This window comes from Flavobacterium sp. C4GT6 (genome assembly GCF_036347315.1).
In the GTDB taxonomy this organism is placed as follows: Bacteria; Bacteroidota; Bacteroidia; order Flavobacteriales; family Flavobacteriaceae; genus Flavobacterium.
The window spans coordinates 173,015-230,685 of the sequence record NZ_JAZGZU010000002.1; the positions used below are offsets into that span (position 1 = coordinate 173,015).

Annotated in this window: 54 protein-coding genes, 1 tRNA gene and 1 pseudogene (2 of these 56 running past the window's edge); 27 read left to right on the top strand and 29 right to left on the bottom strand. The window is 37.7% G+C overall.

Translation table 11 applies throughout. From position 1 onward, the window contains the following. Positions 1–805, top strand: partial view of a hypothetical protein gene (locus tag V3Z67_RS03045; protein WP_330441911.1) — the 3' portion only. The gene continues 605 nt to the left of window position 1, outside the view; the window shows 805 of its 1,410 coding nt (coding positions 606–1,410); its start codon lies off the left edge, out of view; its stop codon occupies positions 803–805. Positions 806–864: 59 nt separating this feature from the next. Here V3Z67_RS03045 and lptB read toward each other — a convergent pair whose 3' ends face one another. Genes lptB through V3Z67_RS03065 form a run of 4 tightly spaced genes read right to left on the bottom strand, consistent with a single transcriptional unit; the run spans position 865 to position 3,834 of the window. Beyond that, positions 865–1,650, bottom strand: coding sequence for an LPS export ABC transporter ATP-binding protein (lptB, locus tag V3Z67_RS03050; protein ID WP_035129961.1), 786 nt, complete (start codon positions 1,648–1,650; stop codon positions 865–867). A 23-nt stretch (positions 1,651–1,673) separates the two neighbouring features. Continuing rightward, positions 1,674–2,030, bottom strand: a complete 357-nt coding sequence (locus V3Z67_RS03055; RefSeq protein ID WP_157482729.1) for a carboxymuconolactone decarboxylase family protein — start codon at positions 2,028–2,030, stop codon at positions 1,674–1,676. 6 nt (positions 2,031–2,036) lie between these two features. After that, a complete protein-coding gene (gene tatC / locus V3Z67_RS03060) occupies positions 2,037–2,864 on the bottom strand; it encodes a twin-arginine translocase subunit TatC (RefSeq protein ID WP_330441912.1) in 828 nt (275 codons plus the stop codon). A gap of 4 nt (positions 2,865–2,868) precedes the next feature. Further along, complete coding sequence (locus V3Z67_RS03065; protein WP_330441913.1) at positions 2,869–3,834, bottom strand: KpsF/GutQ family sugar-phosphate isomerase; 966 nt, start codon at positions 3,832–3,834, stop codon at positions 2,869–2,871. Between the two features lie 88 nt (positions 3,835–3,922). Here V3Z67_RS03065 and recQ point away from each other — a divergent pair, with 88 nt between their 5' ends. After that, positions 3,923–6,121, top strand: coding sequence for a DNA helicase RecQ (gene recQ / locus V3Z67_RS03070; protein WP_330441914.1), 2,199 nt, complete (start codon positions 3,923–3,925; stop codon positions 6,119–6,121). 101 nt (positions 6,122–6,222) lie between these two features. Here recQ and V3Z67_RS03075 read toward each other — a convergent pair whose 3' ends face one another. Next, positions 6,223–6,459: a hypothetical protein gene (locus V3Z67_RS03075; RefSeq protein ID WP_035129972.1), complete on the bottom strand. Its 237-nt coding sequence runs from the start codon at positions 6,457–6,459 to the stop codon at positions 6,223–6,225. 125 nt (positions 6,460–6,584) lie between these two features. On the opposite strand from V3Z67_RS03075, the gene V3Z67_RS03080 reads away from it, so the two are divergent. From V3Z67_RS03080 to V3Z67_RS03095, 4 genes are all read left to right on the top strand, one after another. Then, positions 6,585–7,058 (top strand): SMI1/KNR4 family protein, encoded by a 474-nt coding sequence (locus V3Z67_RS03080; protein WP_330441915.1) that lies wholly within the window; start codon positions 6,585–6,587, stop codon positions 7,056–7,058. Between the two features lie 67 nt (positions 7,059–7,125). Then, positions 7,126–8,187: a DUF2891 domain-containing protein gene (locus V3Z67_RS03085; protein WP_330441916.1), complete on the top strand. Its 1,062-nt coding sequence runs from the start codon at positions 7,126–7,128 to the stop codon at positions 8,185–8,187. A 50-nt stretch (positions 8,188–8,237) separates the two neighbouring features. After that, positions 8,238–9,794 carry an NAD(P)/FAD-dependent oxidoreductase gene (locus V3Z67_RS03090; protein WP_330441917.1) on the top strand — a complete coding sequence of 519 codons (1,557 nt, stop codon included), beginning with the start codon at positions 8,238–8,240 and terminating at the stop codon, positions 9,792–9,794. Positions 9,795–9,838: 44 nt separating this feature from the next. Continuing rightward, positions 9,839–11,494 carry a serine hydrolase domain-containing protein gene (locus V3Z67_RS03095; RefSeq protein ID WP_330441918.1) on the top strand — a complete coding sequence of 552 codons (1,656 nt, stop codon included), beginning with the start codon at positions 9,839–9,841 and terminating at the stop codon, positions 11,492–11,494. Here the strand turns inward: V3Z67_RS03095 and V3Z67_RS03100 are convergent. Next, entirely contained in the window at positions 11,484–11,876 is a 393-nt protein-coding gene (locus V3Z67_RS03100; protein WP_330441919.1) for a DUF1398 domain-containing protein, read from the bottom strand. The genes V3Z67_RS03095 and V3Z67_RS03100 overlap by 11 nt on opposite strands. A gap of 141 nt (positions 11,877–12,017) precedes the next feature. On the opposite strand from V3Z67_RS03100, the gene idi reads away from it, so the two are divergent. From idi to V3Z67_RS03125, 5 genes are all read left to right on the top strand, one after another. Next, positions 12,018–12,551 (top strand): isopentenyl-diphosphate Delta-isomerase, encoded by a 534-nt coding sequence (idi, locus tag V3Z67_RS03105; protein ID WP_330441920.1) that lies wholly within the window; start codon positions 12,018–12,020, stop codon positions 12,549–12,551. Beyond that, entirely contained in the window at positions 12,551–12,961 is a 411-nt protein-coding gene (locus V3Z67_RS03110; RefSeq protein ID WP_330441921.1) for a 6-pyruvoyl trahydropterin synthase family protein, read from the top strand. Before idi ends, V3Z67_RS03110 begins: the two co-directional genes overlap by 1 nt. Positions 12,962–12,990: 29 nt before the next feature. Continuing rightward, positions 12,991–13,953, top strand: a complete 963-nt coding sequence (locus tag V3Z67_RS03115; RefSeq protein ID WP_330441922.1) for a type I phosphomannose isomerase catalytic subunit — start codon at positions 12,991–12,993, stop codon at positions 13,951–13,953. Between the two features lie 55 nt (positions 13,954–14,008). After that, positions 14,009–14,275, top strand: coding sequence for a hypothetical protein (locus V3Z67_RS03120; protein WP_330441923.1), 267 nt, complete (start codon positions 14,009–14,011; stop codon positions 14,273–14,275). 79 nt (positions 14,276–14,354) lie between these two features. Continuing rightward, positions 14,355–14,428: transfer RNA gene (locus tag V3Z67_RS03125), tRNA-Thr, on the top strand. Between the two features lie 268 nt (positions 14,429–14,696). On the opposite strand, the gene V3Z67_RS03130 is transcribed toward V3Z67_RS03125, so the two are convergent. The 8 genes from V3Z67_RS03130 to V3Z67_RS03165 all read right to left on the bottom strand — a co-directional run bounded on the left by V3Z67_RS03130 (position 14,697) and on the right by V3Z67_RS03165 (position 20,239). Further along, positions 14,697–15,419, bottom strand: a complete 723-nt coding sequence (locus V3Z67_RS03130; protein WP_330441924.1) for a DUF4369 domain-containing protein — start codon at positions 15,417–15,419, stop codon at positions 14,697–14,699. 106 nt (positions 15,420–15,525) lie between these two features. Further along, positions 15,526–15,873, bottom strand: coding sequence for a hypothetical protein (locus V3Z67_RS03135; protein ID WP_330441925.1), 348 nt, complete (start codon positions 15,871–15,873; stop codon positions 15,526–15,528). Positions 15,874–16,081: 208 nt separating this feature from the next. Beyond that, positions 16,082–17,461, bottom strand: coding sequence for an alpha/beta hydrolase family protein (locus V3Z67_RS03140; RefSeq protein ID WP_330441926.1), 1,380 nt, complete (start codon positions 17,459–17,461; stop codon positions 16,082–16,084). A 6-nt stretch (positions 17,462–17,467) separates the two neighbouring features. Further along, positions 17,468–18,055: a hypothetical protein gene (locus V3Z67_RS03145; RefSeq protein ID WP_330441927.1), complete on the bottom strand. Its 588-nt coding sequence runs from the start codon at positions 18,053–18,055 to the stop codon at positions 17,468–17,470. Between the two features lie 4 nt (positions 18,056–18,059). Continuing rightward, entirely contained in the window at positions 18,060–18,335 is a 276-nt protein-coding gene (locus tag V3Z67_RS03150) for a DUF2089 family protein (protein WP_330441928.1), read from the bottom strand. Between the two features lie 139 nt (positions 18,336–18,474). Continuing rightward, entirely contained in the window at positions 18,475–18,753 is a 279-nt protein-coding gene (locus V3Z67_RS03155) for a DUF2805 domain-containing protein (protein ID WP_330441929.1), read from the bottom strand. 202 nt (positions 18,754–18,955) lie between these two features. After that, positions 18,956–19,309, bottom strand: a complete 354-nt coding sequence (locus V3Z67_RS03160) for a DoxX family protein (RefSeq protein WP_330441930.1) — start codon at positions 19,307–19,309, stop codon at positions 18,956–18,958. Between the two features lie 36 nt (positions 19,310–19,345). Then, a complete protein-coding gene (locus tag V3Z67_RS03165; protein WP_330441931.1) occupies positions 19,346–20,239 on the bottom strand; it encodes an EamA family transporter in 894 nt (297 codons plus the stop codon). Positions 20,240–20,362: 123 nt separating this feature from the next. Here V3Z67_RS03165 and V3Z67_RS03170 point away from each other — a divergent pair, with 123 nt between their 5' ends. Next, positions 20,363–20,968 carry a murein L,D-transpeptidase catalytic domain-containing protein gene (locus V3Z67_RS03170; protein ID WP_330441932.1) on the top strand — a complete coding sequence of 202 codons (606 nt, stop codon included), beginning with the start codon at positions 20,363–20,365 and terminating at the stop codon, positions 20,966–20,968. Positions 20,969–21,026: 58 nt separating this feature from the next. On the opposite strand, the gene V3Z67_RS03175 is transcribed toward V3Z67_RS03170, so the two are convergent. Next, positions 21,027–21,434 carry a DUF2721 domain-containing protein gene (locus V3Z67_RS03175; RefSeq protein ID WP_330441933.1) on the bottom strand — a complete coding sequence of 136 codons (408 nt, stop codon included), beginning with the start codon at positions 21,432–21,434 and terminating at the stop codon, positions 21,027–21,029. A gap of 129 nt (positions 21,435–21,563) precedes the next feature. Here V3Z67_RS03175 and V3Z67_RS03180 point away from each other — a divergent pair. Next, positions 21,564–22,785: pseudogene (locus V3Z67_RS03180) on the top strand (DUF6051 family protein). 52 nt (positions 22,786–22,837) lie between these two features. Here the strand turns inward: V3Z67_RS03180 and V3Z67_RS03185 are convergent. After that, positions 22,838–23,425 (bottom strand): hypothetical protein, encoded by a 588-nt coding sequence (locus V3Z67_RS03185; protein WP_330441934.1) that lies wholly within the window; start codon positions 23,423–23,425, stop codon positions 22,838–22,840. Positions 23,426–23,568: 143 nt separating this feature from the next. After that, positions 23,569–25,455 carry a molecular chaperone HtpG gene (htpG, locus tag V3Z67_RS03190; protein WP_330441935.1) on the bottom strand — a complete coding sequence of 629 codons (1,887 nt, stop codon included), beginning with the start codon at positions 25,453–25,455 and terminating at the stop codon, positions 23,569–23,571. 357 nt (positions 25,456–25,812) lie between these two features. Between htpG and V3Z67_RS03195 the strand changes: the two genes are divergently transcribed. After that, the gene (locus tag V3Z67_RS03195) at positions 25,813–26,262 is read left to right on the top strand and encodes a lipocalin family protein (protein ID WP_330441936.1); all 450 of its coding nucleotides are present in this window, start codon (positions 25,813–25,815) and stop codon (positions 26,260–26,262) included. A gap of 33 nt (positions 26,263–26,295) precedes the next feature. Continuing rightward, on the top strand, positions 26,296–26,985 hold the full coding sequence (locus V3Z67_RS03200; RefSeq protein WP_330441937.1) for an OmpA family protein: 690 nt from the start codon (positions 26,296–26,298) through the stop codon (positions 26,983–26,985). Between the two features lie 65 nt (positions 26,986–27,050). On the opposite strand, the gene V3Z67_RS03205 is transcribed toward V3Z67_RS03200, so the two are convergent. Beyond that, positions 27,051–27,662 (bottom strand): hypothetical protein, encoded by a 612-nt coding sequence (locus V3Z67_RS03205; protein ID WP_330441938.1) that lies wholly within the window; start codon positions 27,660–27,662, stop codon positions 27,051–27,053. 307 nt (positions 27,663–27,969) lie between these two features. Here V3Z67_RS03205 and V3Z67_RS03210 point away from each other — a divergent pair, with 307 nt between their 5' ends. From V3Z67_RS03210 to V3Z67_RS03220, 3 genes are all read left to right on the top strand, one after another. Continuing rightward, on the top strand, positions 27,970–28,929 hold the full coding sequence (locus V3Z67_RS03210) for an ABC transporter ATP-binding protein (RefSeq protein ID WP_330441939.1): 960 nt from the start codon (positions 27,970–27,972) through the stop codon (positions 28,927–28,929). Between the two features lie 127 nt (positions 28,930–29,056). Continuing rightward, a complete protein-coding gene (locus tag V3Z67_RS03215) occupies positions 29,057–30,070 on the top strand; it encodes a 3-oxoacyl-ACP synthase III family protein (protein WP_330441940.1) in 1,014 nt (337 codons plus the stop codon). 1 nt (position 30,071) lies between these two features. Next, positions 30,072–30,593, top strand: a complete 522-nt coding sequence (locus V3Z67_RS03220; protein ID WP_330441941.1) for a L,D-transpeptidase family protein — start codon at positions 30,072–30,074, stop codon at positions 30,591–30,593. Positions 30,594–30,699: 106 nt separating this feature from the next. Here V3Z67_RS03220 and V3Z67_RS03225 read toward each other — a convergent pair whose 3' ends face one another. Then, on the bottom strand, positions 30,700–33,099 hold the full coding sequence (locus V3Z67_RS03225; protein WP_330441942.1) for a TonB-dependent receptor domain-containing protein: 2,400 nt from the start codon (positions 33,097–33,099) through the stop codon (positions 30,700–30,702). A 356-nt stretch (positions 33,100–33,455) separates the two neighbouring features. On the opposite strand from V3Z67_RS03225, the gene argS reads away from it, so the two are divergent. The 5 genes from argS to V3Z67_RS03250 all read left to right on the top strand — a co-directional run bounded on the left by argS (position 33,456) and on the right by V3Z67_RS03250 (position 41,356). After that, on the top strand, positions 33,456–35,240 hold the full coding sequence (argS, locus tag V3Z67_RS03230; protein WP_330441943.1) for an arginine--tRNA ligase: 1,785 nt from the start codon (positions 33,456–33,458) through the stop codon (positions 35,238–35,240). A gap of 15 nt (positions 35,241–35,255) precedes the next feature. After that, positions 35,256–36,752: a hypothetical protein gene (locus V3Z67_RS03235; RefSeq protein WP_330441944.1), complete on the top strand. Its 1,497-nt coding sequence runs from the start codon at positions 35,256–35,258 to the stop codon at positions 36,750–36,752. Continuing rightward, the gene (locus V3Z67_RS03240) at positions 36,745–38,163 is read left to right on the top strand and encodes a LysM peptidoglycan-binding domain-containing protein (RefSeq protein ID WP_330441945.1); all 1,419 of its coding nucleotides are present in this window, start codon (positions 36,745–36,747) and stop codon (positions 38,161–38,163) included. The genes V3Z67_RS03235 and V3Z67_RS03240 overlap by 8 nt, the downstream gene beginning before the upstream one ends. Beyond that, positions 38,163–39,872 carry an MBOAT family O-acyltransferase gene (locus V3Z67_RS03245; RefSeq protein WP_330441946.1) on the top strand — a complete coding sequence of 570 codons (1,710 nt, stop codon included), beginning with the start codon at positions 38,163–38,165 and terminating at the stop codon, positions 39,870–39,872. Before V3Z67_RS03240 ends, V3Z67_RS03245 begins: the two co-directional genes overlap by 1 nt. 89 nt (positions 39,873–39,961) lie before the next feature. Continuing rightward, positions 39,962–41,356, top strand: coding sequence for a peptide-N-glycosidase F-related protein (locus tag V3Z67_RS03250; RefSeq protein ID WP_330441947.1), 1,395 nt, complete (start codon positions 39,962–39,964; stop codon positions 41,354–41,356). A 59-nt stretch (positions 41,357–41,415) separates the two neighbouring features. Here V3Z67_RS03250 and V3Z67_RS03255 read toward each other — a convergent pair whose 3' ends face one another. Genes V3Z67_RS03255 through V3Z67_RS03265 form a run of 3 tightly spaced genes read right to left on the bottom strand, consistent with a single transcriptional unit; the run spans position 41,416 to position 45,437 of the window. Continuing rightward, positions 41,416–43,956 carry a TonB-dependent receptor gene (locus V3Z67_RS03255; RefSeq protein ID WP_330441948.1) on the bottom strand — a complete coding sequence of 847 codons (2,541 nt, stop codon included), beginning with the start codon at positions 43,954–43,956 and terminating at the stop codon, positions 41,416–41,418. Further along, complete coding sequence (locus tag V3Z67_RS03260) at positions 43,953–44,867, bottom strand: FecR family protein (protein ID WP_330441949.1); 915 nt, start codon at positions 44,865–44,867, stop codon at positions 43,953–43,955. Before V3Z67_RS03260 ends, V3Z67_RS03255 begins: the two co-directional genes overlap by 4 nt. Before the next feature lie 48 nt (positions 44,868–44,915). Then, a complete protein-coding gene (locus tag V3Z67_RS03265) occupies positions 44,916–45,437 on the bottom strand; it encodes an RNA polymerase sigma factor (RefSeq protein ID WP_330441950.1) in 522 nt (173 codons plus the stop codon). A 105-nt stretch (positions 45,438–45,542) separates the two neighbouring features. Between V3Z67_RS03265 and V3Z67_RS03270 the strand changes: the two genes are divergently transcribed. The 4 genes from V3Z67_RS03270 (at position 45,543) to V3Z67_RS03285 (ending at position 49,443) form a co-directional block, all read left to right on the top strand. After that, positions 45,543–46,220: a hypothetical protein gene (locus V3Z67_RS03270; protein WP_330441951.1), complete on the top strand. Its 678-nt coding sequence runs from the start codon at positions 45,543–45,545 to the stop codon at positions 46,218–46,220. A gap of 72 nt (positions 46,221–46,292) precedes the next feature. Next, positions 46,293–46,754, top strand: coding sequence for a hypothetical protein (locus tag V3Z67_RS03275; protein ID WP_330441952.1), 462 nt, complete (start codon positions 46,293–46,295; stop codon positions 46,752–46,754). Positions 46,755–47,157: 403 nt separating this feature from the next. Beyond that, positions 47,158–48,498, top strand: a complete 1,341-nt coding sequence (ffh, locus tag V3Z67_RS03280; RefSeq protein ID WP_330441953.1) for a signal recognition particle protein — start codon at positions 47,158–47,160, stop codon at positions 48,496–48,498. Positions 48,499–48,555: 57 nt separating this feature from the next. Beyond that, positions 48,556–49,443 carry a bifunctional 5,10-methylenetetrahydrofolate dehydrogenase/5,10-methenyltetrahydrofolate cyclohydrolase gene (locus V3Z67_RS03285; RefSeq protein WP_330441954.1) on the top strand — a complete coding sequence of 296 codons (888 nt, stop codon included), beginning with the start codon at positions 48,556–48,558 and terminating at the stop codon, positions 49,441–49,443. A 92-nt stretch (positions 49,444–49,535) separates the two neighbouring features. On the opposite strand, the gene V3Z67_RS03290 is transcribed toward V3Z67_RS03285, so the two are convergent. The 7 genes from V3Z67_RS03290 to V3Z67_RS03320 all read right to left on the bottom strand — a co-directional run. Beyond that, a complete protein-coding gene (locus V3Z67_RS03290) occupies positions 49,536–52,409 on the bottom strand; it encodes a fibronectin type III domain-containing protein (RefSeq protein ID WP_330441955.1) in 2,874 nt (957 codons plus the stop codon). Positions 52,410–52,817: 408 nt separating this feature from the next. Then, positions 52,818–53,660: an SDR family NAD(P)-dependent oxidoreductase gene (locus V3Z67_RS03295; RefSeq protein ID WP_330441956.1), complete on the bottom strand. Its 843-nt coding sequence runs from the start codon at positions 53,658–53,660 to the stop codon at positions 52,818–52,820. An 84-nt stretch (positions 53,661–53,744) separates the two neighbouring features. After that, positions 53,745–54,641 carry an AraC family transcriptional regulator gene (locus V3Z67_RS03300; protein WP_330441957.1) on the bottom strand — a complete coding sequence of 299 codons (897 nt, stop codon included), beginning with the start codon at positions 54,639–54,641 and terminating at the stop codon, positions 53,745–53,747. A gap of 64 nt (positions 54,642–54,705) precedes the next feature. Continuing rightward, complete coding sequence (gene rluF, locus V3Z67_RS03305) at positions 54,706–55,545, bottom strand: 23S rRNA pseudouridine(2604) synthase RluF (protein WP_330441958.1); 840 nt, start codon at positions 55,543–55,545, stop codon at positions 54,706–54,708. Positions 55,546–55,562: 17 nt separating this feature from the next. Next, the gene (locus V3Z67_RS03310) at positions 55,563–56,408 is read right to left on the bottom strand and encodes an alpha/beta hydrolase (protein ID WP_330441959.1); all 846 of its coding nucleotides are present in this window, start codon (positions 56,406–56,408) and stop codon (positions 55,563–55,565) included. Positions 56,409–56,446: 38 nt separating this feature from the next. After that, on the bottom strand, positions 56,447–57,226 hold the full coding sequence (locus V3Z67_RS03315) for a zinc ribbon domain-containing protein (protein ID WP_330441960.1): 780 nt from the start codon (positions 57,224–57,226) through the stop codon (positions 56,447–56,449). Between the two features lie 2 nt (positions 57,227–57,228). Beyond that, positions 57,229–57,671, bottom strand: the 3' end of a protein-coding gene (locus tag V3Z67_RS03320; protein WP_330441961.1) for a Nif3-like dinuclear metal center hexameric protein. It continues 652 nt past the right edge of the window; 443 of the gene's 1,095 nt are visible here — the last part of the coding sequence; the start codon falls outside the window, past its right edge; its stop codon occupies positions 57,229–57,231.

The following is a 57,671-nucleotide window of genomic DNA, read 5'->3' on the forward strand; positions in this document are numbered from 1 at the left end:
CGATAATAATCATAATTACTGGGGGGCTACAATGGAGATGAGTTCGGGGAATCTTATAATACCTGTTACTAAAATCCTTATGCTAATGAGTCAGGGAGAATTTGATTATGCCTATAAGTTTGCTGAGATTTTACCTATGTTTTCAGAAAATACTGCTACAGCGACAGTTTATCTTCGGGAAATAAACCAGAGGCTTGGTATTTTTGATGATCAGTTGCAGCAGGAAATAGGGAAGGGTATTGTTCTTCATGATAAGGGGAGTTATGATGATGCTATTGCGGTTTATAAGGCTATTTTAACTCAGTACCCTAATTCTGCCTGGGCAATGTATGAGGTTTACTTTTCAGAGAATGCAAAAGGTGTTGAGACAGGTAAAGTAGAGTTGGATGACAGAGCAGAATGGGATAAGGCTAAAATTGCTATTTATGCTGCTAATCCATTATACAATATGGATGTAAGGGCTAATACATCTAAAGAAATTTATTTAATGTACAGGAGGTTTGAAATGTCTAATCTTTTTAAAGATAAAGACGAGTACTTAAATGATGTTTTTAAATATGCCGATATCGCAATGGATTTAGGGGTGTATGATTTTGCTGCTCAGTTTTTTTGGTTAACGGCTAACTATGATAAAGATGCCTCAGAGAAATCTTTATTGAGATACATGTATTGCTTGGAGAAGTTAGGGGTTAAGGATTTAAAAGATAATTTTAATTATGATTACGAGGAAGCTTTCAGAGCTATTGAAAAAGAGAAGGAAGATGAGATGAAAAGCAGTCAGGCTTATCAGAAAATGAAAAAATAATGATTTTAGTGTAAAAAGAAAGCCCGGATCAAAATCCGGGCTTTCTTTTTTATATCAGATTAAAAGTTTTCTTCATCAGGTACAGTGGACGGAGTTGTTTGTTGCTGGAAGTCCAGTTTTTTCTTCCTTAACTCAAAGTTTTGTCCCAAGTATACTTTACGTACCATTTCGTCGCTGGCAAGATCTTCGGGTACACCTGCCTTAAGGATGTCTCCCTGAAACATTAGGTAAGTCTTATCGGTAATGGCAAGAGTTTCCTGTACGTTGTGGTCGGTAATAAGAATACCTATATTTTTATTTTTTAACTGTGCTACAATACGCTGAATGTCTTCAACCGCTACCGGGTCAACACCTGCAAAGGGTTCATCTAAAAGAATAAATTTAGGGTCGGTTGCCAGTGCACGGGCAATTTCTGTACGGCGTCGCTCACCACCAGATAAAAGGTCACCGCGGTTAGTACGTATATGTTGTAGTGAGAATTCGTCTATAAGGGCTTCCATTTTGGCTTCCTGTTCTTGTTTAGACAGGTTGGTAAGCTGTAGTACACTTAATATATTATCTTCAATACTAAGCTTCCTGAAAACCGAAGCTTCCTGAGCAAGATAACCAATACCGTTTTGAGCACGTTTGTACATAGGGTAATCGGTAATATCCATATTGTCCAGGTATATCTTTCCGCTGTTAGGTTTTACAAGTCCAACAATCATATAGAAAGATGTGGTTTTTCCGGCACCGTTAGGTCCCAGTAACCCTACAATCTCTCCTTGGTTTACTTCAACCGAAATGCCTTTTACAACGCTTCGGCCTTTATATGTTTTGACTAGGTTGTCAGCTCTTAAGATCATGTCTTAAATTTCTTTTTTTAATATTATTCGCCTTGTCCTTTTTCTTCAAGTGCTTCCCAAAATTCGTAAGCTCTTCTAAGGTGGGGTACTACTATGGTTCCTCCTACCAGGGTAGCTATGCTAAGGGCTTCCATAACCTCTTCTTTGTTCAGTCCTTCTTTGTAACAGGTTTCTAAATGGTATTTTACGCAGTCGTCGCAACGTAATACTGCAGATGCCACAAGTCCCAGTAATTCTTTTGTTTTAACATTAAGAGCGCCTTCCATGTAGGCGTTTGTGTCAAGGTTAAAGATACGTTTAATTATTTTATTGTTATCGGCCAGAAGTTTGTCGTTCATTTTCTGGCGATAGTCGTTAAATTCCTGTACTATATCGCTCATCTCTAATTAAGCTTTTGTTATCTCACTTTTCTTTCCAATTCTTACAGCAATAAATATGCTCAGTTCATACAGTATTGCCAGTGGTACGGTAACTATAACCTGGCTTACAATATCAGGAGGAGTAACCACCGCGGCAACAATAAGCATAATTACATAGGCATATTTTCTGTAATTCCTCAAAAACTCAGCAGAAACCAAGCCTGTTTTTGATAGGAAGTATATAATTATAGGTAACTCAAAAATCAGACCACATGAAATAACAGTGGTTTTTATAAGGCTGATGTAAGAGTCAATGTCGATCATGTTTTCGATAATATTGCTAATGCTGTAATTACCTAAAAAGTTGATCGAAAGAGGAACAATAATGAAATAGCCAAAAAGGACTCCAAGGAAAAACAGTAATGAGGCAGAAAATAAAAATGCCATAGCATATTTACGCTCTCTGTCATAAAGTGCAGGACGTATAAATTTCCAGAATTCCCATAAAATTACCGGAAAGGCTAAAATAAAACCAGCTGTTATCGAGGTCCAAATATCGGTAGAGAACTGACCGTCCATGCGTCTACTCTGGATTTTGAAAGGCAGTTCGGTAATACAAAAACTTTTGTCTAAGTCATATTTATTTGCCAGGTCGCAAAAAAACTGGTAAGTAAGAAAGTCTCCGCTTGCCGGTGCAAATATAATATTGTCAAAAATGAATTTACTAAAGATAAAAGCTATAACACCGCAAATTAATATTGCTAATGTACTTCTTATCAGTAACCATCTCAGTTCTTCAAGGTGGTCAAGGAAAGACATTTCCCCTGCAGTTGTTTTTTTAGCGTTTTTGGCCATTTATTTATACTATTCCTTCTTTTAAAATATCATGTAAATGCAGTATGCCTTTGTACTCTTCGTTTTCCTCTACTACCAGCTGTGTGATAGCAAAATTTTCCATAGTGTTAAGAGCATCTGCAGCCATTTCTGTTGGCTTTATTGTTTTTGGGTTGTGTGTCATTATGTCTTTAGCTACAACTCCGGCAATGTTATCCCTGTCGTTAAGCATTCTTCTTATATCACCATCGGTAATAATACCTACAACTTTTTCACCTTCTAACACGGCTGTAACACCAAGTCTTTTTGCTGATATCTCAAAAATAGCCTGTTTGATACTACTGTTTGGTGATACTGCTGGTCTGTGAGTATCGTCAAGCATATCACCTACACGTAACAACAGTTTTTTGCCCAGTGCACCACCAGGATGGTATTTGGCAAAATCTTCACTTTTAAAGTTGTTAAGCTCCATAAGACATACGGCAAGAGCATCGCCTAAAACGAGCTGTGCTGTAGTGCTGTTTGTTGGCGCCAGGTTGTTAGGGCAGGCTTCACTTTCTACATACGCATGAAGTACATAATCGGATTCTTTTCCTAAAAATGAATTTTTATTGGCAGTCATGCCAATAAGTTTGTTGCCGTAACGTTTTAATAACGGAGCGAGTACTTTGATTTCAGGACTGTTGCCGCTTTTTGAAATACAAATAATCACATCTCCGGGTTGTACCATACCTAAGTCGCCATGAATGGCTTCGGCTGCATGCAGGAAAAGGGATGGGGTTCCGGTTGAGTTAAGCGTTGCAACAATTTTGCTGGCTATAATGGCGCTTTTGCCAATTCCGGTAACAACCAGTCTGCCTTTGCTCTGGTGAATTATCCCGGTAGCCTTTGCAAAGTCCTCATCAAGGTAGTTTACAAGGTTAGCAATGCTCTCGCTTTCAGTAAGTATAGTTTTTCTGGCTGAATCCAGTATTGCCTGTGTATTTATCAAGATTGTGAAATGTTTAAAAAGTTGCGCGTATTAAAGATTTTTGTATCTTTATGTTCTGCAAATTTATGTAAATTACTATTAATAAATAATGAAATCGACCGAAATTGACTTACACAAAGAGTTAAAAAAATATTTTGGTTTTAACAAATTTAAAGGTCTCCAGGAAGGTGTTGTAAAAAGTATCATAACGGGACAAAATACATTTGTTATAATGCCAACAGGTGGCGGAAAATCACTGTGTTATCAGTTGCCTGCTTTGGTGCTCGATGGAACAGCGATTGTAGTTTCCCCATTAATCGCGCTGATGAAAAACCAGGTGGATGCCATAAGGAGTCTTTCGTCAGAACAGGGTATAGCACACGTTTTAAATTCTTCCCTTACAAAAACAGAAGTGAACCAGGTTAAAAGTGATATCACTAACGGTATTACAAAGCTTTTGTATGTAGCGCCTGAATCGCTTACTAAGGAAGAATATGTTACTTTTTTAAGAGGCGTTAAGCTGTCTTTTGTAGCGATAGATGAAGCACACTGTATATCAGAATGGGGACATGACTTCAGGCCTGAATACCGTAATTTAAGAAGTATCATAAAACAGTTGGGAGATGTGCCCGTTATAGGGCTTACTGCTACTGCTACCCCTAAGGTACAGGAGGATATACTGAAAAACCTTGACATGTCTGACGCTAATGTATTTAAAGCATCATTCAACAGGCCAAACCTTTATTATGAGGTAAGGCCAAAGGCTAAAACAGTTGAGTCTGACATTATTCGTTTTATAAGGCAGCACAAAGGTAAATCGGGGGTTATTTACTGTTTGAGCCGTAAAAAGGTGGAGGAAATAGCACAGGTGTTACAGGTAAACGGTATTAGTGCTGTACCTTACCATGCCGGACTGGATGCTAAAACGCGTGCCAAGCATCAGGACATGTTTCTTATGGAAGATGTAGATGTGGTGGTGGCAACCATTGCATTTGGTATGGGTATCGATAAGCCAGACGTTCGTTTTGTAATTCACCATGATATACCAAAGTCGCTTGAAAGTTACTATCAGGAAACAGGTAGAGCCGGTCGTGACGGAGGTGAAGGGCATTGTTTGGCTTACTATTCGTATAAAGATATAGAAAAGCTGGAGAAATTCATGTCGGGTAAACCGGTAGCAGAGCAGGAAATAGGTTTTGCACTGTTACAGGAAGTAGTTGCTTATGCCGAGACTTCAATGTCAAGACGAAAATTCCTTCTTCATTATTTTGGTGAGGAATTTGACGAAGTGAATGGCGAAGGTGCCGATATGGACGATAATATTCGTAATCCTAAAAAGAAATCAGAGGCTAAAGATCAGGTGGTTACTTTGCTGGAAACGGTTAAGAACACCAAGCAGATGTATAAGTCCAAAGAAATAATATTTACACTTACCGGAAAGGTTAATGCGCTTATAAAGGCTCATAAAACCGATTCTCAGGCTTTCTTTGGGAAGGGTAAAGAATATGATGATAAGCACTGGATGGCACTTATAAGGCAGGTGCTGGTAGAAGATTATCTGTCTAAAGATATTGAAACATATGGTGTGCTTAAGCTTACCCCTAAAGGAGAGGAGTTTATTGCTAACCCTGTGTCGTTCATGATGACGGAAGATCATGACTACGGTAACGATAGTGATGATGCTATAGTGACAGCAGCAAAATCGGGTGGAGGTACTATCGATGAGGCTTTGGTAAATATGCTTAAAGACCTTCGTAAAAAGGTAGCCAAAAAACTGGGTGTTCCGCCGTTTGTGGTATTCCAGGATCCTTCGCTGGAAGATATGGCTTTAAAGTATCCTGTTAGTGTTGCTGAACTGAGTAATGTACACGGTGTAGGTGAAGGTAAGGCTAAAAAATACGGTAAGGAATTTGCCGACCTTATTGCCCGCTATGTTGAGGATAATGATATTGTAAGGCCAGATGATCTTGTAGTGAAATCTACAGGGGCTAACTCTGCACTTAAGTTGTATATTATCCAGAATGTGGACAGGAAACTTCCGTTAAGTGATATCGCCAGTGCTAAAGGCTTGGATATGGATGCTCTGCTAAAGGAAATGGAGCAGATAGTGTATTCAGGCACCAAACTTAATATCAAGTATTGGATTGATGAAATACTTGATGAAGATCAGCAGGAAGAAATCCATGAATATTATATGGAATCAGAATCTGATAACATTAAGGATGCACTTAAGGAGTTTGACGGAGATTATGATACCGAAGAGCTAAGGCTTATGCGTATTAAGTTTATAAGTGAAGTTGCTAATTAAATTAGCAATACATAAAATGATAAAAAGAAAAACCCTGAGATCTCTCAGGGTTTTCTTTTATATGATATTTAATGTTTTTAGTCTGAATTACTGACCGCTAATTACTCTTCATAGAGTTCGCCTCGATGGGGTTTGAGTGCATCGCGCACCTGTATCATGTGTTCATCGGTAACTACCATATAAGCTATGGCATGCATATCGCTTATTGCTTTAAAACCTGTAATGTTTAATGGTAGTTTTTCTATGGCTATATATTCCTTAAGGTGTATTTCATGGTGCTCGGCAGTTTTTGCTCCTGCCGGTCCTTTAAAATCCCATATCAGTTTTATTTTTCTCATTTGTAATTGTTGCGGTTAGGGAGGGTAAAGTTACAAAGTTTAGTTAATCTGTAAGGTTTTTAAAAGTGATGTAGGTTTTATTTGTTCAAACTTTTATATTTATCAGTTGACAAACCTCCGTATTTATGAAAATTGAATATTTAAAAGAGTTGGAGTTGAATCCGTATAGGCATGGAGATCCAGATATGAATAATGATCCTATTTCATTAACTGAAATTGAAAACCTTGAGCGGTTGTATAATAATGGGAAGCCTTTTCCAAAAGCGTTAAAAGAGTTACTCTTTTTGGCTGGAAAATATTGTTATGTACTTGAATATGGTGCTTTTGATTCACAACAGGAAATTCAGGATTATGTAAGAGAATTGCTGGAAGAGGATAACATATCAATACAAAGACCATTTTTTGTTATTGATGTATATAATGCAGGTAGTCAGTTTTTATATGTTTATCTTGATGAAGGGAATAATCCTGCGGTATATGAAGGATTTCATTATTTTGAAATTAATTTTAATGGATATTCGCATTTGACTTCTAGTAGTTTGCAAAAATTCATAGAGTCTCAAATAGGAGCGGTAAAACAGGGTGGAAATGCTTTTTAATCTGTTCGCTTTCCTTTTTATTACTAATCATAATTTAATACTTAGTAAACCTAACTAATAAAAAAAAATGAAACACTATATACTTACCGCTTTATTTATCACTTCGGTTTCCTTTGCGCAGGAACTTACTTTAGAAAGAGCTAACGGACTTGCCGGGCTACCGTTAAAATGTATGCAACAGGAGTTTCCTAATAAAATGGGACAACTTATTGCCGATGCTTCCGAGCTGGGAACGCCCCAACAACTGCATCCTGCCTTTTATGGCTGTTTTGACTGGCATTCGTCGGTACACGGGCATTGGAGTTTGGTATATCTGCTCAGTAAGTTTCCTGATATTAACAGGAAAGAAGAGATTATAAGTAAGCTACAGGTAAATTTGAGCAAGGCTAATATTGAGCAGGAAGTAGCCTATATGAGCAAAAAACATGAAAAGGCTTTTGAGCGCACGTATGGCTGGGCATGGCTTTTAAAACTTCAGTTGGAATTGGAAAGATCTCCTGTTGCTGAGGTGAAAGAACTTGCTGTTAATGTAAAGCCGCTTGCCGACTTGATTGTTGCCCGATACATAGAATTCCTGCCTAAGCTTAACTATCCGGTTAGGGTAGGTACACATACTAACACTGCTTTCGGGATGTCACTGGCATGGGATTATGCCGTGTATTCCGGTAATACCGAACTTCAGCGTGTGATTAAGGAAAATGCATTACGACTGTTTAAAGATGATACCGATTGCCCTTTTGACTGGGAACCAAGCGGTACTGATTTCTTGTCACCATGTATGGAAGAAATGGCAATAATGCAACGTGTAATGCCCGAAAAAGACTTTTTAAAATGGCTCAAAGGTTTTGCAAAGCAATTGTTTGATAAAAACTACAATTGGGAGCCGGGTGAGGTATCCGACAGGAATGATGGCCACCTTGTACATCTTGACGGACTTAACTTTAGCCGCGCCTGGAATATGTACAGGCTGGCAAGTCAGTACCCAAAGCAATTTGGTCATTTAATTTCGTTAGCCAATCATCATTTTAATTATTCGTTACCGGCTATTGTAGATGGTAATTATGAAGGCGAACACTGGCTGGCTTCATTTGCACTGCATGCTTTTGAGGAAAAAGCGACTCTTAAATAGTCTTAATTTTTAAGTGAAGATAATCGCTAAATATTGATTATTTTTGCGGAATGCCAAGAGAACTCCAGATACAGGTAGCCCCAGAGGTTGCCGCACAGCAGCATTTACTTACAGAGTATGTTGCTAAGCTTATGCAGGTTAGACCTGAAGAGATTAATCATGTCGCTATTGTAAAACGGTCTATTGATGCGCGCCAAAAGACTATTAAAATAAATCTTAAGCTTGCAGTATACTGGAAGGAAGCATATACCGAAACCACTATTCCTTTACCAGACTATAAAGATGTTTCCAATAATAAGGAAGTGATTGTTGTAGGGGCAGGGCCTGCCGGGTTATTTGCAGCACTACAACTTATTGAACTTGGTATTAAGCCTATTGTTATAGAAAGAGGTAAGGATGTGCAGGAACGCAGGCGTGATCTTAAAGCTATTAACCGAGAACATATTGTGGACGAAGATTCAAACTACTGTTTTGGTGAGGGTGGTGCCGGAACCTATTCTGACGGGAAGCTGTATACCCGTTCTAAAAAACGTGGTGATGTAGACCGTATTCTGAAACTTTTTGTGGCTTTTGGTGCTGCCGATAATATAATGGTAGAGGCGCATCCGCATATTGGTACTAACAAACTACCTAAGATAATCAAATCCATGCGCGAAAAGATTATTGAGTTTGGTGGCGAGGTGCTTTTTGATACCCGTGTGACTGATATACTGGTAAAAAATAACGAAATTGAAGGTGTGGTTACTCAGAATAATGATGTGATCAACGCCAAAAAAATAATACTGGCAACAGGACATTCTGCAAGGGACGTATTTGAATTGCTGGACCGTAAAAAAATCTTCATCGAAGCAAAGCCTTTTGCGCTTGGAGTAAGGGCAGAGCATCCGCAAACCTTAATAGACAGTATACAGTATAGTTGTGACTTTAGAGGTGATTACCTGCCACCTGCACCATACAGTATAGTAAAGCAGGTAAACGGCAGGGGTATGTATTCCTTCTGTATGTGTCCGGGTGGTGTTATTGCACCTTGTGCTACCAGCCCGGGAGAAGTTGTGACTAACGGATGGTCGCCTTCTAAAAGGGATCAGGCTACGGCTAACTCGGGTATTGTAGTGGAGCTTAAACTCGAAGACTTTAAACCTTTTGCCAAATTTGGCGCACTTGCAGGAATGGAATTCCAAAAGAGTATTGAACAAAAAGCATGGCATTTAGCAGGTGAAACCCAAAGGGTACCTGCGCAACGCATGATCGATTTTACACAAAGCAAAGTATCTTCCGATATTCCTAAAACATCTTATGTACCGGGAACAACTTCGGTTGAATTGGGTCAGGTATTTCCGGGGTTAATTACTCAGGTAATGAGACAGGGTTTTGTGGATTTTGGTAAATCCATGAGGGGATACTTAACTAATGATGCCATACTCCATGCTCCCGAATCAAGAACCTCATCACCGGTGCGTATCCCTCGTGATCCTTATACGCTGGAACACCTGCAGATAAAAGGACTTTATCCATGTGGTGAAGGTGCGGGTTATGCCGGAGGAATTATTTCTGCCGCGATAGACGGGGAGAAATGTGCCATAAAATGTGCTGAAGAGCTGGCATAAATATTGCCTAGCTTTTTAGTGTAACTAAAATCAAACCAATAACTATGAAAAAAATATCAGCCTTACTCCTGGTATTGTTACCTCTCATTGCTTTTTCTCAAAATAATTTTAAAGCAATCGATTCTGTTTTATCTGTTTACGATCAGGGTGTTGTGCCCGGTGTTTCTGTTAGCATTGCAAAAAACGGCAAAGTTATATATAGCAGAAATGTAGGTTATGCAGATATTGAAGCAAATAAAAAAATAGATGACAAAACGCTGTTTTGCATGGCATCTGTATCAAAACAGTTTACTGCTGCCTGTATTGTTATGCTTGAACAGCAGGGCAAGCTGAGCCTTGAAGATAAATTATCAAAATATTTTCCTGATTTTCCTGAGTATGCTAATACTATTAGCATTGTTCATCTTTTAAATCACACCAGTGGTATAAAAGACTACTTAGCATTATCTATGTTGAGGGGACATGATAACAAAGATTATACTAAAAATGAAATGGTAGAAGATATGCTTAGAGTGCAGGAGCTTGACTTTGAACCGGGAAGTACTTTTTCTTATTCCAATTCAGGATATTGGTTTTTGGTAAGGATTATAGAGAAAGTATCGGGTAAATCAATTATTGATTTTGCTCATGAGAATATTTTTCGACCTTTAAAAATGAAAAGTACTCAATATACTTATGATGCTTACTCAGTAAAGCATATGTCAAAAGGTTATGTGGAAACAGATGAAGGTTATGAAATTGAGCCACAAAAAGAATATCTAATTTCGGGAGCGGGTGTTGTTTCTTCGGTGCATGATATGCAAAAGTGGCTGTTTGAAATGTATAGTCAAAAAGTTTTTGGTGCTACATTTTGGAACCGTATGCTCAATGAGGAGCTTTATGATCTGGGTAATAATAATTTTTCTGCAAAAGGATTATTTACAGGAGATTACTATGGTGTGAAACGTATTCAGCATGGGGGTGATCTTGATGGTTTTCATACCGTGGTAGAGTGTTTCCCAGAGCAGGGAGTAACTGTTGTAATGTTTACTAATAATGATAATGTAAATGTTTATGAGTTTAATAAACCAGCATTGAGTAGCTTATTAAGATTGAAGTATAAAAAAGAAAAAGAGGTTAAAAATGATGTTGTCCAAACAGAAGAGCAACCGATTTTTGACCCCGTTAATGAAACTGATTTAAAACAATATGAAGGAGATTATGGCTCTGAGTTGGGATTGTCCTTTAATGTTAGTGTAAAAGATGGTGTTCTCTATGTTATACAGAAATGGAATGGAGGTGGTTATCCTGTTGTGCAGACAGGAGCTAATAAATTTAAAATAGACGGAGACCCGATCTTTTTTGAGTTTATTGATATAAATAACGGAACGGCAAATTTATTAAAGGTAAACCAGGAAAGCGAGGAGTATGTTTTTGAGAGAGACTATCAGTTGCCTGATTTTGGTGATTATTTAGGGAAGTATTACTCAAAAGTACTCGATGTAAGCTATGAATTCTATTTAGAAGGCGGTTTGTTGGTGTTTAGGCCACAGGGAGTCGATGAGGTACGTGTTGCTACTATAGAAGAAAAAGATAAAGGAACTAGCCCTTGGGGGAATTTGTCTTTTGTAAGAGGTAGTGAAGGTGCTATTACAGGCTTTTTACTATCGCATGAAAGAGCCAGGAATATTGAATTTGTAAAAGTACCGGCTACGGAATAGGGATTTCCTCTTCGTGTAGTTTATGTCCGCCTTTATCATAGTAAATACAGGTCATGGCTACCATGTCTATTACCCATTTGTCTACACCATCCTGAGCTGCATGTTGGCAAAAAGTCTGATAATCGGTTTCGCCTGCCTGATGAGCGTTGAGGTGATGTATGAAATCAATGGGATTACCTGAGTCGGCAACTTCAAGATTGTCGTATTTTGGGTTTGACTGTACTCTGTAATTGTCACAGCCCCAGTATACGGTATGACCGTCTTTTACGTAGGTGTTGTAACGAATAACACCTAGTTTTATTAGATCCTGAATGTATTGGGGGAAGTCAGCACCGCTTTTAACATTAGAGTGCGCTTCTTCAATTTGGTTAATTGTAAACATACTCTTTAAATTTTAATATAAAGGTACGTAAAAGATTGATGTATAATTGTATGGTGCTTTAATATTAACAAAATAAGGTAAGTTGTCAACAGACTGCTTTTCCGCTAATATTTTCTTATTTTTGAAAGCTATTAAGATATCATGACAGAAGAAAAAGTAATACTTGTAAACGAAAAAGACGAACAAATAGGGCTTATGCCAAAAATGGAGGCGCACGAAAAAGCGCTGCTGCACCGTGCTTTTTCGGTTTTTATCCTGAACTCCAAAAATGAGATTATGCTGCAGCAAAGAGCAGCCGATAAATATCACTCACCACTGCTTTGGACAAATACCACCTGCAGTCATCAGCGTGAAGGGGAAACCAATATTCAGGCCGGTAACCGCAGACTTATGGAAGAGATGGGGTTTCAAACAGAGTTGAAGGAACTGTTTTCTTTTATCTATAAGGCTCCTTTTGATAACGGTCTTACAGAGCATGAGCTTGATCATGTTATGATAGGATATTATAATGACGAGCCTAATATTAATACTGAAGAGGCTGAGAGCTGGAAGTGGATGGGGATTGATGCGGTTAAGGAAGATATGAAAAATCATCCGGAGCACTATACGGTATGGTTCAGAATCATATTCGACGAGTTTTACCATTATCTGGAAGATCATAAATTGCCAAACTAATGAGAGTAACTGTTAGCAGAAAAGCACATTTTAATGCCGCACACCGCCTATATCGCAAAGACTGGAGTGACGAGCAAAATGACGCTGTTTTCGGGAAATGTAATAACCCTAATTTTCACGGGCACAACTATGAGCTTATAGTGAGTGTTACAGGAGATATTGATCCTCAAACCGGATATGTTATAGATATGAAGGTGCTTAAGGATATTATTAATGATGAGGTAGAACAGCCTTTTGATCATAAAAACCTTAATGTTGATGTGCCAGAGTTTAGGGATTTAAACCCTACAGCCGAAAATATTGTGGTAGTAATTTGGAATAAAATAAGAAAGCGTATTGATGCTGCCATGGATATTGAAGTGATACTTTATGAAACGCCAAGAAACTTTGTTACCTACCGCGGTAACTAAAACAACTATATTAATAATAAAATACTCAAATGGAATTATATCCGCTAATTTTTGAACCGATTTTAAAAGACAGGATTTGGGGAGGTACTAAGCTGCAATCTGATCTTGGGAAAAATATACCAACCGAAACTACGGGTGAGAGTTGGGAGCTTTCGGCTGTAACCGGAGATGTAAGCGTAGTTAGTGAAGGTGTTTATAAAAACAAACCGCTTAGTGAATTGTTAGAGCAGTTTCCGCAGGAAATACTTGGGCAAAAAATACATGAGCAGTTTGGGACACAGTTTCCGTTACTGTTTAAATTTCTTGATGCAAGAGATGATCTTTCAATACAGGTGCACCCAAATGATGAACTAGCTAAACAACGTCATAACTCATTCGGCAAAACCGAAATGTGGTATGTTATGCAGGCTGATGAAGGTGCCAGGATTATTGTAGGTTTTAAGCATAAGTCTAGCCCGGAGGAATATGTTGAACATTTAAATAACAAAAATCTTATTGAGATACTTAATGAGGTTGAGGTTAAAAAAGGGGATGTGTTTTTCCTTGAAACAGGGACTATACATGCCATAGGTGCAGGGATTGTTATAGCTGAGATACAGCAAACATCAGATATAACCTATCGCATATACGATTGGAACAGGGTAGATGCGCAGGGGAAATCAAGAGAGTTACATGTAGAGCAGGCGCTCGATGCTATGAACTACAATACTACCGATACCCAAAAGCACTACGCCCAAACAGAAAACAGCGCTAATGTAATGGTAAACTGCCCTTATTTTACAACCAGTTATTTTCCGTTAAAAGGAGAGGCTAGTGTGAATAAAGACGGAAGAAGCTTTACAGTGTATATATGTACAGAAGGTGAATATAGCTTTGAAAATGACGGAAAATCATATTCATTTAAAAAAGGAGATACCATATTGGTGCCTGCAGCCTTAAAGGATTTCTCGCTAAGAGGAGAAGCTACTTTGTTAGAAATATGTATTTCTTAACAGAGAAGGAGAAAATTAGTTGTAATTTTGCGAACAATTTAAAATCAAAATAAAGATGGCAAGTGTAAGAACTTTAAAAAAAGACATTAATTACGTTTTAGGAGATATTATCGAGGCAGTTTACATTTGGGAGATGACAACTCAGGGAAAACCAACTCAGGAGTCAGAAGCTATTATAGATGAGGCAATTACTGTTTTTGATAATTTAATTACAAAAATTAACGCGAAAAACGTTGAAAATAAAAAAGATTATTTCAAGAAAATAAATCAAGAACTGGAAGAATCTGCTGGTCAGCTTGTTGCAAAGATTAACGCGCTGTAAGGAAAAATTTCAATAAAAAAGTGCAAATTTTTTTTTGGAAAATTCAAAACCAGTCTTATATTTGCACCCGTATTGAGATGCCGGTGTAGCTCAGCTGGCTAGAGCAGCTGATTTGTAATCAGCAGGTCGTGGGTTCGAGTCCCTCCATCGGCTCAATAAAAAAACCGCTTCAGTAATGAAGCGGTTTTTGTTTTTTTGTGCCTTTCCATATAAAATCTGTTATTTCTGTGTTGTCCTCTTTATTGTGTTTTTTATTTCAGGATTATAAAAAAAAACGGTTTTAAAGAAAGAGCTCGATAAAATGAACAGATAGTGCTACTGGTGGAGAAAAGTGTTTTAAAAGGCTTCTTTTTACGTAATATTTATAAAAAAAACAGCAAGGTATAAGTCTTGCTGTTTTTTATTTGCAGTAGTAGAATTTTTATTCTACTGTATCTTCTTTTTTTCTGTTGTCAATAAACTCGGTAAGCATTTTTCCGTAATGTGATTTTGCTATCTCTGGTGTCATACTTTTTTGTATGGTATCTAAAAGTTTGATATTTGCATCATATACTTCAGAAAGCGCTATATAAGGGCCTATTGGCTTATCTGCGTTATTAAGGGCAAAGTTTATAGTGGCAAGATATCTTGTTTTAGTTATTTTTTCACTCGCTTTCTCAATGCTGTCAAGTTGCTGAGTATTTCCTGTTTTTGTGGCCTCAAGGTTTTTCTCCATAAGGTCCAGATTCATGTTAGTGTAGCGCTTTTTAATTTCTAAAAAGCTTTCATATAGTTTTTGGTTCTCTGAGCCTGTAACTTTAGCACGGCTGTAAAAACCTTCAACATCTGAGTTTATAGTAATATCACCCGGTTCAGCAAAAAACGGTAGCTGATTGTCTACAGAATTGGTTTGTCCTCTGTCTAAAATAAGGTATAGCATTTCGGGTTCATCTATATTTAAATCACTGTTAAATGCTGAATTTCCGTTAATGATAATACTATCCAGAGTCACAAGGTTGGTGTCTACTATTCTTTTTATGTAAAGCTTCCCCTGCTTAAAACCTTTTATATTTCCTGATATATGCAGGTTGGTTCCGGCTTTATGTTCTTCTTTACAAGCAAAAAGTGCAGTTGCTGCAAACAGGGCTAAAATAGTTTTTTTCATAAATCAATACTGCGGTTAAATTTTTCGCAAAGTAATAAAATTTTACCGCTTTATGTAAATAAAAAAAGCAGCCTTAAGGCTGCTTTTTTGTGTATAATGGTTTTGATTAATCGTCTAATAGCATTTTTACCAGTTTGATGTTTCCTGTATGAACCAGTTCTACAAAAAATGAGCTTATACCATACCCCGGGGTTTCTGTTCCGGTAGTACATACTCTTGTTGTTCCTTTTTTAGAAACCGGCTTAACAGGTGTAGTCTCTTCAGTTTTTACAGCAGATGCTGTAGTGGCTGTTTTTGCAACCTTAGCATTTTTAGTTTCCTGTTCTGTTTTGGAAAGTACAGTATTGTTTTCTGTAGGGTTTGGAGTGGTTTTGGTGTCATTACCATTATTGTCATTGTTTGCAAGAGCGGTAAAACTCAGTCCCATAAAAAATATAATAAATAAAGCTTTCATGTTCAGTAAGGTTTTAATTGTTTAAAGGTGTGCAGCTTTTTTTAAGAGCCTAAATATAGTAATTTTTTGTATACCAAAGTGTTAACTGTTGGTTTTTAATTTTTTTAGATTGTTTTTTTTATTCAATAAAGGCTGTTTTTTTATACAGTTTTAAAATTAGTAGCAGAAAACATGATAATGTTACAGTTAATTGTTACTTTTTTTTAAATTATTTTACCTGTTGTTTTATCCATCCTGAAACTTCACTTAAAACTGCCGGAGACATAGTTTGCTCTATGTTACCATATTCCTGCGGTAGTCCTGTTGTACATTCCTGAAAAAGGTGGTTAAGACCGTCCAGTTTTTTAATAGTTACTTTTTTGTTTGCAGCAGTAGCCAGTTTGATTCCGTTAAGGTTTTCATCTGGGGTTACCTGTACATCTTTAGAGCCGTTAAGGGCAAGTATAGGGCATTCTATATTTTTTAGCGCCTGCTCAGGGTTGTATTTTAAAAAGTAAACAAACCACGGGCTTAATATGCCCTGTGCTTCAGATGCGGCATATCTGTCAATTTGTTCCTCTGTCGCACCTTGAGCGGCAAGGTCGGCACCCATATCTGCTTTAAATAAAGCAATTACTTTCTCTTTTCTGATTTTAGGGTCACTCTCGTTAATAACCACATCATATATCTTTTTGTTTTGCGCTTTGCTTGCAGCCAGTGCCTCTTCACTAAGACCTGATATTTTTCCTAATGTATAATTTTGGAGCACCATAAGTTCAGATATTTTAATACCGGGTCCGGCAAGAAGTACTATAAAAGCAACATCCTTGTTATTTTCGGCTACCATAGGGGCTATCATGCCACCTTCGCTGTGTCCTAATAAACCAATTTTCTTTTTGTTTATTTCCGGTCTTGTTTTTAGGTAATTAAAAGCAGCTTCTGCATCGGTAGCAAAGTCAGCACTGGTAGCCTTTTGAAAGTCTCCTCCAGATTCGCCAACCCCTCTGTCATCAAAACGAAGTACAGCTATACCGTTTTTGGTGAGGTGGTCTGCTAAAAGTAAAAAGGGTTTATGGTCGGCAATTTCTTCGTTTCTGTTGCTTGGACCACTCCCGCTAATAAGTATTACAGCGGGGTAATTACCGGTTTTTTCAGGAATGGTTAATGTGCCTGCCAGTGTAATGCCTGCTTTTTCATTTTTAAAGGTAATATCTTCACTTTGGTAAGGAAATGGAGCTTTTGGCTCCTGCGGGCGGTTTACACCCAGTCCTTTAGACAGGTTTAACGGAAGGCTGGTTCCTGCCTGACTGTAAGTACCGGTTATTGTTCCGTCTTTTAAGTTTCCCTTGTACTGAACCCCGGCCGCAGGCACAGAGAAGGTAAGCGAATTATCTGTAAAGTTTATATTGCTTAGGGGGATACCTTTAGCTCCCTGATCCGGACTGTCCATGGTACCGTTATATTCTCCGTTTTCATTTTGCGAAATGTTTACAACCAATCTAAGCTGTACACCCTGAAATTCAAGTTTACCGTTCCAGGTGCCTGTAATATCCTGAGCTATGGCAAATGTTGTTGCCATTAAAATTATAAGTGTAATAAGTTTTTTCATAATAAGTTAGTTTAATGCTGTGATAAAAAGTATTGAAAGTATCTCTGCCAGTATAATGGCGGTAGCAAATAATACTTTATGTAGTATGGTTTTTAAATTGGTAGCGGTTTTGAATCCGTTATAAAGCAAAGCTATGAACCATGTCAATAAGGCAATTCCATAAATGCTTACTATAAGAACAATTACAATTTCAGAAGTTGTAAAATTTATAGCTTCCGGTTGAACCGGATCTAAGTTGGCAGCTTTTTCAGCTACTTTTTTCAGCGTACTTGATGCTATACCGGTTAAAGGCATAATGCAGTATATGCTTCTAGCTACTAATACTGTATTTAAAATATCTATAGGTCTTGTTTTTTTATTAATGAAAAAACCAATAGCATAAAATGTTACAAAAAGTGAAGCTATATTAATTATGTTGTCTGTAATGGCCTGTTTTAGGGTGTTGTTTTTAACTATGTGCATGTCTATGACTCCGTCAAACCGAGCATTAAACATATAGCTTAAGTAGGTTGAAAGTACTGCGGTGACCATCCCAAAAATAAATAACCGGGTTTCGCTGTATTTTTCAAAAGGATTAAAAAGTATTTTCTTCATGGCATTAATGGGTTTGTTGTAATTGCTTGATTTTTTCGATAAGATCGTCCAGCCTGTTTCTAACGGTTGGATAGCTTATACCCATTTGAGAAGCTATTTCCTTTAGGCTGCCACTGGTAAGGAAAAACTGGAGTATAAAATTTTGTTCATCCTGTGAAAGCTGTAAGTATACAGGGAGCGGAAAGTTACCATTTACACTGGTGCTGCACTCCGGGCAGGTTAGCTGCGATACGTTTAGTGACGATTCGCAACTGGGGCATATAACGGGAAGTTTTGCCATAACATTAAATTATTTTAAATAAACTGTATTGCAATATTAATAAAATTAATATTAACTTCAATAAAGTTAAATTTAAAATTTGTTTTGGTTTGAATTATGGCGTAAAAAAACTCCCTGTTTAAAAGGGAGTTTAATAAAGTTAAAATTTGTTTTTAAAATAATATTTTGAGGCTAAATCGTCGTCCTCCAAGGCGCTAAAGTTTTGCGACTTTGGTTTTGGTTTCTTCCCGGCTACCTTTTTCTTCCACAATTCAAAATTGTCGGCGGGCAGTCTCTTTTTCATAATTTCAGTTACTTCCTTATCGGATAAACCAAATTGTTTTTTAATTTCTTCAAACGGCTTTTTTTCTTCCTGAGCCAAAGAAACTATTCTGTCTATAGCTTCCTTTTCAAGTTCCGTACGGTTACTCTTTTTCATCAGATGAAAACATTAATATCAAAAAATAAGTTTTAAAGTTTAATCAATATTACTAAAAAAAATAATTGATTTTAAGTTTGAAGGTAATTTTTGTGTTTTTTTAAAAGTAATTAACAGTAAGGGCTTTAGCGTTATATTATTTAAAAAAAATATTACATAATGGTTAAGTTTTTTTAAAGCTGTGCAGTACTGCTTCCTGTTTTTAGATATAGCAGTAAGCCCAATATAATAGTACAACCTGTAACGGAAGCCTAATAAGTCTTAATTGCTTGGATAAACCCAATGATACGTTGTCGTTAATGTACATGTAAACGTTTGCCGGAAAAACAGCAATAAGTAAAGCCATAACTCCAAGTGCGGCATAACCCGATGTTTTTGGTATACATAACAATATGCCTAAAACAACCTCGGCCACACCCGCTATAGCATTGAGTGTTTTTGGAGATGGAAACAATGGCGGAATGATTTTAGTATACATTTTAGGAACCCTGAAATGATTGAGTCCGGCAAAAATGTAAAGTGCTGCCATAAGGTATAAATGCCAAGGTGAACTCATAAGCTTTCTTTTTATATAAAGATACTTAATTTGAGTTTATTTATCCCTTCGGTATTTTATATTCATAATTATTACGGCAAGTATAATGAGTGTAATTCCTGTCCACTGTGTTAGGGTGACCTTTTCCTGCAAAATGATAAAAGCCATAGTTACCGATACCGGAAGCTCCAGTGACGATACTATACTACCCAAGCCTATGCCTGTAAGCGGGAATCCTTTGTTTAAAAGTAGCGGAGGTATAATAGTCCCGAAAATGGCAAGAACAAGTCCCCATTTTATAAAGATGTCAAAATTGTAAGTTCCCGGCCATGCTATTGCCGTAAAAGTAAGTACTATAACTGCGCCTCCATACAACATATACAGGCTGCGCTTTGATGGTGGAAGATGCACCGCTATACGGCTTGCGGTAAACATATTTGCAGTAAATGCTGCTGCTGCCAAAAGTCCTAATACTATACCACGCCAGTTGGGTACCTCGGTTGTATTAAGCAAATTGGTAGCCATTATGGTTCCGGCAAGTACAATAATAACAGCTATTACCTTGCGTAATGAAGGAAGGGTTTTGGTAAGGAGGGCTTCCAGTACAACGCCCATCCACACGGTTTGCATAAGGAGTACTATACCTATGGAAACCGGAATATATACAACAGCCAAGTAGTAAAATACACTGGTAAAGCCCATTGAAGTTCCGGCGATTATAAGGTGAAGTTTATTTTTGTTAGTCGCCTTTACAGCCGGAGTGTTTTTATTTCTCTTTTGGAAAAAGTTAATAATAAGCATTCCTATAATTCCCAAAATCATTTGTGAGGAGGTAACCTCGGCAGTAGTATATCCCTGTTTGTAGGATAGTTTAACCATGGTGGCGAGCATGCCATAACTGGTGGCACCAAGACCAACCAAAAAAACGCCTTTTAATATATTTTTTCCCATTTTTCCAGATAACGGTGCAAAGTTAGTATTTAAGATTTATCATATAGTTAAAAGTATGTTTATGCGTAGTATACTAAATCAACTAAAAATATAGTTATAGGTAATAACCTACATCTTAACTATATGACTGCCAAATTATACTTACTGTTACTGTTTTCGGTTTTTAGCTGTTCGGGTAATAAAAAAGAAGAAGCTAAAGAAGCTGAAAAAAACTATACCGCTACACATACCGAAGCTCTTAAATTTTGTAAAGAGAAAGGCTTTTGTGAAGATTACTATTTCTTGGTAGATATGAGTATACATTCGGGCAAGAACCGTTTTTTTGTTTACAGTTTTAAGGATACCATTGTGACCGATAAAAATATTGTAACCCACGGTAGCTGTGATAAGTTTGAAGAGAATCCGTACAAATACCAAACAGCCAAATTCAGTAATACGCCCGATAGTCATTGTTCTTCAAAAGGTAAGTATAAGGTAGGTAATCGTGATTACAGTTCGTGGGGTATAAATGTGAAGTACTGGCTAAACGGACTTGAAGATACCAATAATAATGCAGTCGACAGGGTAGTAGTACTCCACTCGTGGGATGCGGTACCTAATAGGGAAATCTATCCGCAATATAGTCCGCTTAGTTGGGGATGCCCTGCGGTGTCCGACAAGTTTATGAAAAAACTGGACGAGAAACTACAAAAAACCTCCAAGCCGGTTTTGCTTTGGATTATAGAATAGAGCGTGTTTGTTGATACGTTAATCTGTTGATTTGTTCATGGATAACCAAATCCACGAACTAACTGTGTTTCTTCGCTTCTTCAATTAAATCGCTAAGATGAACCCTTAATGCCTTTACCGATATGCTAATCTCCCAAAATGATACGGCAAGTGAAGCCAGTAATAACAGCAGACTTAACCCGAAAATATAAGTACCCCATAAATTACTGCCTATAAAAAGCAATGCCATGGCAAAAACCGAAAAGAAAAGGCTTAGTACTCCATACATCTGCATGTGGCGGATAAGCGTGAGTCGTTTGTTGAGGTTTGTAATTTCCAGCAGTATACTTTTGGTCTCATTTTCCTCATAATTCTTTTTAAGTCCGCGTACAATGGTGGCTATGGTCAAAAACCTGTTGGTATAGGCAAGTAGTATAAGGGAGGTGGCAGAAAATAACAGCGCCGGAGTTTCCAAAGAAAGATTCATAACAAAATGCTGGTTGAATAGAGATATAAAGATAAGGCTTTTAAAATGTTATTAATATCATTTTTCGTAATTATGTCTTACAATACAATTATGCCTTATTTCGTTATCTAAGTTAAACCCAACCGCGCCATGTTGTATCTCGATATTTATACACTGCTAAAACAGTCTTTTTCCCAAAAACAGGATAACTCATTTGTACCCGAACTGGATATTGCCATGTCGCATTACCCATTTACATCGGCAGATTCCAAACAGATGCTTCCGGGGAGTGATTCACTGTTTTGCAATAAGCACAATCATGCCTTTGATGATTTAGAACAAGGAGGTACAGGCGAAAACACTATAGTGGATGTAACCGACCATGAGATAAACGAAAACAACAGTTTTAAATATAATAGTACGTAAGGCAGGACAGGATAGGGCTAACGGTGCCATAATACTACTGCACGGACTTAATGAAAAAACATGGGACAAATACCTGCCGTGGGCTTATAAACTTACGCAGGATACGGGCAAGGCGGTAATATTGTTCCCTATTGCTTTCCATATGGACAGGGCTCCTGAGGTATGGAGTGACAGGAAGCTGATGTTTGCCGTAGCCGAAGAGCGTGAGAAACGTTCCCGTGATAATACGCAATGCTCGTATGTAAATGCGGCAATCAGTTCGCGTATGGATGCCAACCCGCAGCGTTTGTTTTGGAGCGGTATGCAAACCTACTCGGACATTATCCGTTTAGCAGATGATATAAAAGCCAATAAGGTGCCCGAGATAAACAGTGATGCTTCGATTGATCTGTTTGGGTATTCCATAGGTTCGTTCCTGGCACTTATACTGATGATGGGTAACCCGAAGAATATATTTGACAATTCCCGACTGTTTTGTTTTTGCGGAGGGATGACTATAGATCGTATGTTCCCCGTTTCACGTTACATTATGGATGCCCATGCGGCAGTAACCATGCAAAAGTCGTTTGCACAGTTTTTAAGTTCTAACTTCGCTACCGATGGCAGGCTGGGGCATTATCAGGATACCGAACTGCACCCTGAAGAAAGCTGGTTTAAAACGATGGTGCGTTACAACCATTTCCAGAAGGAACGCGAAAAAAGATTTAGCGAACTTGCCACACGTATAAAAGCGGTAGTATTGGAAAAAGATGAGGTAGCACCACCCGCCGAAGCTTTAAATACATTGCAGGGCGGTTACAGAAATATAAAGATTGATGTAGATATACAGGATTTTAACCACCCCTATACCCACATGATGCCTTTCCCGCTAACGCAAAAGTTTAAGGAAGAGATCAATGCTTCTTTTGAAGCGACTATGAATAAGGCTGCTTCTTTTTTGGGGTGATTATGGCTTGAAATAAATAAAAAGTCTGCAACTTTCGCTACAGGCTTTTACGCTATTTCTTTTTCTTCTTCGGTTTGCAGGTTTTACAAAAATCAGAGAGCTCATCAATTTCTTTCAACACTTCCTCGTGAAGCGTTTTAAGTTCTTCTGTTTTTTTACCTAAGTCTGTTGTTTTTCCTGCTTTGGTAATTCTGTCGTTATACTCTTTTCTTATATTGTCAAATAATGGTTGTACATAACTAATGTCTGAAAAAGTACCTTTTTCCTCATAAAGCGTTTTTCTGAATTTTCGGGCATATAATTCGCACACGTCAAACTCATATTGGGCAAAATCTACCATTTTTAATGCAGTATCCTCATCGGGAGCAATTATAGTAGCCGACTCGGGGAAAAACCTATTGCTGACTTTAGAGTTAAAGTTTTTGGTAAGCATAAATTGAATATTGCTCATTTGTACACTATAATCTAAACTGGCAGAACTGTATACACTATAAAGGTTTGTTTCTCCTATTTGTGTGTTTTCTGATTTAAAATCAGCTAACGTTAATTTATATTCCGGACTCCAGTCTACAACAATAACATCCTGTGCAGTAAGTATACTACATATGAAAAAAAGGATTAGTGTAATAGGTACTTTCATGGTCTTTTTAATTTTTTTTGCAAATCTAAGTAAATAAGAAGAGTATAAAAACATAAAAAAACCTGCAACTTTCGCTGCAGGTCTATTATAATTATTTTGAAGTGAGATTTCTCGACTCCACTATGTTTCGCTCGAAATGGAAATTATTTAATAAGATCAAAACTACGTTTTACAAACGCGGTTAAGTCTTCACCCTTAAGCAGGTTTTGCGATAGTTTGGCAAGGTCTAATGCCTGCTTTACTAATGCTTCCTGATGTGTTTTGTCTCCGCTGTTTAAAATGTTTGAGGTAAGCTCATGGTTAGTGTTTACCACAAGGTTGTACATCTCCGGCATGTTGCCCATACCAAACATACCACCGCCACCGCTTTGGCTCATTTCTTTCATACGGCGCATAAACTCGGGCTGTGTAATCCTGAATGGTGCAGCACTGCTGTCCATAGCCTCAAGTTGTACACTGTATGTTGTTTTTGGTACAATCTCTTCCAGTACGGTTTTTAGTTTTTCTTTTTCCTCATCGCTTAGTTTAGAGATCTGCTCGTCATCTTTTTTGATAAGCTTATCAATATGATCGGCATCCACACGGGTAAAGGTCACATTCTCGTTATCGGCCTCTAACTTCTGTATAAGGTGCGATACAATAGGAGAGTCAAGTAGCAGTACCTGGTAACCTTTCTCTTTAGCATCGGCAATGTAACTGTGCTGAGCATCCTTATCACTAGCGTATAGAATTACCAGTTTACCGTCTTTATCGGTTTGGTTCTCCTTAAGAGTTTCTTTAAGTTCTTCAAGGGTAAAGTATTTTTCGTCTACTGTTGGGTATAGGGTAAACGCACCTGCTTTTTCATAGAATTTAGGCTCGCTTAGCATACCGTACTCCAGTACGATTTTAATATCGTTCCATTTTTTCTCGAAGTCCTCACGGTTTTCGGTAAACAGAGATTTAAGTTTATCGGCTACTTTACGGGTAATGTAGTTAGATATCTTTTTAACCGCACCGTCTGCCTGTAGGTAAGAACGTGATACGTTTAGCGGAATGTCCGGAGAGTCGATCACACCTTTAAGCATGGTAAGGAATTCCGGTACAATACCTTCTACGTTATCAGTAACAAATACCTGGTTTTGATACAGCTGTATTTTGTCTTTTTGTACCTGTAGGTCGGCAGAAAGTTTTGGGAAATATAAAATACCTGTCAGGTTAAACGGATAATCTACATTAAGGTGAATGTTAAACAACGGCTCCTCAAACTGCATAGGGTACAGTTCATGGTAAAAAGCTTTGTAATCCTCATCGTTAAGTTCGCTTGGCTGTTTAGTCCATGCCGGGTTAGGGTTGTTTATAATGTTGTCAACCTCAATTTCTTCGGCTTTATAATCCTCAGGAGCATCTTCCGGTTTTGGAAGTGTTTCTGTACGGGTGCCAAATTTAATAGGCACTGGCATAAATTTGTTGTACTTTTTAAGCAGTTCGCTTATACGGTGTTCTTCCAGGAATTCTGTAGAATCCTCAGCAATGTGAAGGATGATCTCTGTACCTCTTTCGGTTTTGTCACTTGGTTCAAGAGTGAACTCAGGGCTACCGTCACACGTCCAGTGTACAGCCGGTTCATCTTTAAATGATTTAGTGATAATCTCTACTTTATCGGCTACCATGAAGGCAGAGTAGAAACCTAAACCGAAGTGGCCAATAATACCCGAGTCTTTTGCAGTGTCCTTATATTTTTCAAGGAACTCCTCTGCACCCGAGAAAGCTACCTGGTTAATGTATTTTTCAACTTCTTCACCTGTCATACCAATTCCCTGGTCAATAATGTGAAGTTTTTTACCCTCTTTATCCAGTTTTACCTCAATAACAGGGTTGCCATATTCTACTTTGGCTTCACCTATGCTTGTAAGGTGTTTTAGTTTAAGGGTAGCATCGGTTGCGTTTGATACCAGCTCACGTAAAAAAATCTCGTGGTCACTGTATAAAAATTTCTTGATTAGGGGAAATATGTTTTCTACCGAAACATTAATTTTTCCTGTTGCCATAGTATTGTTTGATTTTATTTTGCAAATATTGATGTGAGTACTTACTCAAATAAAATACCAAGACGGGTTTGATGACAAATTGACATTTTAAGGCATAGTTTGTCAGTAATACAACCGTTTTTATATGTTAAAAAAACAGGATTTTAAGAAAAAATTAATTCAAGCCCCTGCTACGAGCCGGATTCCTTACAATCCCCCTGACAGCTAACGATTTACCGGAATACTGAAAACAGATGTGTTAAATTAACCGATAATTCCTGTTAAAAAACGCATACTGCTATTGTTTGATAACCTAAAAACTGATTAACTTTATTCATTGAAAAGTGATTATATAACCTAAAACTTAAAATAGCAGTTATGAAAAAAGTATTGTTTTTATGCATGTGTGTTATTGCCTTTGCCTCGTGTTCTTCACTGGACCAAAAATCGCAGGTGGGAATTAAGGGAAACTGGACAATTTCACAAGTGTCTTATCCGGGATCTGATTATATAAAAGTGACTTCTTTTGATGTTGCCGACTCACAATGTTTTGTAGGTAGTTCATGGAAGTTTGTTAGTAATAATAATACAGGAGAAATGAGTCTTACTAAAGTAGGATGTCCTTCGTTTACAAGTCCTATTGTGTGGAGTGTAACTAAAGAGGGTGCTTTTACCTTAAAAATAACCGAAGGCGAAAAAGCAAAAAGAGTTTCACAGGGATACTTTTTACAGGTAAGAAACCAAACGGAAAGTTCATTTCAGCTGGTTGACAAAGTAAACGTAGGTGGTAAAACCGTAGATGTGGTATACCAGTTTAACAGAATGTAATAAACAGATAAAACAAAAAAAAAACAGCAATTTATGAAAGCGACAAAAATTTATTTAATGGCTTTTGCCTTTATTTTTAGTATAGGTTTCACCTCGTGTGAGGCTACAAGGAATATGAATAATACTCAAAAAGGTGCCGGTATTGGTGCTGCATCTGGTGCAGTGATTGGGGGTATCATCGGTAATAATGTGGGTAAGGGTAATACCGCCCTTGGTGCTATTATTGGTGGTGTTGTTGGTGGTGCTGCCGGTGGTGTAATTGGTAACCAAATGGACAAGCAGGCTCGTGAAATTGACGACGCTTTACCGGGTGCAGATGTTGAAAGGGTAGGTGAAGGTATTAAAATTACATTGGGCGAGAACTCGGTTAACTTCGACCTTAACAAGTCGTCTTTAACTTCTACAGCAAAAGGTAACCTTGATAAACTGGTACCTGTATTTAATGAATATCCGGATACAGATATCGAGATATTCGGTTATACAGATAGTAGCGGTAGTGATGAGTATAATTTAAAACTGTCTGAGCAAAGAGCAGCTTCGGTAAAAACATATCTTGTAAGTAAAGGTATAAGTGGTGCACGTATTAATACTGTAGGTCGTGGTGAGGCAGATCCAATTGCCTCAAACGATACTAAAGAAGGTATGAGCAAAAACAGACGTGTGGAATTTGCCATTACAGCAAACGAAAAAATGGTTGAAGATGCTAAGCAACAGGCTCAGTAATTTCTAACTAACTTATATACTTATATAGAACAAAAAAAAACAGCCATCAGGCTGTTTTTTTTGTTCTATTTCCAGTCGGCATCGCCTTTGTTTTTTCCTAAGTAAAAGGTAAGTCCGGCAGAAAGATTTAAAAGCTTTCCTACCGATGGCGGATCGTTTTCTTTTGAATATCGCTCTCCGTTAAAATCATAATCCTGGCTAAAGTTCATAATATAGGTAGCGTCTAAATGAAAGGCAACCCAATCGGTAATTCTTATCTGAGGTGTAATTCCCAGCATAATAAGTGCTACATTATCTTTTGCAGGATATCTCATCGATTTGATATTGGCATAGCCCAAACCGGCATGTGCAAGAAGGTTGAAACGGGTGTCACTATGATTTTTAAGGTTTAATGTTCTGGCTAGGTTGTTAACTGCCTGTACCGAAAAACGGGTGTAATCTGATCCGTAATTTGGAACATTGTCTTTCCTGAATTTGTCTGACCCAAAGTCAAATTTAATACCCCAGCTTTCGTCAATCATATATCTAAAAGCAAATTCATAATGGGAATAATCAGAAAAACGCGCCACAGGAATACTGGCTCCATAACCGGCTTCCAGTGAATACTGATCTGACTTGTTTTGAGAAAAAGCGCAAAAAGACAGCGCCAACATACAAAGTGTGATGGTCTTTTTCATAGTGTATTTTAAAGAGTTATGGTGTGGTGGTGATAAAGAAAGAAAAAATATTTTGAAGATTTTTAAATTTTAAAAACCGTTTAACAATTTTTCACGTATATGTATTTATACAAGTTGGTTTTTATCAAATATGAATTTGGTAAAATAATTATAAAAGTGATAATTCACGAATGAGTTTGTTTATTTATTGGTTAGGTTGATAAGGGTACTTTCTCCATGTTTGAGATTGTGCCCTTATTATTTTTTATAAACCTGTTAGTTTGCCTTAAATCACTTACTTTTGCAGCGTTAAAATTTATAATTTTCAATGCTTGCTGTAAAGAATATTTCCTTTGGTTATACCGAGAAAACCATACTGCACAACCTGAGTTTTACTGTAAAAACCGGGCAAAATATAGCTGTTATAGGCGAAAGCGGATGCGGTAAAAGCACCCTGCTTAAACTTATATACGGTTTATATGATATTGAGGAAGGAGAAATTACCTATAAAGGAGAACGGGTACTTGGGCCTAAGTTCAATCTTATACCGGGTATGTCATACATGAAATACCTTGCTCAGGATTTTGACTTAATGCCTTATATTACAGCAGCTGAAAATGTAGGGGCTTTCCTTTCTAATTTTTATCCGGAAGAAAAGCAGAGGCGTATTATGGAGTTGCTTGATATTGTTGAGATGAGGGATTTTGCCGATGTGAAAGCTCAATTTCTTAGCGGTGGGCAGCAACAGCGCATAGCATTGGCTAAAGTACTGGCACTTGAACCGGAGGTTTTATTGCTGGATGAGCCTTTCAGTCATATTGATAACTTCAGGAAAAATGCACTGCGCAGAAATCTTTTTGCCTACCTAAAACAGAAAGGCGTTACCTGTATAGTGGCTACGCATGATAGTACCGATGCGCTCTCTTTTGCCGATGAAACCATTGTGATAAAAGGTGGAAGAATGCTTTCTAAAGCTAAATCAAAAGAGATTTATTACAACCCGGTAGATAAATATACCGCTTCGCTTTTTGGAGAGGTAAACGAAATAAAGCTTGAGCTTTTAACGCTAACGCAAAATCCTGAAGAAACGGTGTTAATCTATCCGCACCAGTTAAAGGTGGTGGAAGAAGGGCCGCTTAAAGTAGTGGTAAAGCAATGTTACTTTAAAGGAAATCGTTATTTGATAAAGTCGGCTTTAAACAGGCAGGTAGTATTTTTTGAGCATTATAAAGAGTTGCCTGTAAATAGTGAGGTCGATTTAGCGGTAGACAGAAATGCTTTTAGTTAATGCCTGCTACATGCTGTAAAGCAACAGGTTAAATGTCTTGCTATTAATTAAAAAATAAGTTAATTTACACTTCCTTTTTAAGGAATGTTTATTTTTGCGCCTGCATTTTTAATAAAATAATCAGTTTATGTATAATTCAAAGATTTCAGGGTTAGGCTATTATGTTCCGGAGAACGTGGTTACTAATGACGACCTTTCCAAAATAATGGATACTAATGATGAGTGGATCCAGGAACGTACAGGTATAAAAGAAAGAAGGCATGTAGTAAAAGGCGGTGGCGATACTACCACAACTATGGGGGTAAAAGCTGCTAAAGTTGCTATAGAGCGTGCCGGTATAGATAAAAACGATATCGATTTTATTGTGTTTGCAACCCTTAGTCCTGATTATTATTTTCCGGGTCCGGGTGTGCTGGTACAAAGGGATCTTGGTTTAAAAAGGACCATAGGTGCACTTGATGTAAGAAACCAGTGTTCGGGCTTTATATATGCACTTTCGGTAGCCGATCAGTTCATAAAAACAGGTATGTATAAAAACATACTTATTATAGGTTCTGAGCTACACTCTACGGGTCTTGATATGACTACTAGAGGACGTGGTGTTTCAGTTATTTTTGGTGACGGTGCAGGTGCTGCGTTACTAACAAGAGAAGAAGATAATACTAAAGGTATCCTTTCTACACACCTTCATTCAGAAGGTCAGCATGCTGAGGAGTTAGCGCTTATAGCTCCGGGTATGGGTAAGAGATGGGTTACTGATATTATAGCTGAAAATAATCCTGATGACGAGAGTTATTATCCGTATATGAACGGTCAGTTTGTGTTTAAAAATGCGGTGGTACGTTTCAGTGAAGTAATCAACGAAGGTTTGAATGCTAATAATCTTCAGGTTTCAGATATTGATATGCTTATACCTCACCAGGCTAACCTTAGGATTTCGCAGTTTATTCAGCAGAAGTTCGGTTTAAGTAATGATCAGGTATATAACAATATCATGAAGTATGGTAATACCACTGCAGCTTCTGTGCCTATCGCATTGACCGAAGCATGGGAGAACGGTAAGATTAAAGAAGGTGATACGGTTGTGCTTGCAGCTTTTGGTAGCGGATTTACCTGGGGTAGTGCTATCATAAAGTGGTAAAATGAAACTTCACAGGATGATTCTTTTAGGAATGTTATCTGTGCCTGTTGTTTTGGGAGTGTATTATTTCCTTCCCGAAAAAGCATTACCTAAAGGTAGTGTGGTAGACAGGTTAGTGGTGTACAAATCAAAAAGGAAAATGCTTGCGTACAACGGTGATACTCTTTTAAAAACATATACCATTTCGTTAGGGAAAAATCCGTTAGGGCATAAACAGTTTGAAGGGGACAATAAAACTCCGGAGGGTGTTTACAGTATTAACGAACGGAATCCTAACAGTGCCTACCATAAAAATCTTGGAGTTTCGTATCCGAATGAGGTCGACAGGGATTTTGCTGCAAAACAGGGTAAATCTCCGGGCGGACTTATTAAGATACACGGGCTGAGGAATGACAGGGGGTATATAGGCAAGTTTCATCGCTGGAAAGACTGGACAGCCGGTTGTATTGCGGTAACCAATGATGAGATTGATGAGCTTTATACAGCAGTAAAAGAAAATGCAGTAATAGAAATACTGCCTTAAAATAAAAAGCCCGGAACATTGTTCCGGGCTTTTCTTTTAACTAACTACTAATCTCAAATGATTGAAAAAACGAAATTTCACTCTATTTGTTTACTTTATATGTTGTTTAGAACATGCCTCCGCTGCTCTGTTTTGTGTTGTTGTCACGATACTTGCGTTGCATAGCTCTGTTTTTACCACCACCAAACCTGTAGTTCAGGTTGAAATAAACCGTTTGACTTTCCCAACGGAACTGTCCTCCCTGTGGGAATGGGTTTTGGCTGTCAAAGGCATAACGCATGGTTTTGAACATGTCGTTAAAACGAAGGCTTAGCGACATTTTATCGTCAAGAAGACTGTAACGAACACCAGAGTCTACCTTGTACATTTCTTTACTGTTGTTTTGTACACCGTTTACAGGACCTCTGTAAAAACCAAACAGTATAAAACTCAGCCTTTGATTAACTCTTAGGTTTGCGTTTAACCTTGCGTTAAAAGCATTAGCGTCTATCGATTTGATTACAAAATCATACTCTCCGTCAGGTTGCAGTATACTTACAGCACCTTTTTGCGAAATACTCGAAAAATCAATTGCCGGTTGTATGTCTATCCACTTTGCAATTCTGTAGTTTGCCGAAAGCTCAAAACCATAAGAGTTGTTTTTGTCATAGTTATCAAAACTCATTATCTGGTCGTTTTGATTTGCTGTAGTTTCATCTGGATATAAAACCCTGCTTATCTCATCGTTTATAAGTCGGTAAAATACACCTCCTGTGATTGAAGATCCTTTGCCAAACATTTTGGTATAGTTAAGTTCAACCGAATTGGTGAACTGAGGTTCAAGCTCTGGGTTACCTAAAGAAGTGATTAATGGAGTAGAAAACTCCCTAATAGGTTTTGTTTGTTCTAAACTCGGCCTGTCTACACGACGGCTGTAGCTTAACTGAAACATGTTCTTTTGGTCAAGGCTATAGGTTAGGTAAGCCGATGGGTAAACCGTAATATAGTCATCGTCAAAATTTACATTACCGGTTACAGATCTTGCTTTTACTTTATAACTCTCAAAACGTGCTCCTACCTGATATCCGAACTTTTCAAATTTTTGCCCGAATGTTGCATAAGCAGAATAAATATCGGCATCATAGGAGTAGTCAGAAACCGGGTCGATGATTAACGGGTTGGTTGTTTGGTAATCGTTGTCTGAACGGATTAATCTTGCCTCTGCACCCAGCTCCAGCTTTGATTTATCACTAAGCGGATTTACATAATCAAGATTTAAAGTCGCATTTTGACGTGTGTCTTCAACCCTGTCCACATAGTTGCTTGGAGTAGTTCCGGTAACTATATTGTATACACCTGCCTGTGCGCTTTTGGTGTCGTTTAGGTTTCCTTCAAAATCAAGAGTATGACCTTCTTTGTTAAACTTGTGTTTGTAAGCAAGGTTGTATGTGTTATTGTGGTTTCCGCTAATAAAATCAGATATTTGAGAAGTATCGTCTTCCGTATCATTCAGGTAATCAATACCTATATCTATTCTGGATTCGGCATCAAAACTATTAAGGTTTACGTATGCAGAAATAGTATTGTTGTCATTAATGTAAAAATCCAGTCCGAATTTACCAAAGTAGTTCTCGTTATCATTGTAGATGTCTAAATCCTGTATAGAGTTAAGGTCAGGGCTGTTTCTGTAAACCTCTCCCCAGTTGTAGCGTTTGCCTAAGTTATTACCCATATTGGTAAAGAAATTCACTTTACCCGAACGGTAGTTCATATCAAGCGAGTTGTTGTACTTAGGTACTTTGCCAAAAGTAATCCCTGAGTTAAAGTTTCCGTTAAACCCGTCGTTAGTGTTTTTGTGCAGGATGATGTTGATGATACCCGACATCCCTTCCGGGTTATACTTGGCACTAGGATTGGTTATAAGTTCTATTTTCTTGATTGAGGTAGAAGGAATTTGTTTTAATAACTGCGCCGGACTAATGTTTGTTGGTCTTCCGTCTACAAGTATCCTTACATTTTGATTACCGCGAAGGGAAATATTACCATCCTGGTCTACATTTACGCTAGGTATGTTGTTCATAATCTCACCAGCGGTTCCTCCTGCGGTAGTAAGATCACGACCTACGGTGATAACCTTGCGATCCAGTTTCTGTTCAATGGTCGATACCTCTTTTACAATTTCCACTTCCTGTAGCATGGTAGCTTCTTCGGTAAGAAGTATAGTGCCCATGTCAAACATTTTTACAGCTTCGCCAAGAGTAATGTCTCTTTTAAAGGTTTTGTATCCCATAAACTGTGCTTCGACAGAGTATTTGGCTAGCGGAAGGTTTTTGATATTGAACTTACCGTTATCGTCTGTAATGATTCCGGTAACGACTTTGTCACCGTCTTTTACAACTATGCTAACGTATGGTAAAGGCTGTTTTGAATTTTTATCGTTAACCTCGCCCGTTATACTGCCCGGGTTTTGAGCATACATAGAGAATAGGCTCCCAAACAGGAACGCAAAAAGCAATTTGAATTTCATTTGTTCGAAAATTGATTGATGATTGATGATGTCTTCGTGTAGTTTTTAAAACGTGTACACTACACAAAATCCTCCAAAACGTTTTTAAATCTATTTATCCGCTTTGTTATACATAAGACAATCGTGTGTGGGAAATGTTACATATTTTAACATGTTTTTTTCTTCTTTTTTCAAAAGGGCTCATTCATAGGGGTGTAGTTGTTGTTTTAATTGTTTGTAAGAGTGAGTTATGTGTTTGTTTTAGGGGGAAGATGAGGTTCTGATTTAAAATATGATTGCAATAATTATTTTAGGAATTTTCCTTTTAGCCTGTCAGGCAAATATTTTATCTTTGCAGGCTTAAAAACATTATAAAAATGGCATTGTCACAAATACTTACTTCCCATATCGAAAAAGCGATAAAAGAATTGTTTGATGTAACCCTTGAAAAGGTTGAACTACAGGCAACACGAAGGGAGTTTGAAGGCGATATTACCATGGTTATTTTCCCATTGCTAAAGCTTGTAAAAAGCAATCCTGTAGAGTTGGGAAATAAAATAGGCCAGTACCTTACAGATAACTCAGAGATTGTTGACCGATACAATGTAGTGTCGGGCTTCCTTAATGTTGTTATTGCAGATGCCTATTATGTAAACTTTTTTAATGATATAAAAGAAGATGAGAATTACGGACTGTTATCTCCGGAACCGGGAGATAAGGCTGTAATGGTAGAATATTCTTCCCCAAATACAAATAAACCACTTCACTTAGGTCACGTGCGTAATAACCTTTTGGGTTATTCGGTAGCTGAGATAATAAAAGCATCGGGTAAAAAAGTATATAAAACCCAAATCATTAACGACAGGGGTATACATATTTGTAAATCGATGCTGGCATGGCAAAAATTCGGTAACGGGCAAACTCCCGAAAGTACAGGCTTAAAAGGGGATAAGCTTGTAGGTAATTTTTATGTGGAGTTTGATAAGGCCTACAAAGAAGAGGTAAATAAGCTGGTAGCACAGGGTTCAACCGAAGATGAGGCTAAAAAGAATGCTCCACTGATGCTTGAAGCACAGGAAATGCTTCGTAAATGGGAAGCAGGAGATAACGAAGTTGTTACGCTTTGGAAAAAAATGAACCAGTGGGTTTACAACGGTTTTGCAACTACATATAAAAACCTTGGGGTTAACTTTGATAGTTACTACTACGAGAGTAATACTTACCTGTTAGGTAAAGATGTAGTGGAAGACGGTTTAGCAAGAGGCGTATTCTTTAAAAAGGAAGACGGTTCTGTATGGATTGATCTTACAGATGAAGGACTTGATGAGAAACTGGTACTTCGTTCTGACGGTACATCTGTATATATTACTCAGGATATAGGTACTGCGATTCAGCGTGTAAAAGATTACCCTGATGTAGGAGGTATGGTTTATACAGTAGGTAACGAGCAGGATTATCACTTTAAGGTACTTTTCCTTATCCTTAAAAAACTGGGTTATGACTGGGCTGCAAACCTGTATCACCTGTCTTATGGTATGGTTGATCTTCCGTCAGGAAAAATGAAGAGTCGTGAAGGTACTGTTGTAGATGCTGATGATTTAATGAATGAAATGACAGCTACCGCAAAGCAGATATCTGAAGAGCTTGGTAAACTTGAAGGTTATAGCGAAAAAGAAAAAGCAGAGCTATACAGAACAATAGGTATGGGGGCTTTAAAATATTATATACTAAAGGTAGATCCTAAAAAACGAATTTTGTTCAACCCAGAGGAATCGGTAGATTTTGCAGGTAATACAGGTCCGTTTATACAATATACTTATGCAAGGATACAGTCGCTTATCCGTAAGGCTGATTTTGATTTTTCTGCGCCATTAAGCAGTGCCGATGTGGTGCTTCATGAAAAAGAAAAAGCAGTACTTAAACTAATAGCTCAGTACCCTGAAGTTATACAAAATGCTGCCGAAAGCCATAGTCCGGCATTAATAGCTAACTATATTTATGAATTGGTAAGGGAGTATAATTCTTTCTACCAAACTGTAACCATATTGGGGTCTGAAGTAGAAACCGAAAAAATATTCAGGATACAGCTGTCTAAAAAAGTGGGTGAGACAATAAAATCTGCTTTTGCTCTGTTAGGTATAGGTGTACCTGAAAGAATGTAATAAACATCCAGTTTTGTGAGCCAGAAAAATAAGCCTTACTTTTTACAGTCGTTCGCTATTGTAGTATTGTCAATAGCGGCATTTGTTGGCTTTAAATCTTTTTTACCTGAAAAGATTTTTACAGAAACCGAAACCGTTAGTAAGAATGTAGTGGTAGACAGTTTATTGCTGGATGCTATTGAGGTAGAAAAGGCTATAAAGGCAGAAGATACTGCTGCTGTGACAGAGGTGGATACACTGGAAGAATCAGAAATTGTTTTTGAGGAAAAGCACGGTGTACAGTTTCCGCCCGAAACTTTTGAACAGTACAAAGGATATCAGCATCTTGTTGCTCTTTTCCAAAAATTATACGGACTGGAAGAAACCGGAAGCGGTAATGTGAGGATTGCCTATTTTGGCGACTCTATGACCGATGGTGATATGATAGTGCAGGACTTCAGGTCTAATCTTCAGGAAAAATTTGGAGGTGAGGGAGTAGGTTTTGTAAATATCACATCAGAGTCGGCGGGTTCACGAGGTTCGGTACTACACCAATATTCAGGGAACTGGAAAACGCAATCCTACTTAAATGTAAAACGTCCTGATAGTCCGTTTGGTGTAAATGGGTATGTGTTTTTTACAAAGCACGATACCGTTAAACCTATATGGGTAAAATACAGGGCAGGAGGCTTAAGGCATATGAACAGGTTAAACAGCCCTACACTGTTTTATGGTAAGAGTAATAATACCGAAGCCAGTGTGGAATTTATAGCTGGTAAAGATACCCTTGTAAAGAAACTTAACCCTGTAAATAAGCTTAATACATTACTGGTTACTTCGGCTAACCCAAGGTCACTTGAAGCCAATTTCATTAAAGCCGATTCTATTCCGTTTTACGGATTTAACTTTGATAATGGTAAAGGTGTACACGTAGATAATTTCTCTAACAGGGGGAATTCAGGTTTGCCTATATCGCTGTTTAATACAGGGGTTATGAAAGCTTTTAACGAAAAGCTGGGTTATGATCTTATAGTACTGCACTACGGTACTAATGTTTTGAATTACGGTTCGTACAATTATACCTGGTATGAAAAACGTATGGGTATTGTTGTAAATCACCTTAGGGAATGTTTTCCGGGTGTGGATATACTTGTTATCTCTACCGCCGATAAGGCTACTAAGTATGATATGGAAATGAAAACCGATTCGGCTGTTGTGCCTTTAACACTGGCACAAAAGCGTTATGCTATACAAACCGAATCAGGATTTGTTAATCTGTACACACTTATGGGAGGTGATGGTTCTATTGTAAAATGGGTAGATGAGGAAGTGCCTGCTATGGCGAATAAAGACTATACCCACTTTAATTACAGAGGAGCCAAAAAAGTAGCCGATCTTATTTATAAGCAGCTTATAAATGGCTACGAGAAATACAAAGCCTTAAAGAAAGAAGCTGAGCCGGAAGTGGAGGAAACAGCTCCGGTAAAGGAAAATGATTCTATAACCGTTTTAAAAGACAGTATTAATGGTTAGGAAGTTAAGTTTTATACTGTTTGTATTAGTCTTTTTTGCTAATGCTTCGGCTCAGGTAGATACTGATTCTACCGAAGTGAGTATGGATAGTATTGTTATAGATAGTACTGTAATCCTTTCTGATAATATTATTACCAATTCATTGGTCTTAAATGCTGTTTTTGAGAAGTTATTTCAAATAGAGACCGAAGGTAAAGGGCATGTAAATATTGTACATATAGGAGATTCACATATTCAGGCCGATTTGTTTACAGGAGCTATTCGCGAAAAATTGCAGCAGGAGTTTGGGAATGCCGGTGCAGGTTTTTCCTTTCCGTATAACCTTGCTAAAACCAATGGCGGCTATAGTGTAAAGTTTTCATCAAATGCCGCATGGGAAAACAGAAGGAATGTGTACAGTCCTGACGGAACCGAAGTAGGGCTAAGTGGTATAGCGCTTACTACCAACGAGGATTTTGCTATGGCTATTGAACCACGTGATACGGCTAATGCATTTAATACAATAAAGATTGTTACACCGCACAATCTGCCTATGTTTGATGTAGCTACGAGCTCAAAGACTATTATATTAGAATCTACAGAGCCAAAGGTAATAATCCATAAAATTAAAAGTGGTGATGCACTTTCCTTAATAGCACAAAAATATGGTACAACTGTATCGCAGATTAAAAAGCTAAACGGATTACGCTCTAATAACATAAGAGCGGGTAAAACTTTAAAAATACCAACAGGGGAAAAGATAAAGAAAGAGATAGAAAGGTCAGAATTTATTCCTCTTGCTTTGAAACAGGATAGTACCTGCTGTTATTATTACAGCGAGGAAGCTCTGTCAAAAATATACCTGCTGGCTAATAAAAATCAAAAGCAATATAACCTTAACGGTGTTGTGCTGGAAAAAAATACTGCTGGTGTTTTATATCATGCGATAGGAGTGAACGGTGCAAAAAGTTCTGATTACAATAAATATCCCATGTTCTTTAATCAGCTAAGGGTGCTTGAGCCCGATTTGATTGTGATTTCATTAGGGACAAATGAGTCTTTTGATAAAATGTCTGCATCGGATTATATGGTGCAGATGAATAGTTTTATAGACAGTGTGAGAGCTGCAAATCCTGATGTTAGTATTTTGGTTACCACTCCGCCACCGTCACTGTTTAAAAGGAAATATCCTAATACTTTTGTAGCCGATTATGCTAAGACCCTTACCGTTGAGGAAACCGAAAAAGGATATGCTACATGGGATTTGTTTACGGTAATGGGAGGTTTGTTTAGTGTGAATGATAACGCCAAAAAAGGACTGATGTCTTCAGACAGGGTACACTATTCAAGAGACGGATATAAACAACAGGGTATACAGTTTACCGAAGCATTTTTAAACGCATACAATAATTTTAAAACAAACAGGGAGTAATGCAGTTTACAGATTTTGTACCGCAAATTTCATCTTGGCAGGACGTATTGGACTGGTTCGCATATAATCCAAAAGAACCTTTGCTGTTTAATTCGGCCCGCTTCCTTAGGATGTTTGTTGTGTTTTATGGGATGTATCTTTTGTTGCGAAATACTTTTCGCCTAAGGATATTCTACGTGATATGCTTTTCGTTGTATTTCTATCAGCAGTCCAGCGGATTTTATTTTTTGCTGCTCTTGTTTACTACATCGCTTGATTATACACTGAGTTACTTTTTATACCGGGAAACCGATACGTTTAGACGAAAACTATATGTGTGGTTTAGTGTAGTGGTAAATCTTAGTTTTCTGTTCTATTTTAAATATACCAATTTTCTTATAGGGAGTTATAATGACCTTTTTGGTGGTAATTTTGATTTTCAGGATATTATACTTCCGGTAGGTATATCGTTTTATACCTTTCAGTCTATAAGTTACACCATAGAGATATACAGGAAAGAAATAACTCCGGCAAAGAGCTTTCCGGACTATCTGTTTTTCGTATCGTTTTTCCCGCAGCTGGTTGCCGGGCCTATTGTAAGGGCTAAAGATTTTATACCAAAAATTTACGAAAAGCTTCATATATCAAAAGAAGAGGTTAACTACGGGTTGTTCCTAATTATTGGCGGACTTATAAAAAAGGCGGTAATATCAGACTATATTTCTATCAACTTTGTAGACCGTGTTTTTGATGCACCAAACAGTTATACGGCTTTTGAAAATCTTATGGCGACCTATGGTTATACATTACAGATATACTGTGATTTCTCGGGATATTCTGATATGGCAATCGGTATAGCTTTATTGCTTGGTTTTGAACTTCCGCCTAACTTCCGTACACCTTACAAATCATCATCTATTACTGAGTTTTGGAGAAGATGGCACATATCGCTTTCTACTTGGTTAAAAGACTTTTTATACATATCGGTAGGAGGGAACAGAAAAGGGACTTTTGCAGGTTTTTTATTTCCTTCATTGTTCTTTTTCGGGTTAATACTTTGGGGGGTAACCTATGGTCCCGATAGTAACCTGCCCTTTATATTAAGCCTTGGAGCTACTTTGTTATTCATACTTACGTTTGTGCTTTCCAAAAACAAGGAAAAAACTATGTATACTAATTCCAACCTTATGACTACAATGCTTCTGGGTGGATTATGGCATGGTGCTAGTCTTCGTTTTATTATTTGGGGAGCGTTGCACGGTATGGCACTTTCGGTACATAAGATATTTTTAGAGTTTTTTCCTGCCAAAAAAAGTAGTGAACATCCTTTAGAATCTTCCCGTTCAAAAAAGAGAAATCAAGCTACTGTTGGGGCGGTAATATGGAAGTTGTTTTCTGTTGTTCTTACATTTCATTTTGTTGCATTTTGCTGGATATTCTTCAGGGCAAAAGATTTTACAACAGCATTAGATGTAATAAACAACATAGCAAAAGTAACTTTTGAGCCCGAGAAATGGCAAACTATTGTATTGGGTTATAAAAATGTATTTCTTTTAATGCTAATAGGTTATGTTTGGCATTTTCTTCCGGAAGGCTTTACTCAATTTATGAAAAAAACCTTTAATAAAACACCTTTAGTACTTAAGGCAGTTATTTTAGGACTGGCCTACTGGTTAGTGTATGCAACAGCTTCTGCGGGACCACAGCCATTTATTTATTTTCAGTTTTAATACTTTTTCATAAAGTAGTTATATAAGTTAGGTTTTTTTGCAAAAAAATTATTAAATTTCGCATCTTAACACATGCTTAACTATTAACTATGAGAAAAAAACTACTTTTTGCTTCTTTTTTGTGTTTCTCTTTATTTAGCAGCCCTACGCTAAGAGCACAGGAAGAGCCGTATACTTTACAGGTTTTTGAGGAAGCCGTATTTTACGGGATGTATGAAGCTACTGTAAGCGAGCCGGTTCCTGAAGGGGCTATTCGTAACAGTAATTCATCTTACGGGAAAATGCTAACTGAAGAACAATTAGCTTCGTTTGGTAATACTCTAACAATGACAGTTACCTTAAATCCGCTATGTGATAACTATGACAGGATTGGTAACGTTAACCTTGCTTTTGTTCCAAAAGGACAAACCACTTATGTATATAATGAGGTAGACAGGATAGAACTTGGTCGTTTTATTACTCCATTTATGGATATGAATGCTGCGCTTCAGGAAGTTCCATATGAGTTTGATCTTGACAATATTACACAAATATTTCATGATGAGAGTATAACTTCAGTATATGACCTATGGGTTGAGCTTGAGGTTTACGGTTATCAGGGAGGTCCTGGTCAGGGAGGTGCTGCGGTAGAAATAGATGGGTGTTCAGACAGGAATGATGTTTATCAGGGTAACTTAGAATTTACTTCTACAAATAATCCTCTTGTTATTAACGGAGATGATAACGTTTTTATACCGCTATCATACAAATATGAACTTAAAAACTATACTCTTGATGGTACAGATGTACTTGGAGAGACAGTTAGAACAATAAACTTTACCCTTGAGGAGGCTTTGCCTAATGCTAAGTTTTATCTTATTACTTCAAACCACGGATCTAACTCAGGTGGTGAGGAGTACATCAGAAGACAACATTATGTTTATTTAGATGATGAGCAGGTTGCAACATATAAGCCTGGAGGAGTTTCTTGTGTTCCTTTCTTTGAATATAATACACAACCTAGCTGTATATATTATGATTGTTCACAAAACCCTTCACCACCAAGGCCTGATAATAATGCTGCCTGGTCTTGGAATAACTGGTGTCCTGGGGATAAAATTCCAATTAGGGTAATTGAACTTGGTGATCTTGCTGCCGGAGAACACTCATTTAGAATTGAAGTGCCGGATGCGGTATTTAATGATGGTCAAGGGTATTTCCCAATGTCTGTATACTTACAAGGATTCTCTCAAACTCTTGGTGCTGAAGATTTCAATACAACAGCTTTTAGTCTTTTCCCTAACCCGGTTGTAGATATAGCTGAGGTTCAAACTGTAGATGGAAGCAGTATAAGTAACGTAACAGTTGTAAATACGCTTGGTCAGATTGTTTATTCAGGTACAAGTGAGAAAATGAATCTTTCTCAGCTTCAAAGTGGTGTGTATATCGTTAACGTTAGGTTTGATGATAACAGAACTGCTACTCAAAAGTTAATAAAAAGCTAATTTATTTAGATTGATAGTTTAAATAATTTTAAATCCGCCTTAGGGCGGTTTTTTTATATCTAGAATTTTAATCTAACCATTGCGTTTGGTGTTCTTTCAACCGAATAGGTGTTTACCACTTCAATAAGGTCGGTTTCATCGTTAATACGGTAGTAGCGGTTTATGATATTCTTTTTGTTTAATACATTTAATACGGAGATTCCCATTTGCAGGGTAGCCATGTTTTTAAGTTTTAAAGAATAAAGAGCAGAGAAATTAACCTGAAAGAAGTTCTCTATGTTATCTCCGTTTGGCGATGCGTAGCTTATTTCGGGATATCCCGGTGTGTTATATACAGGGTCATTACTTAATGGTATTGTTTCGGGTCTTCCGGTAAACCATTTACCTCCTAGGGCAAACTTCAGGCTCTTCCATTCATAAGTAGCAGCACAGTTAACAGTATGTCTTAGTTCAAGGTTATTAGGAAACTTTGATGGGTTAAAATCCTTAAAGTCGTATTTATTATTGTTCCAGGTGTAGCTAAACCATGCATAAAAACCGTGAAACTGTTTTTGGATCAGAAACTCCGTACCAAAAACCCTATAATCTCCTGTTAGGTTAATAAGTTCCAGCTGATTTTGAAAACCCTGTTCGGCAGTTGTGATACCTGATACTTTTTTGTAAAAGTTTTCAAGAGAAACCTGCCATCCTCCGGATTTATAATAAACACCTGCCGATATTTGCCTGCCTTTTTGTATAGGAATGTCCTCTCCATTTGCCATAATCCACCTTCTTTTCTCAATGCCTAAAAAGTCCTGTTGTACTTCGGCAATCTGGGAGGTTGCCTGGCTTTTAAATTCTCCAAGAGCTTCAAGTTTCCAATGGTTGTTTATAGTATAGTTAAACTGTAACCTTGGCTCTAAAAGAAAAGTGGACAGGCTGGAAAAATAGTTACCTCTTAGCCCGAATTTTGCGTAAAACTTACTGTTTTCCGGGTTATATTCTGCTTCACCTACAAGGGCATGGCTTCTTAATACATCTTTTGTGGTTTGGAAATAATCAGGAGAGTTTATCCTGTTTGTGTTTTTGATTCCCAATTCACTGTACTGATAGCCTGTGTGTACTACCAGGTAAGGGTATAGGTTAGTGCTATTGCTTAAGCGGAACCCAGTGTCTACAATGTTGTTTTCCTGTTCTACAGCCTGATTATTTAATAAGGCTTCGTTATTTCCGTTTACATGGTAATAAGAGCCATACATAGTGATTTCGCCATAGTTCTTTTCATTCCATTGTGATTTCCATGTAGCAGATCCGCCCAGTGTAAGTTGTGACAGGTTACTGTTTTTTACCAGTACACGGGTAGAAGTAATAGTTCCCTGAGTAAAATCAAGTTTATTGTTTATACCTATAAAATCAATAAACAAGTCACTTTTATCACTGGTTTTAAGATGATACTGTCCGGTAAAATCGTAGAAGTAAAATTCCTTATCACTTTTGTAGTTAATATCGTTACTGTTGCTAAGTTCTGTAACTACTGTGTTCTGGAAAATTCTTTTTGAGTATTTGCTGTAAGCGGGGAGGTCTATGGCATCGGTAAAAGATCGTCTGGCCGATAGCTCCAGCCCTGATTTTTCAGATAGTTTTAAAACCGAATAGAAGTCGGCATTAATCATATTGGTTCCTATACCGAAACTGCTGTCGTCTATATTTTCTGATCTTGAAGATATATCAACAACACTCGATACGCTTTCACCATAAAAGGCGGAAGTTCCGTTTTTGTATATTTTTATCTTATGGGGCAGGTTAGGGTTAAAGCCGGATATGAGTCCAAAAAAGTGTCCGGTTTGAAAAAGTCTTATCCCGTTCCATAAAAATAGGTTTTGGTCGTGAGTACCGCCTCTTACATTAATGTTGGAAACGGTTTCATCTATACTGCTTATGCCCGGTAATTGCTGCATGGTTTGCAGTACATCAGGCTCTATAAGTCCGGGTAGTATACCAAACTTTTTAGGTTTAATAACAAAGCTGCCATCATCCTTTTTGGAGATACCGGTGGTAAGGTATCGTTCGGCAACAATCTCTTCAAGTGTGGTAGTGAAAATAAGTTTAAGGATAATAGTACGGCAATCGTCCTTAAAGCTGTTAACCGTTAATGTTATGGGTTCGTAAGCTGGATGGCTTATCTCTATAAGGTCATTTTTATTTCTAACTATTTTAAAGTAACCGTCCTTATCAGTTTCTACCTGTTCGTTTTGGGAAGTATATCTTATTGTTGTTCCTTCAATAGGAACAGTATATTCATCTACTATATATCCGCAGATAAATTCTTCGCTAACCGGTTTGTAGATGCTTATGTATTTGCCTGATTGTTTAAAGCTAAGTCCTGTTTGTGTCCTGATATAGGATAGCTTTTCACCAATAAGTAAGCTTTTTTGAGGAGGTACTATTTTAAACGGACTGATGTCACTATTAAGGTAGCTGAATTTTACATTGTGCTGTTCTTCAATTTGTACCAGTATGCTTTTTAAAGGCAAAACCTTTCTTACATCCTGGGCATAGGTAGCCCGGACGAAAAAAAAAAATAGTACAGAAAATAAAAGCAGTCCTTTTTTTAATATCATTCGGCCGATAAAATAACGGTGCCCTTACCTGTTTTTTTAGCTTTTAAATGATACTTGTCTGTAAAAAAGGCTAACGTAGTGTCAAGTTCGTTCATAGGTAGGGTACCTGTAAATACATTTTCAGGAGATAGGGAAACATTTTTATCCAGTTCTATTTTTACTGCATAATGCCTTTCTATTTCTTTAATAATATTTTCAGGCTTTTCGCTTACAAAAGTCACTTCGTTATTCATCCAGCCCGGTTGTGCAGCTTGTGTTTCTGGGATAGTTATTTCTTCTCCATTCTCAAAGGTAACACTTTCACCCGGAGTTAGAAATACTTCCTGTGATTTATAAGTAACTTTAACCTTACCTTCAAAACAGGTAACGTCAAAACGGTTGTCTCTGGCTTTTACATTAAATTGTGTACCTACTACAGTAACTTTTCCAAGTGGGGTATTTACATCAAATGTTTTTCCTTTTGCTACCCTAAAGTAGGCTTCACCTGTAAGCTCTATACTTCTTTTTTTGTTCCAGTTCCATGATTTGAATTCGGCTTCAGAGCCCGAGTTCAAAACAACGGCCGATTTATCCGGTAGCAGAAATTCGGTTTTTTCACCAGCCTGGGCTATTTGTGTAGTAGTGTTATTTGTGTAGAATACAAAAGTTAGGCACAGAGCAATAATTAATACAGCAGCTATGCGTACCAACCAAGGCTGGTGTAGCTTAACCACTTTAGGTTGCGGTGCCTGTCTTTTTTCTGTTATAGCGTTATATAGCCTGTCGGCATCCGTTTCCGGAGCCTGCAGTTGAGCAGAATATTCTGCGATTTTCCTGTAAGTGTCAAACTCAGGTAAAGATTCAAATTCCTTTAGCTCCTTTTCATCCATCTCCCCGGCAAGCCACTTCGCTAATTTTATATCCTCTTTCATTATTATGTTTGTTGCTTTGATTTGTAAACAGTTAATTAAATAAATACCCTACCTGAAATTTTCAATTTCTTTTCTTAGTTGTAGTAAAGCACCATGAATTCTTTTCTCTACGGCTTTTACGCTTATGCCTAAAATCTCGGCAATCTCATAGTATTTTTTGCCGTCAATACGATGCATAAGGAAAGCAGTACGCTGCGCCTCAGATAAACCTGCTATAGCCTTTTGCAGTTTTATCTTAAATTGATCTTCTTCCATAATAAATTCAGGATTTTCTGAAGAAGAAGTGGGGCCATTGTATTTTTTAGTATACTCCAATACAACCTTTTGGTGTGCTATGTGGTTTAGGGAAGCGTTGTTTGCTACGGTGTAAATAAATGATTTGGCTTTTTCGGGAGGAACATTGGCGCAGTTTTCCCATAGCTTAATAAAAGCTTCCTGGGTAACATCTTCGGCACGTTCTTCATTACCAAATTTATAATAAAGATAGTTTTTGAGCGTTTTTACGTGTGTCTTGAAGAAATTGGAAAAAAGCAATTCTTCGCAAATATTCGATATGGAGTTATTTTTCATTTTCGGAGTGCAATATCAATGTGAAATTATAAAAAATAATGCAAACAGGTAGGGCTTTTCCCTTTTAAACTGTTTAATTATTGTCCGAAAACGGTGAAAGTGTATATGAAGTTCGTTAAAGCAAAAATAGATATTTTTTTTATTCTCATAACATTATTGCTGTTTTCCTGTCAAAGTGAAGAAAATATTGTTTTGCAGGATAATTCGGGTAATCTTATTTCGGGATCAGAGTTGGCTGTCAAAATGATGAAAGTAGCTCAAAACCCTGTGTCTGCCGATAATATTATAGATAGTACCGATTGTTTTTCGGTTAAACTGCCGATTACAGTTATTGCAAACGGGCAGGAAATCACTATTGATACCGAGTCCGATTTTACTCTTGTTGAAGATGTTTTCAATCAGTCTCAACAAGATGTTGATGAGGTGCAGGTACAGTTGCCGGCTACGGTTATTTATGCAGATTATACTGAGGAGGTTATAAATACACAGCAGCAATGGTTACAGGCATCTTCCTGTAATGAAAGCGGAGGTGACTTAACCTGTATTGCATTTGAGTACCCTTTGTCTGTAAATACCTTTGATACGGTAAATCAAATTGCAGATGTTGTGGTTGTGGACGACAATATGGAGCTGTATGGTTTTTTAAATAACCTTAACGACAGTGTACTGGCTGCAATTGCTTCCCCTGTTGTGGTATTGTCTCCTGACGGAGATGAAATTAGTGCTGCAGGTAATGAAGACTTGCTTAATGCTATCAATCAGTTTGCAAATTTGTGTGAATAAATAGAAAAAAGAGCTAAATTGTTGTAGTTGAGAAAATAACACTAACGAATACTAACTTAAACTACTACAATTATGAAAAAACATTTTTTTAAACTAGTGTTGGCATGCACTTTGATAACTGTATTGCTGTCGTGCAGTTCTGATGATGATAACTCATCAGTTAATACAGATACATCACAAATAGTGAGTGCTGCGCAAAGCGGCACATGGAGTATTACATCTTTTGTAGATTCGGGTAATGATGAGACAAATCACTTTACGGGTTATGCTTTTACCTTTGGAAGTAACGAAGTGTTAACCGCAGTAAATGGGGATTCGACAGTAATTGGTACGTGGTCTGTAACTACAGATGACAGTAATGATGATAACCCTAGTGGTGATGTTGATTTTAATATCGGTTTTGCATCGCCGACAGATTTTACGGATCTTACAGACGATTGGGATATCGTTACAGTAACATCGACCACTATAAGCCTGATTGATGTGAGTGGAGGAAACGGAGGTACAGATACCCTTGTGTTTCAAAAGAATTAAAACAATATCCTTATGCTGCTTTTACAGTGAAGGAATAACAATAAATGAAAAAGAAAAACTAGTATCTATTCTGATAAACGGAAGCTTCAAAGTTATTTGAATTGCTATGAAAACTAAAAAGAGCCAAAGTTTATCTGTGCAGAAAAACCAGTCTGAAAAGACTGGTTTTTTTATTTTTTCGAAAAAAAAATGAAAACAGGGGTAGGGTGGAAAACCTTATGACTGTTTTATTATCAACACCGATTAACAGATGCAATAATCGTAAAGTTTGTGTTTTTTTTTAATATTCAAGTTTTTTCCTCAAGAAAACCAGTCCTAAAGGCTGGTTTTTTTATTGCATAACGCTGTTAACTTCAAAATCAAATTCTTAAATTTGCACCTTATAAAATCTGAACAATAAATTATGTTTGATAATTTAAGTGATAAGTTAGACAAAGCCTTTCATATTCTTAAAGGGCACGGAAAGATTACCGAAGTAAACGTAGCAGATACCCTTAAAGAAGTTAGAAGGGCATTACTTGATGCCGATGTTAACTTTAAGATAGCTAAGGATTTTACCAATAAGGTGAAAGAAAAAGCTATTGGCGAGAATGTATTGACTACATTACAGCCGGGACAGCTTATGGTAAAGCTTGTGAAAGACGAGCTTACCGAACTTATGGGAGGCGATGTTGCCGGGGTTAACCTTTCGGGTAATCCATCGGTAATATTAATGTCCGGTTTACAGGGTTCGGGTAAAACTACTTTTTCGGGTAAGCTTGCTAACTTTTTAAAAACTAAGAAAAACAAGAAACCCTTACTTGTTGCCTGTGATATTTACCGTCCGGCGGCAATTAACCAGCTTCACGTAGTTGGAGAGCAAATTGGTGTAGAAGTATACTCTGAAGAGGGTAATAAAAATCCTGTAGAGATTGCACAAAACGCTATTAAGCATGCTAAGGCAAACGGCTTTAATGTAGTGATTGTGGATACCGCAGGTCGTCTTGCTGTTGATGAGGAGATGATGAACGAAATTGCAAACGTTCATAAAGCCATAGAGCCAAACGAAACGCTTTTTGTGGTGGATTCTATGACAGGTCAGGATGCTGTTAATACTGCTAAAGCTTTTAACGACAGACTTAACTTTGATGGTGTTATACTTACCAAATTAGATGGTGATACCCGTGGTGGTGCCGCTATATCTATCAAATCGGTAGTTAATAAACCAATCAAGTTTATTGGTACAGGTGAGAAGATGGAAGCTATTGATGTTTTCTATCCTTCACGTATGGCCGACCGTATTCTTGGTATGGGTGACGTTGTATCGTTAGTAGAAAGAGCACAGGAGCAGTATGATGAGGAAGAAGCAAGAAAGCTTCAGAAAAAAATCGCTAAAAACGAATTTGGTTTTGACGATTTTCTTTCTCAAATACAGCAGGTAAAGAAAATGGGTAATATGAAAGACCTTGTCGGGATGATTCCGGGTGCAGGTAAAGCCCTTAAAGATGTAGAGATTGAAGACGATGCTTTTAAGCATATAGAAGCTATTATACATTCCATGACTCCGGTTGAAAGAACTAAGCCATCTATTCTTGATGCAAAAAGAAAGAATAGGATTGCTAAAGGATCGGGTACGTCCATACAACAGGTTAATCAATTGCTAAAGCAGTTTGACCAAATGAGCAAAATGATGAAGATGATGCAGGGAGGTGCAGGTAAAAACATGATGCGAATGATGGGCGGAATGAAAGGTATGAGGCCATAAGAAACTGTAGAGGCGCGGGTAACCGCGTCTTTTTTAATAATAATTAACAGATATAACATGCAGTTATTAGACGGGAAAAAAATTTCTGAAGACATTAAGAATGAGATTGCCGCTGAGGTAAAAAAAATGAAGGACAATGGTGAAAAAGTACCTCACCTTGCAGCGGTTATCGTTGGTAACGACGGAGCAAGTCTTACTTATGTAGGTAGTAAGGTAAAGTCATGCGAGCGCGTTGGGTTTGAGTCTACTCTTATAAAATTGCCAAGTACTATCTCTGAAACCGAGCTTTTAAAGAAAATTGAAGAGCTTAATCAGGATGATAACATTGATGGTTTTATTGTACAGCTTCCGTTACCGGAACAAATAGATGACCAAAAGGTGCTTATGGCTATCGATCCTAGTAAGGATGTTGATGGTTTCCACCCTGAGAACTTTGGTAAAATGGCTTTGGATATGACTACTTTTATCCCGGCTACCCCGTTTGGTATTCTTGAGCTTTTAGAACGATACAATGTGCAAACTGCAGGTAAACACACAGTAGTTATAGGTCGTAGCCATATTGTAGGTAGACCAATGAGTATCCTGATGGGGCGTAAAGGTTTCCCTGGTAACTCTACTGTAACACTTACTCACAGCCATACTAAAAACATTAGCCAGATTACTACTCAGGCCGATATTATTATTACGGCTTTAGGTGTGCCTAACTACCTAAAAGCAGAGATGGTGAAAGATGATGCTGTAATTATTGATGTAGGTATTACACGTGTTCCTGATGAAACTGCCGAAAGAGGTTATAGGATTACAGGTGACGTAGATTTTGCTAATGTTAGCAAAAAAGCATCATACATTACTCCTGTACCAGGTGGTGTAGGGCCAATGACAATTGCCATGCTACTTAAAAATACATTACTTGCAAGAGAGCAAAGAGCAATGAGAGGACAATAATCCTTTTATTTCCTTATAAAACAAAGGCTGCTAATTTTATTAGCAGCCTTTTTCATTAAAAAAAACTATCAATCTGAATTAATTTAATGATGTTACTTTTTAAGAACCTTAATTTGTTTCAGTTCATTGCCCGCATGTATAGTAAGAAAATAAGCTCCTGATGGTAAAGAACTCATCTCAACCTGAGTTGTTTCTGTTCCTGCTTTTTGCTGTAATACAAGCTGTCCTGTAAGGTTGTATACTTCTACATTGTCAATTATAGTAGAGTTGCTTAATGTTACAATGTCTTCGGTAGGGTTTGGTTGGTAGGTAAAACCTTTAAAGGTATTGTTGTTAAGTCCCAATTCTGCTTCGGTAGTAAACTCTACCATTTCCCAGTCACTCCATATTGGTCCACATTGTGTTCTTACAAATGCATAGTATGTGGTTTCCGGCTCAAGTTCTGAGAAGTCAGTTGTGAAGTTTTCTTCATACGTCCCCTCTGCAGGAGGTGTATCGTTATCACCTATTGCATATTGGTATACGCTTGGAGTGGTGTTGCCTTCGGTAGTTGCTTCCCATGTAAATGTAGCGCTACTTTCGGTAATGTCTGATACTGTTAGGTTGGAAGGGGTACCACAGGTATTTTCTTCAACGCTAAAATTATCAACATAAATACTGCCCTGTGCTCCCTCACTTTGTGCATGGAACCCAAAGTAATAAATACCATCTTCTTCAACAGTTACATAATTAGTAGTTTGTGTTGCCAGAGTTGCATCTGTAATGGTATGTTCACCTATCATACCTCCCTCTGAAGCTGTTGCAGGATTTGGATTGGTACTCATTGTTACCATCAGGCTTTCGGTAGTAGTGCCACTGTCGTTACCATAGGTGTATTGTATTTTATAGAAAGTGCCTGCGGTTAGTTCTATTCCTTGTGTAAAATACCAAGCATCTGCATTGGCTTCTGTTGCGGTATAAATTAGAGTGTTAGAGTCAAATCCATTACCTGGATTACCCGCTGTAGCCCACTCACTGCCACTGTTTGTAGCAATACTAGTACAGTTTGGTATTTCCGGAGCGGTAGCCGACTCAAAATCTTGTGTATATGGTACTGTCGCTGTTTCTGTACAAGGTGTTGTAAATACTAAGGGTGCAGGCCATTCTCCCATTACAGGACCACAAAAGTTTCTTACGAATACATAGTAGGTTGTTCCTGCTTCCAGTTCATCAAAAGTTACGCTCAAGTCGTTAACCATAACCATACCTTCATCTGAAGGAATATTGCTAGTCCCGAAAGTGTAAAAATACCCCATTGATGTACCACCCTCAGCAGCTTCCCATGCTACTGTGGCGGTTGTTGAGGTAATATCTGTAATGCCTATGTTTTGTGGTATACTACAGGTCCATTCGTCAATAATAATATCATCTATGTAAATGTTTCCCTGATTGGCATCACTATACGCCTGTATCCCGAAATAATATATCCCGCTATTGTCGCCTACTGTAAATGGTGCGGAGAAATAAATTTGTTCTTCGTTATTGTTTATACCTGTAATCTCGGTAATTGTATTTGTCCATGTAGAAGGATTTGGTGAAGTGCCGAATCTTAATCTTATATTTTCGGTAGTTTCACTACTATTATTACCATACCTAAAGCTTATTTTGTAAAAAGTGTTAGCTTCCATTTCTACAGGAGCCATTACAAAATAGGAGTTGGCTGTTTCATTATTACCAGTATACATTAATGTACCGCTTTCAAATCCGCTTCCCGGATTGCTTACAGATGTCCAGCTGTTTCCGGTATCTATAGTTACAGATGAGGTACACTCAGGTATTTGTGACTCAGTAAGCGATTCAAAATCTTCGGTGTAAGGTAGTGGTGTAGTCAAGCACGGTGTAGTGAATTCAATAACTTCCCATTCACTGTTTACATCACCACATTCATTTTTTATAAAAGCATAGTATGTTGTATTGGCTTCCAGTGCGGTAAGTTCTTGAAATAACTCTGTAACTGTTTCAGGGGAGGTAGGTGGAGTATTTGTAGTAGAGTAGCCAAAATAATATCCTGTAGAGGGAACATTTCCTTCTGTTGCTGCTTCCCATGATATTGTTGCACTATTATAAGTAAGAGCACTGGCTGTAGCATTTTCAGGGGTTCCACAAACGGTTTGCTGTAAAGAAAAATCATCTATATAAAGTTCGCCCTGGTTTGCTTCGCTTAAGGCGCGGAAACCTATATAATACGTGCCTGTCTCTTCTACAGTAAAGAAGTTTAGGTCCTGTGTGTGTGGTATAGCGTCATCAATGGTGGCGGCATATAGTGCTACTGCATCTTCAGCAGTAGGAGAAACACCATAAGTAAGCATAATACTTTCAGCAGTTTCTGTACTGTTATTGCCATATCGGAATGTTATCTTATAATATGTTCCGGCTTCAAGGTTCACGCCTTTAGTAAATAACCAGCTGTCTCCGGCTGCATTGCTGGGGCCAAATTTTAGTGTACCGGTTTCAAAACCCGATCCCGGATTCGTAACAGTAGTCCAAAAACCCGAACCCGAATTAGCTATAGAAGTTGTGCATTCAGGAATTAAGCTTGCGGTTACATTTTCAAAATCAAGGCTATAAGGTAACTCTGCACCGGTACATGCTGTTGTAGTGAATTCAGTTCCGGTACTCCAGTCACTCCATGTTCCTGAACAAAATGATCTGATATAGGCAGTATAGGTAGTGCCTGATGCTAAAGGAAAATAATTAGACATACTTGTTGAAGTTGTGGTTCCTCCGTCAGTAGCATCGTTATCTCCCACTACGATGCTAGCCTGGTAAAATTGTACTTCACTTCCTGTTGAAACGGCATCCCAACTTAATAAAGCACTGTTTGATGTTATTTCTGTTACTGTGAGGTTACTGGGTACAACACATTGTGCTGTTGCCATAAAGACCTTTAATAACAAAAAAGAAATCAGAATAATAATTCTTTTCATAATGATTAATTTTTCTAAATAGTTAATAGTTGTAGTTTTTCTTACTCTTGGTCATGCTTTTTGAGGGAAAAAGCGTGACAAATAGTTTAGCAACGTTAATGAAAAAATGAACCTTTAATAGTTAAAGTATTGGTATTGTGGTGGGTAAAAAAGCGACAAATACAGTGACAAAAAGCGACAGGTGTTTTTTAACTAATTGTTTGGTAGTGTTTTATGTTTTTTATAGCAGGTTTTGTTTTCTTTTTCCTACAACGTTTTCATTTTTTCATTTTTTTTTGAAGAAATGATGAGAATTCAGTTTGAATGGCTGATTTTAATATTTAATCAATGATTAATTAAACGGAAGAGTATAAAAAACAAAAGGACTTACGTTATGTAAGTCCTTTTGTAAAAACAGAAATTGTAGATTTAAAAATCAGTAGCTTTAGTAGTGGATTCCCATGTTTTTAATTCCTGCTCTAAGTTTTTAAGCTTGGTTTCTGCCATTTGATATGCATCACTACCAAGGAAAAGGTATAATGGCGGATTAGCAGTTTCAGAAACCTTAATTATTTGCTCAACACCTTTTACAGGATCTCCGGGCTGGTTACCGTTAATGGTGTTTTCATGTAGTGACTGTGAGTTTCTTGCCGAAGTATAGACTTCAATTGGGTTTTGTGTTGCAGCAAGTGAATCAGGGTTTAGGAAGTTAGTTCTGAAATACCCCGGTAAAACTAATGTCACGTTTATATTGAAGTCTTTCATTTCTTCCGAAAGAGCTTCGGTGAACCCGTTTACAGCAAACTTGGTAGCGCAATAAATACCAAAACCCGGGAAGTTACCTATAAAACCGCCTACAGATGATATGTTGAAGATGTGCCCTGATTTCTGTTCGCGTAAATACGGAAGCGCTTTACGTATAACATTAAGGGTACCAAATACATTCACTTCAAAGTTTTGGCGAGCTTCCTTGTCTGTCAGCTCTTCAACTGCACCTAATAATCCGTAGCCTGCATTGTTAACCACATTGTCCAGTTGACCAAATTTTTCAACAGTAGCTTTTAGTGCCTTTTCTACACTATTCTCACTGGTAAGATCTACTTCTAACGGAAGTAAATTTTCATGTTCTCCGGCAGCAGCCAATAATTGGTCTTTACTTCTTGAAGTGGCAGCAACATAGTTTCCTTTTGCTAAGAGCTGTTTTACAAACTCCAGTCCTAAGCCTTTGCTGGCTCCCGTAATAAACCATACTTTTTTCTCTTTGTTTTCCATAATTGTTCGTTTTTAATTATGGTACAAAGTTATGAGCAGTGTAGAGCTTATAGCTTGCTCCGGTCAAACCAATAATTGCAAAAATCAAACATTTCTATAATGAGAAGGCGTTTGGGTAGTTTGTTTTTTGAAAAAGTTATTGAAATGCGAAGGCTCTTCAAAGCCAAGGCAGTTGCTTATTTCGGCTATGTTCCAGTCTGTATGCCTTAAAAGAGCCTTAGCTTCTGCCAGTAAGCGTTCACTTATCAAAGTTGTGGTTGTTTTGCCTGTGGTTTGCTTTATGGCGCGGTTAAGATGATTAACATGTACCGATAGTGTTTGGGCAAAATCATTAGCCGATCGCATGTTGAATCGCTGTACAGGTGTTTCTATAGGGAATTGCCTTTCAAGTAACTCATTGAATACAGAAGTGATACGAGAATTTGCGTTAGGGTGAGTATAAAGGTTTTCTGCCGGTTCAGTTTTAAGTGCAAGGTGTATAATCTCATTAAGGTAGCCTCTAAGTAAATCATATTTAAAGGCATAATCGGAATTGATTTCATCCAGCATCTTTTCAAAAATAGCAGCAATAGCTTCTTCCTGAGCTTGATTCAATATATAAGACGGTTTACCTCCCGGAGTAAACATAGGCAATTCATTAAGGCTGCCTCTTATTTTTTCGGTGAAAAATGGTGCGGTGAATATGCAGAAGTAACCTGTAGGGTCTTCTGATAAGGATTCCCATGTGTATGGAACCTGCGGATTAAAGAATACCAGAGATGTACCGTCTACCTCTAAACTTTTATCGGCATAATGGTAACGGTTTTTACCTCTTACAAAAGTAACCTTATAATAATCCCTGCGGGCATACCTTACTTGTTTGCCGGGTTGTAGGCAGTCTTCCAGCCTGAAAACATTAAAATGACCAACGCTGTCGTTAATGTTTTGTGGTACTTCTTTCCTTTTATCTTTATAAAACTGAGTAAGAGATTCTGATTCCATATTGAGGGTGATTGCGAAATTCAATCAAATATACGAAATATTGTAATTCTCTTTATGGTATGAATTACTTTCTCTTCCTGAAGTCGCCTTTTCTGTTTCGGTTGCCGTTTTCGTTTCTGCCTGTATTTTTAGGCTTATTGTTAAACGGTCTTTTATTTTCGGTTTTAGCTTTAGGTAAGCTGGCTTCTTCGGTCTTACTGGAGTCAGATATAAGTTTGTTGAGTTCTTTTATCTCTGTCGGGGTAAGGTCGCGGTAACGGCCTACAGGAACATCCAGTGAAATGTTTATAATTCGTATACGTTTAAGTGCAGTAACCTCATATCCTAAAAACTCACACATACGGCGAATTTGCCTGTTAAGTCCCTGTGTAAGCACAATCCTGAAAATGTACCTGCTAACCTGCTCTACCTTACACTTACGCGTTATAGTGTCTAGAATCGGTACACCGTTACCCATGCGTTGTATAAAACGGTCGGTAATCGGTTTGTTTACTGTTACTATATATTCCTTTTCGTGATTGTTGCGGGCTCTTAGTATTTTGTTTACAATATCGCCGTCATCAGTCATAAAAATAAGGCCTTCACTGGCTTTGTCAAGGCGTCCTATAGGGAATATGCGGGTAGGGTAGTTTATATAGTCTACAATGTTATTTCTAACATCGGGGTTGGTGGTACATTCAATACCAACGGGTTTGTTGAAAGCAAGATAAACGCTTTTTCCTCTTTTTTCGGTAATCAGTTTTCCGTCAATACGTACTTCATCCTCAAGGCTTACTTTGGTTCCCATTTCCGGTACAATGCCATTAATGGTTACACGGCCTTCTTCAATAAGTTTGTCGGCTTCCCTGCGGGAACAGTATCCGGTTTCCGAAATAAATTTGTTTAAACGCTTAAGCTCTTCCATAGTACAAAGATACGCTTTTAGCTTTCAAAAAGGAAGGAGTATATTTTGTTGTAAAGGGCATCGTCATGCATGCTGTGTCCAAGTCCTTTCGTAGCTATAAATTCGGCATCCGGCCATGCTTCGGCTATTTTTTTACCCTCTTTAAACGATACCACTTCGTCTTTTTCATCATGGGCTACCAGTCCTTTTGCTTTTATTGTGGTGGCAAAAATACCGCCCGAAAACTCTTCGGTCTTTATTTTGAAGTGTTTAAAGAAGTGTTTTTTAAGTAACTGAATTACGTTTAGGTTCAGGCTTAGTATACCGGCATAATTGTTTAACAGTGTGTTAAGATCACTAGGTGCACCCAGTATTACCATTTTTTGGATAATATCGTTAGGGTATTGTGACTGATAGTGCACGGCGGTGGCACCTCCCATGGAGTGGCCAATCATGTATTGCGGCTGGAATTCCTTTACTACAATATCTAAAAATTCTGAATAACGCGGAACGCTAAATTCATGACCTGACGATAAACCATGAGCAGGAGCATCTACAGCAATAATAGTACTACCTGATTTTTTAAGGTAAGGCATAAGCAGTTCCCAGCGGGAAGCATTGCTCTCCCATCCGTGAACAAGGAGTACTTTAGTGTCATTACCTTTCCAAATGTAAGTTTGGAAAATAAAATTGTTGTGGGTAATAATTTCAGCTTCGGCCTCTTTAAGTATGTCGGGAAGATTGTCTTTGGATAATCTGCCGTCTCGGGGCTCGCTGAAAAATTTATATGCCAATTTGCTTGCTTTCTGTGGAGCAATATAACTGAGTGTGTTTATGTAGAGTCCTATGGATTTAGACAGTATAAAGGTAATCAGTTTCTGCATGGCAGTTAAAAAAGCCCCGCGTTGGCGGGGCTTAAATATTATAATTTAGCGAACAATTGTTCCATTTTTTCTTTTTCTTCGTCAGCAAGTGAGCTGTCTACTAAAATTCTTCCGCTGTGCTCATCAGTGATGATTTTTTTGCGGGAAGCAATCTCCATTTGAGTTTGTGGAGGTATAGTAAAGAATGATCCGGCAGAAGCACCTCTTTCAATAGAAACAACTGCAAGTCCGTTTCTTACGCTTGTACGTATTCTTGTGTAAGCAGCAAGAAGTCTTTCTTCGATTTGCTCCTGGTACTCAGCTGATTTTTCAATAAGGAAGTTTTCTTCTTTCTCAGTTTCAGCCATAATAGCACCAAGCTCTGATTTTTTATGGTCAAGGTGGCTTTGTTTAGCCTCAAGTCTTTCCTGAGACTGACCAATTACCTCTTTTTTATGCTCAATAGAAGCTTTCATCTCCTTGATGTGCTTTTCAGCAAGTTGGATTTCAAGCTCCTGGAATTCGATCTCTTTAGTAAGAGAGTTGAATTCACGGTTATTGCGAACATTTTTTTGCTGCTCAGTATATTTCTTGATTGCAGTTTTGTGCTCGTCAATAGCGTTTTTCTTTTCTTTGATCTGATCCTCAATAGATTCAAGATCACTTTTAAGTTTGTCAAGCCTTGTACTTAATCCTGCAACTTCATCTTCAAGGTCTTCCACTTCAAGAGGAAGTTCACCCCTTACATTTCTGATTTCGTCTATTCTTGAATCAATTAACTGTAAATCATAAAGTGCCCTTAACTTTTCTTCAACACTTAATTCCTTGGTATTCGCCATATTTATAAGTACTTAACTGGATTTGTATTTTCTTGCGATAAAATGATTGCAAAATTAGGAATTTTTTTCGTAAGATAATCAACTATATAATTTTTTGTGTAACGTTCGCTCTCAAAATGTCCTATATCTGCCAGTAAAAGCCTATTTTCTGCTTCATAAAACTGATGATATTTTAAATCGGCAGTTAAAAAAGCGTCTGCTCCTTTAGCAATAGCACTTTTTATGGCAAAACTACCTGAGCCTCCCAGTACAGCTACTTTTTTAATTGGTTTGCCTGTAAAAGTACTGTGCCTTATACCTCCGGCTTCCATTTTTTCTTTTACAAAAAGCAGGAAGTCTTTCTCATTCATAGGTTGTTCAAATTCGCCTATCATCCCTAAACCAATATTTTGATGTTTGTTTTCAAGGCTGTAAACCTCATAGGCCACTTCCTCATAAACATGGT

Bases quoted from the DNA above. Each gene is read 5' to 3' on its own strand.
- lptB (WP_035129961.1), bottom strand. From the start codon at position 1,650: ATGATCTTAAGAGCTGACAACCTAGTCAAAACATATAAAGGCCGAAGC.
- V3Z67_RS03055 (WP_157482729.1), bottom strand. From the start codon at position 2,030: ATGAGCGATATAGTACAGGAATTTAACGACTATCGCCAGAAAATGAAC.
- tatC (WP_330441912.1), bottom strand. From the start codon at position 2,864: ATGGCCAAAAACGCTAAAAAAACAACTGCAGGGGAAATGTCTTTCCTT.
- recQ (WP_330441914.1), top strand. From the start codon at position 3,923: ATGAAATCGACCGAAATTGACTTACACAAAGAGTTAAAAAAATATTTT.
- V3Z67_RS03075 (WP_035129972.1), bottom strand. From the start codon at position 6,459: ATGAGAAAAATAAAACTGATATGGGATTTTAAAGGACCGGCAGGAGCA.
- V3Z67_RS03080 (WP_330441915.1), top strand. From the start codon at position 6,585: ATGAAAATTGAATATTTAAAAGAGTTGGAGTTGAATCCGTATAGGCAT.
- V3Z67_RS03085 (WP_330441916.1), top strand. From the start codon at position 7,126: ATGAAACACTATATACTTACCGCTTTATTTATCACTTCGGTTTCCTTT.
- V3Z67_RS03090 (WP_330441917.1), top strand. From the start codon at position 8,238: ATGCCAAGAGAACTCCAGATACAGGTAGCCCCAGAGGTTGCCGCACAG.
- V3Z67_RS03095 (WP_330441918.1), top strand. From the start codon at position 9,839: ATGAAAAAAATATCAGCCTTACTCCTGGTATTGTTACCTCTCATTGCT.
- V3Z67_RS03100 (WP_330441919.1), bottom strand. From the start codon at position 11,876: ATGTTTACAATTAACCAAATTGAAGAAGCGCACTCTAATGTTAAAAGC.
- idi (WP_330441920.1), top strand. From the start codon at position 12,018: ATGACAGAAGAAAAAGTAATACTTGTAAACGAAAAAGACGAACAAATA.
- V3Z67_RS03110 (WP_330441921.1), top strand. From the start codon at position 12,551: ATGAGAGTAACTGTTAGCAGAAAAGCACATTTTAATGCCGCACACCGC.
- V3Z67_RS03115 (WP_330441922.1), top strand. From the start codon at position 12,991: ATGGAATTATATCCGCTAATTTTTGAACCGATTTTAAAAGACAGGATT.
- V3Z67_RS03120 (WP_330441923.1), top strand. From the start codon at position 14,009: ATGGCAAGTGTAAGAACTTTAAAAAAAGACATTAATTACGTTTTAGGA.
- V3Z67_RS03130 (WP_330441924.1), bottom strand. From the start codon at position 15,419: ATGAAAAAAACTATTTTAGCCCTGTTTGCAGCAACTGCACTTTTTGCT.
- V3Z67_RS03135 (WP_330441925.1), bottom strand. From the start codon at position 15,873: ATGAAAGCTTTATTTATTATATTTTTTATGGGACTGAGTTTTACCGCT.
- V3Z67_RS03140 (WP_330441926.1), bottom strand. From the start codon at position 17,461: ATGAAAAAACTTATTACACTTATAATTTTAATGGCAACAACATTTGCC.
- V3Z67_RS03145 (WP_330441927.1), bottom strand. From the start codon at position 18,055: ATGAAGAAAATACTTTTTAATCCTTTTGAAAAATACAGCGAAACCCGG.
- V3Z67_RS03150 (WP_330441928.1), bottom strand. From the start codon at position 18,335: ATGGCAAAACTTCCCGTTATATGCCCCAGTTGCGAATCGTCACTAAAC.
- V3Z67_RS03155 (WP_330441929.1), bottom strand. From the start codon at position 18,753: ATGAAAAAGAGTAACCGTACGGAACTTGAAAAGGAAGCTATAGACAGA.
- V3Z67_RS03160 (WP_330441930.1), bottom strand. From the start codon at position 19,309: ATGAGTTCACCTTGGCATTTATACCTTATGGCAGCACTTTACATTTTT.
- V3Z67_RS03165 (WP_330441931.1), bottom strand. From the start codon at position 20,239: ATGGGAAAAAATATATTAAAAGGCGTTTTTTTGGTTGGTCTTGGTGCC.
- V3Z67_RS03170 (WP_330441932.1), top strand. From the start codon at position 20,363: ATGACTGCCAAATTATACTTACTGTTACTGTTTTCGGTTTTTAGCTGT.
- V3Z67_RS03175 (WP_330441933.1), bottom strand. From the start codon at position 21,434: ATGAATCTTTCTTTGGAAACTCCGGCGCTGTTATTTTCTGCCACCTCC.
- V3Z67_RS03185 (WP_330441934.1), bottom strand. From the start codon at position 23,425: ATGAAAGTACCTATTACACTAATCCTTTTTTTCATATGTAGTATACTT.
- htpG (WP_330441935.1), bottom strand. From the start codon at position 25,455: ATGGCAACAGGAAAAATTAATGTTTCGGTAGAAAACATATTTCCCCTA.
- V3Z67_RS03195 (WP_330441936.1), top strand. From the start codon at position 25,813: ATGAAAAAAGTATTGTTTTTATGCATGTGTGTTATTGCCTTTGCCTCG.
- V3Z67_RS03200 (WP_330441937.1), top strand. From the start codon at position 26,296: ATGAAAGCGACAAAAATTTATTTAATGGCTTTTGCCTTTATTTTTAGT.
- V3Z67_RS03205 (WP_330441938.1), bottom strand. From the start codon at position 27,662: ATGAAAAAGACCATCACACTTTGTATGTTGGCGCTGTCTTTTTGCGCT.
- V3Z67_RS03210 (WP_330441939.1), top strand. From the start codon at position 27,970: ATGCTTGCTGTAAAGAATATTTCCTTTGGTTATACCGAGAAAACCATA.
- V3Z67_RS03215 (WP_330441940.1), top strand. From the start codon at position 29,057: ATGTATAATTCAAAGATTTCAGGGTTAGGCTATTATGTTCCGGAGAAC.
- V3Z67_RS03220 (WP_330441941.1), top strand. From the start codon at position 30,072: ATGAAACTTCACAGGATGATTCTTTTAGGAATGTTATCTGTGCCTGTT.
- V3Z67_RS03225 (WP_330441942.1), bottom strand. From the start codon at position 33,099: ATGAAATTCAAATTGCTTTTTGCGTTCCTGTTTGGGAGCCTATTCTCT.
- argS (WP_330441943.1), top strand. From the start codon at position 33,456: ATGGCATTGTCACAAATACTTACTTCCCATATCGAAAAAGCGATAAAA.
- V3Z67_RS03240 (WP_330441945.1), top strand. From the start codon at position 36,745: ATGGTTAGGAAGTTAAGTTTTATACTGTTTGTATTAGTCTTTTTTGCT.
- V3Z67_RS03245 (WP_330441946.1), top strand. From the start codon at position 38,163: ATGCAGTTTACAGATTTTGTACCGCAAATTTCATCTTGGCAGGACGTA.
- V3Z67_RS03250 (WP_330441947.1), top strand. From the start codon at position 39,962: ATGAGAAAAAAACTACTTTTTGCTTCTTTTTTGTGTTTCTCTTTATTT.
- V3Z67_RS03255 (WP_330441948.1), bottom strand. From the start codon at position 43,956: ATGATATTAAAAAAAGGACTGCTTTTATTTTCTGTACTATTTTTTTTT.
- V3Z67_RS03260 (WP_330441949.1), bottom strand. From the start codon at position 44,867: ATGAAAGAGGATATAAAATTAGCGAAGTGGCTTGCCGGGGAGATGGAT.
- V3Z67_RS03265 (WP_330441950.1), bottom strand. From the start codon at position 45,437: ATGAAAAATAACTCCATATCGAATATTTGCGAAGAATTGCTTTTTTCC.
- V3Z67_RS03270 (WP_330441951.1), top strand. From the start codon at position 45,543: ATGAAGTTCGTTAAAGCAAAAATAGATATTTTTTTTATTCTCATAACA.
- V3Z67_RS03275 (WP_330441952.1), top strand. From the start codon at position 46,293: ATGAAAAAACATTTTTTTAAACTAGTGTTGGCATGCACTTTGATAACT.
- ffh (WP_330441953.1), top strand. From the start codon at position 47,158: ATGTTTGATAATTTAAGTGATAAGTTAGACAAAGCCTTTCATATTCTT.
- V3Z67_RS03285 (WP_330441954.1), top strand. From the start codon at position 48,556: ATGCAGTTATTAGACGGGAAAAAAATTTCTGAAGACATTAAGAATGAG.
- V3Z67_RS03290 (WP_330441955.1), bottom strand. From the start codon at position 52,409: ATGAAAAGAATTATTATTCTGATTTCTTTTTTGTTATTAAAGGTCTTT.
- V3Z67_RS03295 (WP_330441956.1), bottom strand. From the start codon at position 53,660: ATGGAAAACAAAGAGAAAAAAGTATGGTTTATTACGGGAGCCAGCAAA.
- V3Z67_RS03300 (WP_330441957.1), bottom strand. From the start codon at position 54,641: ATGGAATCAGAATCTCTTACTCAGTTTTATAAAGATAAAAGGAAAGAA.
- rluF (WP_330441958.1), bottom strand. From the start codon at position 55,545: ATGGAAGAGCTTAAGCGTTTAAACAAATTTATTTCGGAAACCGGATAC.
- V3Z67_RS03310 (WP_330441959.1), bottom strand. From the start codon at position 56,408: ATGCAGAAACTGATTACCTTTATACTGTCTAAATCCATAGGACTCTAC.
- V3Z67_RS03315 (WP_330441960.1), bottom strand. From the start codon at position 57,226: ATGGCGAATACCAAGGAATTAAGTGTTGAAGAAAAGTTAAGGGCACTT.